This window comes from Burkholderia sp. AU27893 (genome assembly GCF_002223205.1).
Classification (GTDB): Bacteria; Pseudomonadota; Gammaproteobacteria; order Burkholderiales; family Burkholderiaceae; genus Burkholderia.
This window is the reverse complement of sequence record NZ_NKFD01000002.1, coordinates 391454-447766: the sequence shown is the minus strand read 5'-3', so window position 1 is coordinate 447766 and position 56313 is coordinate 391454. Positions and strand designations below refer to the sequence as shown.

The window sequence follows — 56313 nt, the reverse complement described above, 5'->3', positions numbered from 1 at the left end:
CGTTATTTTGACGCGATGAATCTGCTTGATCTGATATTGTGCAATCAGATGCGTCAGTTTTGCTGGCTTCTGACAAAGCTTCGTATTCTTTGGTACTGTAATGCATGCGTTCTGGGTTGTGTGATGTCGACGCTCCGCTATCAGTTTTCCGACTTGAAGGGAGATGCCCCTGCACTGACTCGGATGTTGCTCCAAATTTTGAGCTATCGGGCTTCGAAAAGCTTCGGTAATACCGGAATTTTTAATCTTGGAATCCCTTGCTGGTAAAGGGATTGCCATTTTTCTTAATGATTGTAATGGAGATGATGGGAAGTTGAATCTTGATCTTCGAGTTGTTAGTCCCTGTTGATGTAAAGAAATCGGGCGGCGTGACGATCCGAGCGCAGCGAGGATCGGCAAAGACCGTCGGACGCGCAGCGGGCGACGGATGTGTTCGTTAACGAGGACTCGTCGGGACTGGTTTTTTGCCGAATTTCCACGTGATCACTGAACAAGCAGCTTCGGCCTGTGGCCTTAGTAGTTGCTGGACTACGTGGACTTCATCCCTGACACCTGCTATGCGCAGGTGGTTCGCTCCCGGTGGTCGCTCACGGGATCATTTCTTTATATCGATGATGAATCGACCTGACGAATGAGGACTGATTGGTTTACCTGCTGCGTCCAATATTCATCGGTCAGCATTCGGCTTGTTTCCTGCATTTCATTGCCCCGATGTGCCCCGATGTGTTCCGATTTGCCTTATATTGCGCAATTGATCATCTCCGAACTTCGACCTGACATCAACTGCGGCTACTTCGTGCAATCGAAATCAGAGACGACGTAGAACTTGATTGATGAACAGAAACTGGCCGCTGCGCGGCCGAACGTTGCCGCCCCTCGCTACGCTCGGGCCGTCAAGTTCTACTGGTCGATGTGACGTGCAGATACCTAACTGCTTCCTACCTCAGCGAATTAATGAGGTCCGGCCGAATTCCTCGTTCATCGACCGATTCTGCTCGCACTCATCGCGACCTACGGCCTTGTACGTGTGCTGTTCGATGACACGGCAATCCATGACCTGCCGGTGATTGCGGATCAGTAGCCTGATCGGGGTAATCGCGAAGCCCAAGGCCAACAAGTGCGCCTGTGCTGGAACGATCAGACAACAAGAGGGGGGGCTTTACGAAAACTGCGGAGGAATCGCAGTCATAGAACAACAGGGGGAGTCAACTTGCTGCACTAGTCCAAGCCGGTGCGACAAATCGAAACCATATTATATCACGAATAGGCACCTTCCGTCCATTCAGGCAGTGCGGCCACTTGCATTCCTCGGTGCAGTCGCCGGGAGTGCCGCAAGGCGGGCGGCGCGACCGGTGGTCGCTGATTACCTCAATCGCTGGTGTTGGATGGGTGTACATCAGGCGAACCGGTCTAAAGGTGGTTCGATAAATGGCTGGACATAACCCATATCAGACTGTTAATATTCGAACCACTCAAAAAGAACTGATCGGGGTGTTTCATGTTCGTCCGTGCCTACCTTCGTGCTTCCACAAAAGAACAAGATGCCAGTCGGGCGAAAAATGACCTGATCGAGTTCGCCAAGGAACGTGGACTTCAAATCGCAGCTTTCTACGTCGAACATGAATCGGGGGCATCGCTTCATCGTCCCGAACTCTTCCGGTTGCTGTCGGACTGCCACGAAGGCGACATCCTGTTGATTGAACAGGTGGATCGCCTCTCACGCCTGAATGGCGATGATTGGGCGAAGCTGAAGGCAGAACTTCAGTCACGTCGGATTCGGGTTATCGCTCTGGACTTGCCGACATCATGGATGTTGACTGCCGCTGCGGACGACATCACAGGCCGGATGATGGATGCCCTGAATTCAATGATGCTGGACATGCTGGCAGCAATCGCTCGCAAGGATTACGAGGACCGGCGACGCCGACAGAAGCAAGGTATCGAGAAGTTGAAGGCTGAGGGCGGCTATCGCGGTCGTAAGCCCGACGATCAACGGAATGCGGGGATCATTTCGATGCTACGTCGTGGCGACAGTTGGAACACGATCATCGCGGCGACCAAGTGTTCCAGGTCCACCCTGTCGAGGCTATCGCGGCAGATCAAGGAAGAGGCAACGGCTGAGGCAATCTCATAGCTCCGCTTCGTTCATCAGTTCGGTCATCGTCATCCCGAGTGCATCGGCAATACGCTTTAGCCTGAGAACAGCGACATTGTTATCACCGCGTTCCACGCGTCCCAGATAACTCAAATCGACCTCGGCGGACAGCGCAAGCTGTTCCTGCGACATCTCGCGTTCTTTGCGAATGCGACGGATCGCTTGCCCAAGGGCGACAAGGGTCGGGTCTTGACGGTGACTGCTGAGGTTTGGCATCCCCCGAATCATTCGGATATGATGCGGCCACCACCACGGTACATGTACCTTATTCTATGAAGCCCTGCAATTGACCGTCATGGCCCAAGCGCCTACGCAGGGATTCACAACAATCCGGGGAATCCAATATGAAGAAATGCCCTTACTGCTACGAAGCTATACAAGACGAGGCTATTCGGTGTCGGCACTGCGGGGCGGACTTCGCCGCCGCCTTGGCAAGTGCGCGGGCAGCCGAAGCGGCACAGAAGGCTGAGGCGCGCGACAAAAGAGATGCAAAGGTAATTGGGTGGATCGTCGGACTTATCGGCGCGGCGATTTTCTGCGTCGTGGCCTTCTTTGCGGTCGGGTTACTGGGGCTGAAATACGGGGTTGTCGGCCTTGTATTTGCGCTCGCGTTTCCGTGGATCGGCATGCGTGCATTCGCGTTTGGGGCTGCCGTTCGACATGACATGAAGCCTGACATGATCATCGCGTCCAGCATGACCGATCTATACGCGCAAGAGATGAAGCTTGAAGTGGGGCCGCCGTTGTTCATGGCTGCCGTGGCGTTTGTCGGTACTGCGTGCCTCTTGGCGGCGATTCTTTACGGCATTCATCGAATCGACGGTGGTTCGGTGCATCATGCTGACGCAGAGTCGGCGGTGGCTACCATCACCGGGGCAGCAACTGGACATGGGGCATCGATTGCATCCCCGGTGGCAACTGCCTCCTCTACTGGCGAGGGTGCAGATGCGGCTAATGCGGCGACGCGAGTTCAATCGACCGTGGAGACGGCTGACAATCAACGGGCCGGTGCGTCAACTCCTGTGAGTGCTGACACAGGCGGAGCGAATGCAGCGTCTGGCGTTGAAACTGCCGGAAATTCCCTGTCTGCCACTGCGGTGATTCAGGCGAGCTTCGATTGCGGTAAAGCTGTATCAAAGATCGAGAAGCTGATCTGTTCGACGCCGGAAACTGCCGACGCGGATCGCCGGCTGAACGCTGCTTATTCCGCTGCACGCGCGAAAACGAACGATCCAGTTGGCCTGAAAGATGATCAGCGCCAGTGGTTGAAGAAGCGCAGCGCATGCGATGACGCGGCGTGCCTGCTGAATGTGACCCAAGTCCGAATCCAGAGGCTGTCCGCAATGTAGCGGTACTGAGATGCGATTAGCTGATGCTGAATCTCGGCATTAACGGAGAACCGCCCTATGGTGAAAGCCTGACGGCGGTTTTTCTCTTTCGTGGCCCGGTGTTGGACGCGGGTCCGGTACAGTGACATGTCCACGGTGGATCAGATGAACAATAGTGAAGGGTATCTCGGACTGCGCCCATTTGCGGACGCGCGGATCGGCGGGCTTATCGGCTTGTTGGTCGGGGACGCCTTGGGCGTGGCGTTTGAATTCAAGACGCCGAACCTGCTTCCGCCACGTGACATGATCGAAATGATCCCGCCCACCGGATACCGGCGTTCGCATGCCGGTGTACCTGTCGGCACATGGTCCGATGACGGGGCGCAGGCGCTTTGTCTGCTTGTTAGCCTTCTGGAACGCGGGCGATTCTCGCTGATCGACTTCTCAGACAGATTGGTGCGCTGGCTTGACGACGGGTACATGGCCGTCGATGGTGATGTGTTCGACTGCGGTGTCCAGACCGCGAATGCCTTGAATCGGCTGCGCGATGGTGTGTCACCTCGCGAAGCAGGGGGCGCATCCGAACGAGATAACGGGAACGGTTCACTGATGCGAGTTCTGCCGCTGGCCCTGTGGCACACCGGTCCCGACGACGCACTGGTCCATGACGCGCATCTCCAATCGTTGCCGACTCATGCACATCCCCGGTCGCTTGTCGCGTGTGCGTTCTACTGCTTGGTAGCACGTGGATATTTGTCGGCGACTGCTGATCCTTGGACATGGGCCGATCAGCGTCTCGAAGAGGTGTACAACGTCTGGTCCGATGAGCGCGAACGTGGCGGGTTGCTGATTGAACTCGATGTGCTGAGACGATTTCCGAAAACCGATCAGCCGAGCGGAACCGGCTATGTGCTGGATACCATCTGGTCGGCCCGAAAGGCGCTGGAAGAGGATACATTCGAAGACGTTGCCCGAACCGCGATCCTGTTCGGCCACGATACGGACACGACGGCAGCCGTCGCGTGCGGGTTGGCGGGAATCAAGTTCGGTGTCGAAGGAATACCGGCCAGATGGTTGGCGCAGTTGCGAGGATTCGAGATCATGGACCCGATGCTTGGTCGGCTGACAGAGAGCCGAAGGGAGGATGCTGGTGCGCATTGAATGGGTAGGCAGATACAAGCTGTCGTTCGACTGCAATCAGTTTGCAGTCGAATGTCCCTTGGGAACCGATAAATTTTCCGGCCTCGCGACATCTCGCTTGCCGAAGCTATACATCGTCAGCGTCGATGATCGGCCGATATACGTTGGAATCACCAAGCAATCGGTACGGAACCGGCTGCGTCTGGGGTGGAGCGCGTCAGGAGAGAATGGGTACCACGGCTACGCGTGGCGGCATGAGTTGTCGGCGGCCTGCTTGGATATATGGTGTCACCGTGATCCGCCGGAGAGCGATCCGTGCTTGGACATCGAAACCATTGAGGCCGAAGTAGTCTACTTGGTTCGACAGGCCGGTCAGTGGCCGAAATTCCAGACTGAGATTCACTTCCATCCGTCGAGTGCTGACCATCGACGATGGGCTTCGACTATCGCGGAGCGGTACGTTCTGAAGTCGACGGCGCCACTCTCCCCGATGGTGGACTGATGAAACGCCTCTTCGAGATTGGTTTCGCTCCTGTTGGCTGTTGGCGACTGCGAGACGGAATTCTTTTCCTTGAGCTTACGGACAAGGTAGATCATGCGAACGTCCTGTATGCCTTTATCAGTGGCGACGACGTGCTGTATGTCGGGAAGACGACCAAGACATTGCGTGGCCGTCTTGCCTCATACCTGAAACCTAGCGAGTCGCAGCGTACCAACACGCGGAACAACGGAGCAATTCGAGACTTGCTGTCTGCCGGTCAGGATGTCGATATTCTCGCGCTCCCGGACCTTGGCTTGCATCGCTACGGAGAGTTCAAGATCAACTTCGCTGCGGCGCTCGAAGACAGCATCATTAAGACGCTGTCGCCGCCGTGGAACGCGATGCGTAGCAAGGGCACGAAAGACGATGGAGGTGACGAGGGCCAGCCCGAGTTTGATGCCGATGATGCCGCGTCGGAAATTGATGCCGAAATGTCCGCGACTGCTCCGACGTTCCAGTTCATTCTACAGCCGACGTACTACAAGAACGGGTTCTTCAACGTTGCCGTTGAGAACCAGTATCTATTCGGACCACAAGGGTCTGGGATCGACATCTACTGTGGCCCTGAGAAGATACTCGTTCAGGGGAGATTCGACAGGACGACAAACACCAACAGCACGCCGCGTGTTTATGGATACGCGCCGTTGAGGGACTGGTTTCAGGCGAATTTCGAACAGATGCAACCGGTAACAGTGAGAGTTGTCGGTCCGGCATCAATCGAACTGGCATCATTGTGACTACTGGCGCGAGCAAATGATATTGCCGTCGATCCGCTCCTTTCAATAACGCTCTCCAGCCATGTTTAATGTGCTCATCGACACCAGCGTTTGGTTGGATCTTGCGGCAGACGCGAAGCAGACCCCTTTGCTAGACCTGCTAGAGGGTCTTCTCTCGGATGGACGGGTGACGCTGCTAGTACCACGCATTATTGTCGATGAATTCCATAAGAACCGTGGCCGGGTCGCCAAATCAAGCGCGAGGAGCCTTTCGGCGCACTTCGATCAAGTGAAGAGCGCCATCCGTAAGGCTGACGGTGATAAGCGGCAAAAGGGCCGAGTGCTGGACTACCTGTCCGACTTGGATCACCGCATACCCATCTTGGGTGGTGCCGCAGAAAGCGTACTGACGCGGATCGCTGCGGTCCTGTCAGCATCAGCCATCATCGAAGAAAGCGATGCGGCGAAGCTTCGGGCGGCAGACCGGGCGCTGCAACGAAAGGCACCGTGCCATCATGAGAACAAGAACTCGATGGCCGACGCCGTGCTGATCGAAACGTACTTCGAGTGTGTACGGACGATGGGTGGCGCGGGACAGAGGTTCGCCTTTGTCACACATAACAAGCACGACTTCAGCATCACCAACGGCAATCAGAAACTGCCACACCCTGACTTGGCCGGTTCGTTTTCGAAGATCAAGTCAATGTACTTCATCAACTTGGCCGAATGCTTGCGGCGCATCGACCCTATGCGCGTTACCTATGCGGTGTGGGAGCAGGAGTGGGACCAAGAGCCGAGAAGTCTTACGGAGATGTTAGACGCTATAGACCGGCTGACAACGCAAGTTTGGTACAACCGACACAAGTACCTTGCTTGGCAGGTTGAAAAGGGCAAACATAAGATCGTCAGTCGCGAGGAATGGACCGAAAAGAGGCTGAACGGCCAGACTCATACCGTCGAGGAAATTTGGAAGGGTGCACTGAAGGCGGCGAAGAAGGCGGAGCGAAAGCTAGGTGCAGGTAACTATGGGCCTTGGACCGACTTCGAGTGGGGCATGATTAATGGGAAGCTGTCCGCGCTTCGATGGGTGCTCGGGGACGAGTGGGACTTCTTGGATACCTGACATCATCCCTTGTCAATATGGATTGACCAATGAATGAACCTGCAAATCAGCAAAAGCGGCTTAGGCATGAAGTGTGGGCGCAGCTTTTTCTGTGTGACGCAGATTCGGAGCGCCTTCGAAAATTCATGATGGATAGGTTTGGCATGCGATCAAGGTGCATCGTGGGAAAGATGCATATAACCGTCTATCATGCAAGACGTCTCATGAACGATCTGGAACCTACGGTCGAGTCCGTGCGTATAGTGCTTCCTGCCAGCGAGACTCGCTTCATGGTTATGGCTCCTGGTGGAGAGAATCCGCGCCCCAACCTGATTCCTGGTCAGAGAAAGGTAGGCATTAGAGTGCAACGCAGGAGCGTCGCTATGCCGCTCATACTTGGCCTGCGTGAGCGTTTGCTGAAATATGAGACCCCGGACGTGCTGGGCTCTCGTCGACCAAGCACGCACCGAACGAATGCCTTTGGGGCTCGCAGCTTTCAACCGCACATGACAGTGCTACGCGCTGGCAGTGGTGTGGACCACGATCTGACTACGTTGGGTAACCCCTTCCGCGAACACGTCGGCGACCTGACCTTCGACCGATTTGAGATCGATGTTGTACGAAGAGAGTAGGCGGAATCAGGTTGTGCCTGACCGGTCTCGGCTCGGTAGATCGAGCCGCATTTGCTCTGTGGCCCACCGCTTGTCCAGCAAGATCGCGATTCCATCGGGCAAAACACCGGCCCCCTCAGCAAATCGGCGTTCCGACAAATATCTCGCGATAGAGTTGAACTGACGATTTTCCAGCATCGTCAATACCTTAGTTGGCAGGCCGACCGATATCCCGAGTTCGTCAATCACGCCAAACCGGAACTCATCGCCAGCGATTGAAATCTGCTTTGGGTTGGAGTGGATCGCTCGTACTGTGTACGCGTAGTACCGCTCGAAGGCGAGGTCAATATTGCCCTGAAAATCGGGCGCGTCGTCGTCGTAGTCGTCGGGATCATCTACCGAAAATTCAAGGTCAGGTGAGAAGAACGCTTGGACTGCAACGCGAACAAACGGGAAACGACCGTTGATCGTCCGAAGCTGTCGGGTTTGTAATTTTGCGGCAGCCGCTGCATCCGGGCTATGGCGATTTGTCCGGCCTTTTGCTTCTACGACGGCCCACTCCATTCTTCGATTGAGACCGATCAAGTCCGGTGCTGACCTGCCAATGAGCGTTGCCGAGCCGCCTAAAGACTGCAACATCGACAAGTGAAAGAGCCACGGTACATCCAGCACATCAGCGGCGACAATTTTTGCCGCCATCATCCCGAGAAAGTAAGAGACAAACCCCTTCTCGGTAGGGTCTAACGATTCGTAATAGCTGGATTTGTAGTAGCGGCCAGTGCCTTCACGAAGGTTCGCGTACACCATGTGGCTCCGCACGATAATGTCACTGACGGAGTGCCAACCGTGATTGGTGAGGAACGAAAAGCCCGGTTTCCCCACTGTTATCGCAGCCCAAACCAAGGTGGGCCATGGTGCCGTAAGGGGGTGCCTACCGTTGAAATTTGCACCCCAAGATGGGCCGAATGCAGACCGCTTGCAGAAGATGGTTGTCATTGATGTATCTGGTTCGATGTTTGTTTTGCGAGCAAATATTGAGAAGTTGCAACGCCGGGTGCATCGGAACACTCGATGCCGGTGACCATCGCCCCGCTTACCGGGCGTCTTCGCATGTTGTCATCATGCGAACGATCTTACCGTTCAAGCACCGATCCAGTGCGGCCAAGCCATCGCTGGCAGGAGTAGCATCAACACTCATCGCATCTCTGGGCACGTCTTTCAGGACATTTCCGATGGGTAGTCGCCAATCTTTCGGAAGATGATATTTCTTCGCAATGACTGCCCCGGCCTTTTGATCGGCGGCGTTGTCGTCCATGCCCTTGTCGATCAGCTTTTCATTCAGGTCCGAGAAATCGTCGTAGATGTTTACATCCTGCTGCGAGGAAAGGTGCGAAGCGTCTGCTTGCAACAGCTTCCACTTTTCCTTGTCGTCCCAGACGGAATGGCTGGGGTCTGGGCTGTAGTATGCATGTGCGACTTCCCGGAATCTGTCGCCGCGAGATTGCCTAACTTCATTGCGACGCACTGAAACTTCAACTGAATCCGCGCCGAACGTCGCCACCTTCTCCGCAATCGCAGTCGCGGTTGCAGCCCACTGTGACGCTGATCCGCCATTCACGCCGACTTCTACCTTGGCGACCTTAAGATTGTTCTGAAACATATCGCTCAACGATGCGCCTTCGATGGTGAACGGGAGAGCGGCGACTGTTGGCTGATTCGTATTGGATACAGGTGTCCCCATAGTTGGCTGGTCGGACTTCCCACACGCACTCAAAATTCCAATAGCTGCGCACATCAACGTCAATGTCCTCATGGTTCCCCGAGATGTGGTTATGTGTCGATATGCAATTGTAAGGTGTGTTGCAAGAACCTATGTTCGGCGACAACACCTATAGATCGAGGTTACTGCTGCCGCTAACCTATTCGAGCTATCTCCTTTAGCGAGATGGCTTACAAAATGAATGAGCTACGGGGAATGCTATGCGATGGATCAAATCGATAACCGCTCTTGCGGTGGTTAGTTTGTTTTCGGGTTGCGCCTATAACGTGCAAGTGTCGTCCCAATCAGGGGCGGCTGAAGTAATGAGTACCAAGGTCAAGCAGGACAAGGCGTATGTGGTGTTCAGCGACAACCTTGCGACTGCCGGGAAGGAGGTGAAGCCGGGGTTCCAGTGCGGCGCTCATCGATACCCCATGTATATCGGGGAGACCCTCGAAAATTCCTTGTCGAAGACGGTTGAGGCGGCCTTTCCTCACGCAGTCAGGAATGGCGGTGCAATTCCCACATTGGGTGACGGACTGGTTTTCAAGTTCGATCTCGCTGAGTTCGATCCGCGCGTCCGTTTTACCCCCGGCTTCTTCGTTCCAACAGCGGATGCGAACGTAGACATTGCAATCCGCGCCCGTGTGTCTGACAAGGCTGGCAAGGAACTGATTGCGACTACGTTCCGGGGGCAAGGGCATTCAAGTCAAGACGGGTCTTGTGGCGTCGGTGCCGACGCGCTGGCGGACGCTGGACAGAAAGCCATCGCTAATGCGATGGAGAATTTCGTAGACAAGGTCATCAATACTGGCATTCTTGACGCGTCAACGACGACCACAGCAGCCAGCAAATAGCTATTCGACAGGCTGTCTCCCTTGTTCGGGAGACAGCCGTTGCACCAAATGAGGCGTGGCGCATGAGACTCATGGGTACGCCGCATGTCACTGCCGTCATCCGAGCTTATGTGCTAAATCAGTTGCGGACGGATGGTAGTACCGCTTCAACATCGCCAAACTGCGATGGCCCGAGACAGCGGCGAGTTCAATGACATTCGGCAGCTTCTGCGCCATCCGTGTGATGGCTGTATGCCGTAGGTCGTGCCAGTGGAAGTCCACGATTCCTGCCCGCGCACATGCTTTCCGTAACGCTGCATGCAACGTGAGTCCCTTAACTGGAATGACCCGGCCATCGATGGATCGCGGCAACGCTGCCAACGTAGCGACAGCTTTCTTGGATAGCGGAACCGTCCGTGCTGTGCCGTTCTTGGTCATCGGTAAATGTGCCGTCTGTGCTTCGAGATTGACGTTCGACCACCGAAGTTCGACCAGTTCGCCGCGTCGCATCCCGGTTTCTAAGCTCAGGATCGTTGCTGGAAGCAGCCAAACATTGATGCGGCCAACCGGGACCAGTTCAGCAAGAAGCCGTGTCTCTTCTTCTGCGGACAGTACCCGGTCCCTGCCTTGCGGGGCGGTTGGTTTGCGGATCAATGCGATGGGATTGGGGATGTTGATGTCCCACTCGCGACGAGCGTGGTTGATGATGGCCGACAGGAACGCCAGTTCCCGAATCACGGTCGCTGGTTTCACTTGCTTCAGCCGTTCGTCCCGGTAGGCCGCGACTGCCTTGGGCGTCAGTGCCGCCATGCTGAGTTTTGCCAGCGTGTTGCGGCAGGTGGCACGAAGCCGAATGATTGCGTCAGGGCCGCTACGTTGCGTCGGGCATACGTCGGCGATGTAGAGGTTGATGATGTCTTCGAGCGTGTTTGCTTCGGCCTCACTGCGACTGACGAAGCTTCCGCGATCCATCTCCGTTTCGACGGATCGCGCCCATCGCTCTGCATCGGCGCGAGTGTTGAAAGTTTTTGCTTCGTCGGCGAATCCTCTACGTCGAACTCGGACTTGCCATTTCCCGTCTCGTTGGCGAATTGAAGCCATTCCAGTCTCCTGTGGGACAGGAGTGGGACAAGATCGATTTTTCGTATGCCAGCAGTCAGATTCGAGGCGATTGCGTCAGACGAAGGTGATGCCGGGGTGGTCGATTTGGCATCGAGGAAAGGGCTTATAAAACAACCTCTTAGTCTTCCGCCTTCCAGTCCCCCGACTTCCCGCCGCGCTTCTCGCGCACGCTCACGTCGGTGATCACCATCCCGCGATCGACGGCCTTGCACATGTCGTAGACGGTCAGCAGCCCGACCTGCACGGCGGTCAGCGCTTCCATCTCGACGCCGGTGCGCCCGAACGTCTCGACCTGCACAACGCAGTGGACGCCCGGCAACGCGTCGTCGAGTTCGAACTCGACGGCCACGCGCGTCAGCGCGAGCGGATGGCACAGCGGGATCAGGTCGGCCGTGCGCTTGGCGCCCTGGATGGCCGCGATGCGCGCGACGCCGAGCACGTCGCCTTTCTTGGCCTTGCCGTCGCGGATCAGCGCGAACGTGGCCGGCAGCATCCGGATCGTGCCGCGCGCGATCGCGATGCGTTGGGTTTCCTGCTTGCCGCCGACGTCGACCATGTGCGCATGGCCGGCGGCGTCGAAATGGGTGAGTCCTGACATGTCTTCCTCTAGTGGAACGGCGGGCGCGAGCACGTCCCGCGATCGCGCATCGCGATTGGCCTGATCATTGCACCCCGTCTCTGCGCCCCGATCCGATCCAACGGTTCAACGGGCGCCTATCATAGCAGTGGCATTCTCGGCGCCGGGTGTGCAGATGGCGCCGATGCCGCACGGGACAGTCACGCTGCCGCCGGTACAATGACCCGAATATTCAGACCAAACGCCGCGATGCGCGCCGGGCGCGCGGGACGGCGTCGCTTTCATCCTGCCATGCGTGTCAAACAGTTGCTTGCCGTGTCGCTGTCGGTGGCGCTCGCATGGCCGCCGAGCGGCCATGCGCAGAGCGCGTCCGCGCCGCCGCTCGAATCGGCGGCCGGCGGCGCGCGGTCGATTTCCACCGTGCCGTCCGGCATCGCGGCCGGCGTGTTCGGCACGTACGGCGGTGCGGAGAGCCGGTTTTCGGACGCGGGCGGCGCGTCGGCGCCGGCCGCGAGCCTGCGCGCGCCGCTTCGCGCGCTGGAGCTGCCCGACCTGGGCGACGGCTCCGGCGGTTCGCTGACGCCGCAGGCCGAGCGCCGGCTCGGCGAGCGCGTGATGCGCGAAGTGCGGCGCGATCCCGACTATCTCGACGACTGGCTCGTGCGCGACTACCTGAACGCGATGGCGGCGCGGCTCGCGGCCGCGGCGGCCGCGCGCTTCATCGGCGGCTACACGCCGGACTTCGACCTGTTCCCGGTGCGCGATCCGCAGATCAACGCGTTCTCGATGCCGGGCGGCTTCATCGGGATCAACAGCGGCCTCGTCGTCACGACACAGACGGAGTCGGAACTCGCGTCGGTGGTCGGCCACGAGATGGGGCACGTGCTGCAGCGGCACATCGCGCGGATGATCGGTGCGAACGAGAAGACCGGCTATACGGCGCTCGCGACGATGCTGCTCGGCGTGTTGGCCGGCGTGCTCGCGAGAAGCGGCGACCTCGGCAGTGCGATCGCGGTGGGCGGGCAGGCATATGCGGTGGACAACCAGCTGCGCTTCTCGCGTTCGGCCGAGCGCGAGGCCGATCGCGTCGGCTTCCAGCTGCTCGCGGGCGCGGGCTATGACCCGTACGGGATGCCGGGCTTCTTCGAGCGGCTCGACCGCGCGTCGATGGGCGATGCGGGCGTGCCGGCGTACGCGCGCACGCACCCGCTGACCGGCGAGCGGATCGCCGACATGGAGGATCGCGCGCGCCGCGCGCCGTACCGGCAGCCGCGCCAGTCGCCCGAATACGGGTTCGTGCGCGCGCGGCTGCGCGTCCTGCAGAACCGCGCGCCGACCGACATCGCGGCCGAGGCGCGGCGGATGCAGTTCGAGATCGACGATCGCACCGCGCCGAACGTCGCGGCGAACTGGTACGGCATCGCACTCGCGGATGCGCTGCTCGGCGAGTACGACGCAGCCGGCAAGGCGCTCGCGTCGGCACGCAGTGCGTTCGACGCGCGCGAGCGGCGCGAGGACGATCCGGCGACGAGCTCGCCGAGTCTCGATGTGCTGGCCGCCGACATCGCGCGCCGCGCGGGGCGGGCCGACGACGCGGTGCGGCTCGCGGCGCTCGCGCAGCGGCGCTGGCCGGCGTCGCACGCGGCGATCGTCGCGCATCTTCAGGCACTGATCGCGGCGCGCCGCTTCGCGGAAGCGCAGGCGCAGGCCCGCGCGCAGGCGAAGGCCGACCCCGAGCAGCCGGACTGGTGGGACTATCTCGCGAAGGCGAGCGACGGCAAGGGTGACCTGCTGGCGCGGCGCCGCGCACTTGCGGAGAAGCTCGCGCTCGACGGCGCGTGGCCGTCGGCGATTCGCCAGCTGAAGGAGGCGCGCGACGCGAAGGACGTGTCGTTCTACGAGCAGTCGATGATCGGTGCGCGGCTGCTGGAATTCGAGGCGCGCTACAAGGAAGAGCGCGAGGACGAGAAGAACGGCCGCGGGTAGCGGCCGATACGCGGGAAGCGCGGCCGCTGCCGCTGCGGGTCAGTTGCCGCCGTCAGCCGTATTGCGGGCCTGTTGCGCCGGGCTGGCGACGTAGCCGAACCGCGCGGGCACGTCCGCACCGACGATGCTGCCGAGCGGCAGTGCGCGGCCGTCGCGCCAGTGCAGCACGGGCGGCGCGGCATCGAAATCCGCATGATCGGCGAACAGCCCGAGATCGTGATCGTGCAGCGCCGCGATGCGCGGCGGCGTGCCGGCCGCGCGAAACAGCACGCCGCCTGCGTCGTCGAGCCAGGCTTCGTCCGGTTCGAACGGCATGCCGGTCTGGTCGGTGAGCGTGAGCTGCCCGTCGCGCTCGGCGAGCCGGACGACCCACGGCGTATAGGCGAGCTCGACGTACACGCGCTGCGGCCCGTTCTGGAAGAAGCACTGGCCCTGCGCATCGCATTCGTAGTTGCGGCCGATGAACGCGTTCAGCGCCGCATGCCGGATCGGCGAGCCGAGTTCGCCGGCCGCCTGCGCCGCGTCGTCGCGCAGCCGCCATTCGCCGCGCCGGTCGAGCAGCAGCCAGCCGGTGCAGTGCGGCACGTTCGGCCATTTGGCGAGGGCCTGCCTGACGATGTCATCCATGGTCGACGAATTTGGAGCAATAGCCGAACACCCGCGCCGACAGCCAGTCGAGACGGCCGGGAAACGGCCCGGTCATGAATCCCGCGTGCCCGCCCGCCGCAGGCTGGTCGAGCTCGACGGCCGGCGAGACGTCGGCCGGGCCCGGTAGCGCCGATTCAGGCAGGAACGGGTCGTTGCGGGCGTTGAGGATCAGCGTCGGCACGTCGATCGCCGGCAGCAGCGGCCGTGTCGTCGCTTTGGTCCAGTAGTCGTCCGCGTTCGCGAAACCGTGCAGCGGCGCGGTCACGATCTCATCGAAGTCACGCATCGTCACGGCCTGCAGCATCGCTTCGCGGTCGAACAGCCCCGGGTATTGGTCGAGCTTCGCGAGTGCCTTGCGCTTGAGCGTCTTCAGGAAGCTGCGCGTGTAGACCATCGCAAAGCCTTGCGACAGCGCTCGCCCGCCGGCGTGCACGTCGATCGGCGTCGAGATCGCAGCGGCCGCCCGCAGGATCGACGTGTCGCTGCGATGCTCGCCGAGCCAGCGCAGCAGCACATTGCCGCCGAGCGACACACCGGCCGCGACGAGCGGCCCGCGATGCTGCGCGGCAAGCCGGCGCAGGATCCAGTCGACCTCGGCGCTGTCGGCGAGATGGTAGAAGCGCGGCTGGCGGTTGATCTCGCCGCTGCAACTGCGGAAATGCGGCACGACGGCGTGCCAGCCCTTCGCGCGCGCGGCGGCCATCATCGCGAGCGCGTAGTGCGAGCCGGAGCTGCCCTCGAGGCCATGGAACAGCACGAACAGCGGCGCATCGGGCCGCGGCGCCGCGCTATCGAGATGCGCGACCCAGTCGAGATCGATGAAGTCGTGATCGGGGGTTTCCCATCGCTCTCGTCGGTAAGCGACGACGGGACGCCGCGCGAACAGCGCGGGCACGATGGTTTGCGCATGGCTGTTGGGCAGCCAGCGTGGTGCGCGATAGCGCAGTAGGTCGTCGTCGGGGGCCGGGGCCCCGGTCAGCGGCGAGGTGGGCGGAGAAGCCGTACTCATGATCGCCCCGCGTATGCGTTGCTTCGTCTTTTCGTCAGTGCAGCGGACCCTGCCCATGACGGATCTTCGCGGCGAATTGTCCGGCCGCCTGTTCGGGAATCGGGCTCGCGTGAATATGCGCGATACGCCACTCGCCACGCTCGTGAATCATCACGTACGTCGCGAACACCATGTCGGGTTCGGCCGTCAGGTCGGCCTGCTGATGCGCTTCGGCGATCGTATAGACGACCGTGCCGAGGCTGTCGTACACGCGGATGTCGAGCGGCTCGATCGTCACGGGGCGGGTGGCGAGCCGGTTGGCGAGCCCGCTGCGGATCTGGTCGAGGCCGTGCAGATGCTCGCCGTCCGCCCATACGCAGCTGGCGAAATCCTCGTCGATCCACAGTCCCAGCAGCGCGTCGAGATTGGCATCGGCGACGGCCTGGTAGTAGGCGTTCAGCGTATCGGCGGCGGCTTCGAAGAGGCGGGCAAAACGTGGCATCGGGGTTATCTCTCGCGCGCGTCGCGCGCCGTATTCAGCACGGCGGCCCGGATGGAGCCGCCGTACACCGGTGAATCGGATTGCCCGGCGCGCCGTGCGACGCTGCCGGCCAGGGTCAGCGCTGCCCGACGAGCATGCCGCGCAAATCGCCGAATACCTGCTCGGGACCGAGTTCGCGCAGGCACTTCAGGTGGCCGAGCGGGCACTCGCGTTCGAAGCAGGGACTGCATTCGAGATGAAGCCATTGTACCTTCGCCAGGTCCGACAGCGGAGGGGTGTGGCGCGGATCGGTCGATCCGTACAGCGCGACGAGCGGCCGGCGTAGCGCGGCGGCAACGTGCATCAGCCCCGAATCGTTGGTGACCACCGCGTTCGCGCGCGCGATCAGCGCGCACGCCTCCGACAGCGACGTCTGTCCGCACAGGTTGCGCACGTTCGGCGCGTGGTCGGCGATTGCCTGCGCGGCCGCGGCGTCCTTCTGCGAGCCGAGCGCGACGATCTGCGTGTACGGGAACGACTGGTGGACGATGGTGGCGAGCGACGCGAAATGCTCGGGCGGCCAGCGCTTGGCCGGGCCGTATTCCGCGCCCGGGCAGAACACGACGAGCGGCTTGCGCGTATCGAGATTGAAACGGGCGGACACGCGTGCCGTCTCGTTGAGATCGGCGTCGAGGCGCGGCGCGGGCAGCGTCTTCATCGACTCGGGCAGCTTCGCGCCCGGTGCGTACGCGAGCGCCGCGTAGTGGGCCGTCATCGGCGGCCGCTCGCCCGATTTGTCCGGGTTCGCGTGCCGCACGTTCAGCAGCCCGTAGCGGTGCTCGCCCGTGTAGCCGACCCGCAGCGGGATGTTCGCGAGCCACGGGATCACCGCGGATTTCAGCGAGTTCGGCAGCACGTACGCCGCGTCGTAGCCGACGTCGCGCAGGTCGCTCGCGAGCTGCCAGCGGCGCAGCAGTTGCAGCTTGCCGTGCGCGAGATCGGTCGCGTAGACATCGTGGATCTCGGGCATCCGCTCGAGCACGGGCGCGACCCACGAGGGCGCGACGGCATCGATCGCGATGCGGGGATGGTTTTTCTTCAGCAGCGCAAAAAGCGGCTGCGCCATCAATGCGTCACCGATCCAGTTCGGTGCGATAACCAGCGCTCGACGCATCAGGTCGACTTCCGATGTCGTAATGAAGCACGGCGCCCAGGCGCCGCGTTCGGGTTGCCAGAATGGAGAACGGCGGCGCGCCGGCAATCCGGCTGCGCCGCCTGGGCGATCGGCGGGCCTGCATCAGCCTGCAGGCCCGGCCGGCGGGGCTCAGTGGCCCTTGACGACCTCGCCGTCACGCAGCTTGTAGCGCGTGCCGCAGTACGGGCAGCGTGCCTCGCCGTGCGAGACGTCGATGAAGACGCGCGGGTGGGCGCTCCAGCGCGCCATGGCCGGGTTCGGGCAGTACGCGGGAAGATCCTTGGCCGTCAGCTCGACCAGCGGCATTTCCTTGATTTCACTCATGAGACTTTCTCTTATCACTCTTTTGTGGGGCGGTCGGTGGCGCAGCGCGCTCAGACCTTCGTCAGCCAGTTCGCGTACTTCGCGTTCTTGCCCGACACGATATCGAAAAACGCCGACTGGAGCTTTTCCGTGACGGGGCCGCGCGCGCCGCTGCCGATCGTGCGGTTGTCGAGCTCGCGGATCGGCGTGACTTCAGCGGCCGTGCCGGTGAAGAACGCCTCGTCGGCCGTGTAGACCTCGTCGCGCGTGATGCGCTTCTCGATCACTTCGATGCCGGCGTCCTTCGCGAGCGTGATGACGGTATCGCGCGTGATGCCGTCGAGGCACGACGACAGGTCGGGCGTGTACAGCTTGCCGTTGTTCACCAGGAAGAAGTTCTCGCCGGAGCCTTCCGACACGTAGCCGTCGACGTCGAGCAGCAGCGCTTCGTCGTAGCCGTCGGCGGTGGCTTCCTGGTTCGCGAGGATCGAGTTCACGTACCAGCCCGACGCCTTCGCGCGCACCATCGACACGTTCACGTGGTGGCGCGTGAACGACGACGTCTTCACGCGGATGCCCTTCGCGAGGCCTTCCTCGCCGAGGTAGGCGCCCCACGGCCATGCCGCGATCGCGACGTGGATCGTGTTGCCCTTCGCGGCCACGCCGAGCTTTTCCGAGCCGACCCAGATGATCGGGCGCAGGTAGCACGACTCGAGCTTGTTCTCGCGCACGACTTCGAGCTGCGCGGCTTCGAGCGTTTCCCGGTCGAACGGCACGTCCATCTGGAAGATCTTCGCCGAATTCAGCAGACGTTTCGTGTGCTCGTACAGGCGGAAGATCGCGGTGCTGCCGTCGGCCGACTTGTACGCGCGCACGCCCTCGAAGACGCCCATGCCGTAGTGCAGCGTGTGGGTCAGGACGTGGATCTTGGCGTCGCGCCAGTCGATCAGCTTGCCGTCCATCCAGATCTTGCCGTCGCGGTCGGCCATTGACATAGATTTCTCCTGGGATGCGGTTGTATGCAGCGTTGAGCCGGAAAGACGCTTATTTTAGCGTCATTTGAAGGCGATCCGGTCGGTCGGCGCGGGGCCGGCGCTATAATCGCCCGGTACCGATTCCAATAACGACGGGTCGACCCGGCAGGAGGCGCCGGCGCCCCGACGAACCGCCCGCTGCGGCCCGCTTCCCATGCTCGCTCGATTGTCCGCCACCGACCGCTTCGCGCTGATCCAGGGCGCGCGCGACTATTCCCCGACGCTGATGGCGATTTTCTCGTGGGGGCTCGTCACCGGCATCGCGATGAGCAAGTCGGTCATGACGCTCTGGCAGGCGAGCGCGATGTCGCTGCTGGTCTACGCGGGCTCGTCGCAGCTCGCGGTACTGCCGCTCCTCGCGGCGAAGCTGCCGATCTGGACCATCCTGCTCACGGCCGCGATGGTCAATACGCGCTTCGTGATCTTCAGCGCCGGGCTTGCGCCCCATTTTTCCTACCTGCCGCTGTGGCGGCGCCTCGCGATCGGCTATTTCAACGGTGACGTGATCTACCTGCTGTTCCAGAAACAGGGCTTCGCGTACGGCCACGTGCCCGGCAAGGAAGCGTATTTCTGGGGGATGGCGCTCGCGAGCTGGCTGTCGTGGCAGGTGTCGTCGCTCGCCGGCATCCTGCTCGCGAGCTTCTTTCCCGCGAGCTGGGGGCTGGAACTGGCCGGCACGCTCGCGCTGATCCCCATCATGGTGTCGGCGGTCGCGAACCGCTCGACGCTCGCGGCCGTCGCGGTCGCCGGCATCGTGTCGCTCATCGCGTTCGACCTGCCATACCGGCTCGCGCTGCCGCTCGCGGTGCTCGCCGCGCTCGCGGCCGGCTGCACGGCCGATTTCTTCGTCGAGCGGGCCGACTGGCGGCGCATCCGCACCGAAACCGTGCACGAAAAGGAAATCGATTGACGTCCTCCGCCGCCTAAAGGGGGCGGATTCCCACAGCTGGCGATGCACGTCCGCATCGGAGAATGTTCAAAGCAGCGTTGGTATCTCGATCATGCACGACACCACAGCCATCGCAGGCCCACTCTCTTACTCGCAGTCCCGCGATACCTTTCGGCCGCGTCGTGCTGTCTTTCGACCCGCACGCCGAACAGGACTGGGTGGAACCGCTTTCGTCGACTTCCTCGAACGTGGCCCCGTGCGCGATCGCCTTGTAACGGAGCTTGTTTCGGAAGGACGACCAGGATGCGTCGTAGACGCTCTTCGCCATCCTGGTTCTGGGGAGCTTCGCGGCCGACACGTCGCCGACCGCGATGTAATCGAAGCGCCGCACCAAATCGAGCGCCAGCTTGTGCTGGAAATCAGCACGCGCATTCGCCACCTTGGCGTGCAATTTCGCGATATGTCGCTTGTGCTTTCGCGCTCGCTGGGCCTTTGCCAGCTTATCGGCCGCTCGCTGGCCGAACCGGTCGTTCGGCAGCTTCTCGCCCGTCGAAAGTGTGGCGAAGTCTTTCAGGCCGAGATCGATGCCGACGCCGGAACGGATCGGGCGGGCCTGAACATCTGGCATCTCGATCACGATGTTCAAGAACCAATTGCCGCGCGCATCCTGCGCAAAGTTGGTTCCGTCCTTGATCTTGCCTTCGGGAAGCGGTCGGCTGTTGAACACGCGAAAGGTGCTGCCGGCAAAGCGAAATGCGTCGCCTTCGCGCTTCAGGTCACGCCCCTTCAACGGCACCCAGCCAAGAGATTTCTTGCCGCGATAGCGCAAGTAAGGCCGACGGCGCTGATTGCGCGACTTCGCGTATTGCTCGCACGTTGCGTTGACCGTGCCGGAGTGGATGCCGAGTATCTTGCTGCAGCCCGTCGTCAGTACGTTCAGATCGAAACCCGTCGGCCACCTCTTGTTCCACTTGAGGGCGTGTTTCTGCGTGTCGTTGCAGAAGTTCCAGACATAGTTCACCGCACGGCTCTGCTGGTTCAGGAGGCCGTTGAGCGACTTCACCCGGTAGCGATAGACAAGAATCATGCCGGTGATCCTAGTCGATGGAAGAAGCTGCCTGTCAAGGGTATGTCTTTCTTGCCCGCCATCGATGGCAACATTTCAAGGAGTAGTTGATGAGCGCGACGGAAATCTGGATCGTCATCATCGGGATGACGATCGTCACGGCCGTCACGCGCGCGCTGTTCCTGATCGGCGGCGAACGCACCGTGCTGCCCGAGCGTGCGCAGCGCGCGATGCGCTACGCGCCGGCGGCCGCCCTGGTCGCCGTCGTGCTGCCCGACGTGCTCGAAACGCCGGCCGGGCTGTCGTTCGCGCTGTCCAACCATCCGTTCTACGCGGCGCTCGCCGGCCTCGGCTGGTTTTTGTGGCGGCGCAGCATGCTCGGCACGATCGTCGTCGGGATGCTCGTCTTCACCGCGCTGCGCCTGGTCTTCTGATGGGCCGTCGTTCAGGCCCGCCGGGTACCGGCCGCCTGCGCGCGTGCATTGCTGCGTTGCGGCAATGGGTCCGTTCCCGCGCGCGATCCCAAATAGGCGGAATTCGCCGCCCGCGGGTCAGTCTGCCGGGTGGATCGGCTAGAATGCCCGTTCGAGATTTTTTACCCGTGCGCGTCATGCGAACCGCCAGCCACGGCCGCATCCGGCGCCCTTTCGCGGCAGCCCGCGCACGTCCAGCGTGAACCCCCTTTCCCCATCCACTACTTCAATTTGTTCAACATGAGCCAAGTCAAGCGTCTTACCGACCTGATCGCCGCCGGCCAGCTCGCCGGCAAGCGGGTATTCATCCGTGCCGACCTGAACGTCCCGCAGGACGACCAGGGCAACATCACCGAAGACACGCGCGTGCGCGCGTCCGTGCCGGCCATCCAGGCCGCGCTCGACGCCGGCGCGGCCGTGATGGTCACGTCGCACCTCGGCCGTCCGACCGAAGGCGAGTTCAAGCCGGAAGATTCGCTCGCGCCGGTCGCGAAGCGCCTCGCCGAGCTGCTCGGCCGTGACGTGCCGCTCGTATCGAACTGGGTCGAGAACGGCGTGAACGTCGCGCCGGGCCAGGTCGTGCTGCTCGAGAACTGCCGCGTGAACAAGGGCGAGAAGAAGAATTCGGACGAGCTCGCGCAGAAGATGGCGAAGCTCTGCGACGTGTACGTAAACGACGCGTTCGGCACCGCGCACCGCGCGGAAGCGACCACCCACGGGATCGCGAAGTACGCGCCGGTCGCGTGCGCGGGCCCGCTGCTGGCCGCGGAACTCGACGCGCTCGGCAAGGCGCTCGGCAACCCGGCCCGCCCGCTGGTGGCGATCGTCGCCGGCTCGAAGGTGTCGACCAAGCTCACGATCCTGAAGTCGCTGGCCGGCAAGGTCGACCAGCTGATCGTCGGCGGCGGCATCGCGAACACGTTCATGCTCGCGGCCGGCCTGTCGATCGGCAAGTCGCTCGCGGAAGCCGACCTCGTCAACGAGGCGAAGGCGATCATCGACGAAGCGCGCGAGCGCGGCGCGTCGGTGCCGATCCCGACCGACGTCGTGACGGCCAAGGAATTCTCGCCGACGGCCGCGGCCACGGTGAAGCAGGTCGCCGACATCGAAGCGGACGACATGATCCTCGACATCGGTCCGGACACCGCCAAGGCGCTCGCGAGCCAGCTCGAGAAGGCCGGCACGATCGTGTGGAACGGCCCGGTCGGCGTGTTCGAGTTCGACCAGTTCGGCAACGGCACCAAGACGCTCGCGGAAGCGATCGCCAAATCGTCCGCGTTCTCGATCGCGGGCGGCGGCGACACGCTCGCGGCCATCGCGAAGTACGGCATCCATGACCAGGTCAGCTACATCTCGACGGGCGGCGGCGCCTTCCTCGAGTTCCTCGAGGGGAAGAAGCTGCCGGCGGTGGAAGTGCTGGAAACGCGGGCGGCCTGAGCGTGGCGGCGCGCGCAGGGGTGACGAAGGCCGCGCGCTCCGCGAAAGCGGAGCCGACGGCCGGCGCGGGCAAGCGCAAACGCGCGCCCGCGCGGGCGAACACCGCCCCGCGCGCACCGGCGGCCGCCGGCGACGCGGCCGAGCAGCACCACGAGATTCAGAACAAAGCGATGCCGGGCGCAAGCACCGGCACGCCCCCCGGAGCGGCGGCCGCTGGGCCTGCCGCTTCCGGCTCTCGCAGCGTTTCACCCAGCGCATCCACCTTGATCCAGATGAGGAGTTTCATGCAGCGCGCCACCAAGATAGTCGCCACGATCGGCCCGGCTTCCAGTTCGCCGGAGATTCTGCTGCAGATGATGCAGGCGGGCCTCGACGTCGTGCGGCTCAATTTTTCGCACGGCACGGCCGACGATCACCGCCAGCGCGCCGAGATGGTGCGCGAGGCCGCCCGCAAGGTCGGCCGCGAGATCGCGATCATGGCCGACCTCCAGGGCCCGAAGATTCGCGTCGGCAAGTTCGAGAACGGCAAGACGACGCTCGAGCCGGGCCAGGCCTTCATCCTCGACGCGGGCTGCGAGCTGGGCAACGACGAGCGCGTCGGGCTCGACTACAAGGAGCTGCCGCGTGACCTGCGCACGGGCGACCTGCTGCTGCTGAACGACGGCCTGATCGTGCTGACCGTCGAGCGCGTGCTCGGCGACGAGATCCACACGATCGTCAAGGTGGGCGGCGAGCTGTCGAACAACAAGGGCATCAACCGCCAGGGCGGCGGCCTGTCGGCGCCCGCGCTGACCGCGAAGGACATGGAAGACATCCGTACCGCGATGTCGCTCGGCGCGGACCTGGTGGCGGTGTCGTTCCCGAAGAACGCGACCGACATGGAAATGGCGCGCCAGCTCGCGAACATCGCGGGCGCGCCGTACGGCATCAAGCCGAAGATGATTGCGAAGATCGAGCGCGCGGAAGCGATTCCGGCGCTGCAAAGCATTCTCGACGCGTCCGACGGCATCATGGTCGCGCGCGGCGACCTCGCGGTGGAAGTGGGCAACGCGGCCGTGCCGGCGCTGCAGAAGCGGATGATCCGGATGGCGCGCGAGTCGAACAAGCTCGTGATCACCGCGACGCAGATGATGGAATCGATGATCCACGCGCCGGTGCCGACCCGCGCGGAAGTGTCGGACGTCGCGAACGCGGTGCTCGACGGCACCGACGCGGTGATGCTGTCGGCCGAGACGGCTGCCGGCAAGTACCCGGTCGTCACGATCGAGACGATGGCGGCCGTATGCGTCGAGGCGGAAAAGTCGGAAGAAGTCGAGCTGGACAAGGATTTCCTCGACCGCACGTTCACGCGGATCGACCAGTCGATCGCGATGGGCGCGCTGTTCACCGCGTACCACCTGGGGGCGAAGGCGATCATCGCGCTGACCGAATCGGGCGCGACCGCGCTGTGGATGTCGCGTCACTACACGCACGTGCCGATCTTCGCGCTGACGCCGCGCGTCGGCAGCGAGCGCACGATGGCGCTGTACCGCAACGTGACGCCGCTGCACGTCGACTTCAACAGCGACCGCGACTCGGCGCTGCAGGCGGCGCTCGAGATCGTCGTCAAGCAGGGCTACGTGCAGCACGGCGACATGGTCGTGCTGACCGTCGGCGAGCCGATGGGGCAGGCGGGCGGCACCAACACGCTGAAGATCGTGCGGGTCGGCGAGCACTATTGAGCGCCCGCTGAATCTCGGGCCGGCCGCCCGGATCGGCTCAAGAATCGATCCGGCACCGTTTTTCGCGCAAAAGCCGCGTGGGGTCGAAGCCCCGCGCGGCTTTTTTTCTCATTTTTGCCCGCATTGTGCCGTGCGAACGTAACAAATTGCGAGTCGGCGCCACCGGGCGGTCGGAATCGGAGGCGCTTCGCGATAAAATGCGGCTATTCGACGCTCAGCCGCGCCGCGCTACCCCGGGTTCGACCGGGAGCGAGCGCCGCGCCGGCGTCAGGGCGCACCGGTTTTCATTCCATGGAGTTCCACAATGCCTCTCGTATCAATGCGTCAATTGCTGGACCACGCGGCAGAGCACGGTTACGGCCTGCCGGCCTTCAACGTGAACAACCTGGAACAGGTCCAGGCGATCATGGCGGCGGCGGACCAGGTCGGCGCGCCCGTGATCATGCAGGCATCGGCCGGCGCGCGTAAGTACGCGGGCGAGCCGTTCCTGCGCCACCTGATCGAAGCAGCAGTCGAGTCGTACCCGCACATCCCGGTCGTGATGCACCAGGATCACGGCCAGTCGCCGGCAGTCTGCATGGCCGCGATCCGCAGCGGCTTCACCAGCGTGATGATGGACGGTTCGCTGGAAGCCGACGGCAAGACGGTCGCATCGTACGAGTACAACGTCGACGTGTCGCGCAAGGTCGTCGAGATGGCGCACTCGATCGGCGTGACGGTCGAAGCCGAACTCGGCGTGCTCGGCTCGCTCGAGACGATGAAGGGCGACAAGGAAGATGGCCACGGCGCGGAAGGCACGATGACCCGCGAGCAGCTGCTGACCGATCCGGAGCAGGCTGCCGACTTCGTGAAGCTCACGCAGTGCGATGCGCTCGCGATCGCGATCGGCACGTCCCACGGCGCGTACAAGTTCTCGAAGAAGCCGACGGGCGACATCCTGTCGATCCAGCGCATCAAGGAAATCCACGCGCGCATCCCGAACACCCACCTGGTGATGCACGGTTCGTCGTCGGTGCCGCAGGAACTGCTGGCCGAGATCCGCGAATTCGGCGGCGACATGAAGGAAACCTACGGCGTGCCGGTCGAGGAAATCCAGGAAGGCATCAAGCACGGCGTGCGCAAGATCAACATCGACACCGACCTGCGTCTGGCGATCACCGGTGCGATCCGCCGCTACCTGTTCGAGAACCCGGGCAAGTTCGATCCGCGCGACTACCTGAAGCCCGCGCGCGAAGCGGCGAAGCAGGTCTGTGTCGACCGTTACCTCGCGTTCGGTTGCGAAGGGCAGGCCGGCAAGATCAAGCCGGTGGCGCTCGACAAGATCGCCGAGCAGTACAAGTCCGGCGCGCTCGCACAGGTCGTGCGCTGAGACTGTAGTACGATTGCCGCGCCCGATGTGGGCAACGGCAAGGCTGTCCGGCCGGATCTGATCCGGCCCCGCAGCCGCTCCGTCCGGCCGAACGAGGGCCGGCCGGCAACCGCCCGGGCGCCGTCGTCCGGCCGGTTCGCCGACGTATTGCAAGACCGCCGTTCCCGCCTGCCGCGGGGAACGGCGTTTCCCTTTTTGTTTGGCTCCTTATCTGCGAAAAGACGATGTCTACCCTCTACGAATCCACGCTCCGCTCGCTGCCGCTCCTCGGTCGCGGCAAGGTCCGCGATAACTACGCGGTCGGCAACGACAAGCTCCTGATCGTCACGACCGATCGTCTGTCGGCATTCGACGTGGTGATGGGCGAGCCGATTCCGAACAAGGGTCGCGTGCTGAACCAGATGGCGAACTTCTGGTTCGACAAGCTCGCGCACATCGTGCCGAACCACCTGACGGGCGACGCGCCGGAAGCGGTTGTCGCGGCCGACGAGGTCGAGCAGGTGAAGGGCCGCGGCGTGGTCGTCAAGCGCCTCGAGCCGATCATGATCGAAGCAGTCGTGCGCGGCTACCTGGCCGGCAGCGGCTGGAAGGAATACCAGGCGTCGGGCGCCGTGTGCGGCGTGCAGTTGCCGGAAGGCCTGCAGAACGCGCAGAAGCTGCCCGAGCCGATCTTCACGCCGGCCGCGAAGGCCGAGATGGGCGAGCACGACGAGAACATCACGTTCGAGGAAACCGAGCGCCGCATCGGCACCGAGCTGGCCGCGACGATCCGCGACATCTCGATCAAGCTGTACAAGGAAGCGGCCGACTACGCGGCCACGCGCGGCATCATCATCGCCGACACGAAGTTCGAATTCGGCCTCGACAACCACGGCAAGCTGTACCTGATGGACGAAGTGCTGACCGCCGATTCGTCGCGCTTCTGGCCGGCCGACCAGTACGAAGTCGGCACGAACCCGCCGTCGTTCGACAAGCAGTTCGTGCGCGACTGGCTCGAGGCGCAGCCGTGGGGCAAGACGGCGCCGGCGCCGGCACTGCCGGCCGACGTCGTCGAGAAGACGGCCGCGAAGTACCAGGAAGCGCTCGAGCGCATCACGGGCCAGTCGCTCGCCTGACCAGAGGGAACGCACGAAATGAGTGAAGTCCAGACCGCCCACACGCACAGCGCACCGCTCGTCGGCGTGCTGATGGGTTCGAGTTCCGACTGGGACGTGATGAAGCACGCGGTCGCCATCCTGCAGGAATTCGGCGTGCCGTACGAAGCGAAGGTCGTATCCGCGCACCGGATGCCCGACGAGATGTTCGACTATGCGGAGAAGGCGCGCGAGCGCGGGCTGCGCGCGATCATCGCGGGCGCCGGCGGCGCCGCGCACCTGCCCGGCATGCTGGCCGCGAAAACCACGGTGCCGGTGCTCGGCGTGCCGGTCGCGAGCAAGTACCTGAAGGGTGTCGATTCGCTGCACTCGATCGTGCAGATGCCGAAGGGCGTGCCCGTCGCGACGTTCGCGATCGGCGAGGCCGGCGCCGCGAACGCCGCGCTGTTCGCGGTGTCGATCCTGTCCGGCAACTCGGTCGACTATGCGAACCGCCTCGCCGCGTTCCGCGTGCGCCAGAACGAAGCCGCGCACGCAATGGTGCTGCCGCCGCTGGAATGACGGCGCACCGGCGGCCGCCCTGCGATTCGAGCGGCTGCCTGACCTCCCCACTTGCGGCGGGCAGCGCCCGCCGCGACCGACCACTGACATGACCGCAACTCCTGATTCCGTTTCCCCGATCCTGCCCGGCGCGTGGCTTGGCATGGTTGGCGGTGGCCAGCTCGGCCGCATGTTCTGCTTTGCCGCCCAGTCGATGGGCTATCGCGTCGCCGTGCTCGATCCCGATCCGACGAGCCCCGCCGGCGCGGTCGCCGACCGCCACCTGCGCGCGGCCTATGACGACGAAGCCGCGCTCGCCGAACTGGCCGACCTGTGCGACGCGGTATCGACGGAATTCGAGAACGTGCCGGCCGCGAGCCTCGATTTCCTCGCGCGCACGACGTTCGTCGCACCGGCCGGCCGCTGCGTCGCGGTCGCGCAGGACCGGATCGCGGAGAAGCGTTTCATCGAAGCGTCGGGCGTGCCCGTCGCGCCGCACGTCGTGATCGAATCGTCGGCGGCGCTCGCCGCGCTCGACGATGCCGCGCTCGACGCGGTGCTGCCGGGCATCCTGAAGACGGCGCGCCTCGGCTACGACGGCAAGGGCCAGGTGCGGGTGAGCACCGCGCAGGAAGTGCGCGACGCGCATGCGGCGCTGAACGGCGTGCCGTGCGTGCTCGAAAAGCGCCTGCCGCTGAAATACGAAGTGTCGGCGCTGATCGCGCGCGGCGCGGACGGCCGCTCGGCCGCGTTCCCGCTCGCGCAGAACGTGCACCACAACGGCATCCTCGCGCTGACCGTCGTGCCCGCGCCGGCCGCCGATGCCGCGCGTGTCGAAGAGGCGCAGCAGGCGGCCGTGCGGATCGCCGATACGCTCGGCTACGTCGGCGTGCTGTGCGTCGAATTCTTCGTGCTGGAAGACGGTTCGTTCGTTGCGAACGAGATGGCGCCGCGCCCGCACAATTCCGGCCATTACACGGTCGATGCGTGCGCCACGAGCCAGTTCGAGCAGCAGGTGCGTGCGATGACGCGGATGCCGCTCGGCAACCCGCGCCAGCATTCGCCGGCCGCGATGCTGAACATCCTCGGCGACGTGTGGTTCCCGAACGGTGCGGCCGGCGTAGGTGCGGCGGCCGATGCCGTCACGCCGCCGTGGGACACGGTCGCGGCGATGCCGACCGCGCACCTGCACCTGTACGGCAAGGAAGAGGCGCGTATCGGCCGCAAGATGGGCCACGTGAACTTCACGGCCGAAACGCGCGACGAAGCCGTCGCCGCGGCCACCGCGTGCGCGCAGCTGCTGCGCGTGCCGCTCGACTGAGACGCCAGCCGATGTCCATCGATCTCCCGAACGCCGTGACGGCTGCTCAGATCGACGCGGCCGCCGCGTTGCTCGACGCGGGCCAGCTCGTCGCCTTTCCGACCGAAACCGTCTACGGGCTCGGCGGCGATGCGGCGAATCCCGAGGCCGTCGCGCGCATCTACGCGGCGAAGGGGCGGCCCGCGAATCATCCGGTGATCGTGCACCTGCCGCCAGGTGGCGATCCCGGCTACTGGGCCGCCGATCTGCCGGCCGACGCGCAGGCGTTGATCGATGCGTTCTGGCCGGGCCCGCTGACGCTGATCCTGAAGCGCCACGCGCGCATCCCGGACGCCGTGAGCGGCGGCCAGGATTCGGTCGGGCTGCGCTGCCCGTCGCATCCGGTCGCACAGGCGCTGCTGGCCGCGTTCAGCGCGCGGCGCGGCGGGCATGGCGGCGTGGCTGCGCCGTCCGCGAACCGGTTCGGCCATGTAAGCCCGACCACCGCGCAGCATGTGCGCGACGAATTCGGCGACACCGTGCACGTGCTCGACGGCGGCGCATCGGAAGTCGGTATCGAATCGACGATTCTCGACCTGTCGCGCGGCTTCCCGGCGCTGCTGCGCCCGGGGCACGTGACGCCGCAGCAGATCGCCGCCGTGCTCGGCCGTGCGCCGCAACTGCCTGACGGCAGCGACGCGACCGCGCCGCGCGCGTCGGGCACGCTGAAGGCGCATTACGCGCCGCGCACGCCGCTCGCGCTGCTGCCGTTCGACGCGCTCGAGCCGTTGCTCGCGGCCGCGCAAACCGATGGCGAACGCGTCGCGCTGGTCGCCCGCGCGTCGCGCGCGGGGCAGTGGGCACAGGCCGACGGCGTGCATTTCGTCGCGGCGCCGGAAGATCCGTCCGCGTATGCGCGCGAGCTGTACGGAATGCTGCGTGCGCTCGACCGCGCGCAGGTCGCGCGCATCCTCGTCGAAAAGTTGCCGGAGACGGTCGAATGGATCGCGGTCAACGATCGGCTCGGCCGCGCCGCCGCAGCGTTCGAAGCGGCCGAATGACGAAGGCGCGCGGTTGACGCGACCGTCGCCGCGCCGGTTTCCCGCACATGAAAAAACGCCCGACCGGCAAACCGGTCGGGCGTTTTCGTTTGGGCGCGTGGCCGGCGGCTTACTTGCCGACGCCGGACTTCGCGATCTGCTGTTCGACGAACTGCGCGAACAGCGCATGCAGGCGCGTCGTCGGGTGGACCGTGTCGGCGAACATGTAGGTTTGATCCGCGTTCGCGACCGTGTAGGTCTGCGGCGAGCAGAACAGCGACGAGCCGAATGCGGTTGCGTTCGCGACGCCGTACTGCGTGGCGGCCTGGACCATCGCCTTCAGATTGCAGGCGGTGTCGGTGTTCGACACGGCGAAGCCGTTCGCCTTGTAGTTCGCGAGGATGCCGTCCTGCCACGTGAACGTGTCGAGCAGCACGTACTTGGTCGTGTCGACCTTGAGTGCCTGCAGCGTCGCGGCGAGCGTGCCGTTGAACAGCATCGACAGTTGCGTGAGGGTCGTCTGCGCGCCGCCCTGGAGCGCGAGCGGCGTGCCGCCGATGTCCGGCACGTTCGACACGAACACGTGCGTCGCGCCGGCGGCGACGATCTGCTGCACGATGCCCGCGAGCTGTTGCGCGGCGGCGCCGATGTTCTGCTGCAGCTGCGTCGGCGTGATCGCGCCGGCCTGCAGTGCCGCGACCTGATAGAAGATGTCGTTTGCGCCGCCGTTCAGCAGCACGATCTGGCCGGCGTTGAAGCTGCCGTGCTGCGACACGTACTGCTTGACCTGGTCGGCGATCGGCGTCGTGGTCGCTTGTGCGTAATCGGGGTTCGGCACGCTGGCGTCCGCGTGGCCGATGCCCGGCTGCTGCGTCACGCGCGAGCCGCCCTGAGCGTAGCCGAGGCCGCCGGTGGCCTGCAGCGGAATGCCGAAGCCGCCCTGGTTCGCGGGCTGCAGCGTGTCGCCGTAGTACTGCGCGACGTTCTGCGTCCACACCTGGCCCGGGTTGGTCGTGAAGCGGCCGCCGCCGAAACCGAGCTTGATCTGCGAGTAGGTGCCCGCGTCGGACAGGCTGTCGCCGAACGACACGACCTGCATTTTCACGCCCGACGGCGGCGTGTTCGATGCGCTGTTGTTGTTGTCGTCACCGCCGCCGCCGCACGCGGCGAGCAGCGCGAGCGCGGCGCCGGCGATCGCGAGCTGCGCGGTGCGCAGCATGCGCTGACGGGTGCGGGCGGGTGCGTGTTGTTGTGTCTGCATCGTTCGATCTCCTCGTAGATATGGCCTGATGTGTTTCTCATCTGCCGCGTGCCTGCTCGGTTCCGGGCTGCGCGGCGGCCGTTGGCTGAAACGGTTTATTGGTCTCGCGCGGCCGCGAGCGGCACGGTGCGCGGATCGGGGTTCGCGGCCTCGGCAATCTGCGCATGATAAGCGCTCGCCCATTCGGGCGGGCCGAAAATCGCGCGCAGCTTGTTGCGCCAGCCGTCGACGCGCAACGCGTCGCCGGCCATCGACACCCACTCGTGGAACGTCGCGACGAGCGGGTTGTTCGAGCCGAGCCGCTCGACGATTCCGTACTGCGGCGGATCGTCGGGCGTTTCCTCGACATAGCTGCCGAACAGGCGATCCCAGATCACCAGGACGCCTGCGTAATTACGGTCGATGTAGCGTGGGTTGCGCGCATGGTGCGTGCGGTGGATCGACGGCGTGTTCAGCACGTATTCGAGCCAGCCGAGCTTGCCGATCGCCTGCGTGTGCACGAAGAACTGGAACGCGAGGTTGATCAGCACGATGCCGACGACCTGTTGCGGCGGAAAACCGGCGAACGCGAGCGGCAGCCAGAACACCCACATCCCCGCGACCGGGTACATCAGGCTCTGGCGGAACGCGGTCGAGAAATTCATCCGCTCGGACGAGTGGTGCACGACGTGCGCGGCCCACAGCCAGCGCACGCGATGGCTCGCGCGATGAAACACGTAGTAGAGGAAATCCTGCGCGACGAACAGCACCGCGAACGACAGCCAGCCGTCCTGCCACGTGAACAGGCGATAGTGCTGGTAGCAATACGCATAGACGGGGATCACGAACAGCCACGCGAGCTTGTCGGCGCCCTGGTGCATCAGCGCGAGCGCCGCGTTGCACAGTGTGTCGCGCCACGCATAGACAGCGTCCTGCGCACGGGTGCGGGCGAGGTGCCAGGCCTCCCACGCGATGCAGAGCAGGAAGACGGGCGCCAGCGCGAGCAGAAGCAATTCGACGTCGAATCGCATGGGCGTGTCTCCTTCTTTCCCCTGCAAGCCTTGAGGCCGGGCGTATGGCCCGTTGTAGATATCGGTCAGGCCAACAGCCTACGCAATCGCCAAGCGCTAGGCGAGGGGGCAGCGTAGAGGGTTCCCTCTGAGGACAGGGTTTTTACGGAAGCCGCGCGGCACGGGGGCGGGCGGTGTGGCCCTGTTTTGCGGGCGTGGGTGGCGCGCGGTGTGTCGCGCGCCGGTGGCGGCCGGCGTTTCAAACCAGGGAGGGCGGGATTCGGTGTGCGCAGGGGCCGGCAGGCGGCCCCTGCGGTGCGTCAGGGCGACACGTTACGCGGCGGCGCCCGATGCCGCGGCGGGCCGACGCGCGCCGGCAGCAGGCCGCCGGCGTGCCTTATGTCGTGGTGCGCGGCGACGTCAGTGCGCGCCGGCGTAGATCCACTCGAGCAGCGAGTCGTGCGCGGCGCGCGCGGCTTCCGCGTGATCGTTGTTGATGAAGCTCACGACGATGTAGCTCTGGCCGTCCGCACCGGCGACGTAGCCGGCGATCGCGCGCACGTCGCGCAGCGTGCCGGTCTTGATGTGCGCGTTGCCGAGCACGCCGGCGTTGGTGAGGCGGTTCTTCATCGTGCCGTCGATGCCGGCGATCGGCAGCGAATCGACGAACGCCTGCGCGACCGGGCTCGCGTTCGCGGCCTGCAGCAGCGCGGCGAGCGACAGCGCGCTCACATGTTCTTCGCGCGACAGGCCCGAGCCGTTCTCGAGCACGAGGTCGGGCATCGCGATGCCGTTCTTCTGCAGGAACGCCTGGATCACGCGGCTCGACTGCTCGGGCGTCGCGGGCGGCTTGCCGCTGACCGCGCCGATCGTCAGGAACAGGTTGCGCGCCATCACGTTGTTGCTGAACTTGTTGATGTCGTAGACGATGCTGCCGAGCACCGGGCTGTGATGCACGGCGAGGGGCCGCGCGGCGGTCGGCACCTTGCCCTCGCTCACCGGCCCGGCGATCGTGCCGCCGTCCTGCTGCCACAGCGCGAGGAAGCCGCGCGCGAAGAACGTCGTGTGATCGAGGATCGCGAGGTTGGTCGTGTGCGCGCCGCAGCGCAGCGGGTAGTCGCCGGCGAACGAGGCGGTCATGATCCCGCCGCCGGCCGTCAGCGTCGGGCGCGCGGCCGCGGCGGCCGCGCTGCACGAGCCCGAGCCTTCGACCAGTTGGTTGTCGATCGACAGGTCCGCGAGCGGCGGCAGCACGTCGACGGCCACCTTGCCGTCGTCGCCCGGCGTGACGGTGAACGACACGGCCTTGAATGCGTACAGCAGCGGATCGGGGCCGACGTTGTACGGCGCGCTCGCGTCGTCGTCGAACGAAGGGAGATCGCGCGTCGACGTCGCGAAGTAGCTCTTGTCGAGCACGAGGCCGCCGGCCACGCGCTTGACGCCGGCCTTGCGGAGCTTGTCGACGAGATCGATCAGCTCTTCCGGCACGAGCTTCGGATCGCCGGTGCCCTTGATGTACAGGTTGCCCTGCAGCGTGCCGTCCGGGTCGACGGTGCCGTCCGTGTAGGCGGTCGTGCGCCAGCGGTAGTCGGGGCCGAGGATCGACAGGCCCGAGAAGGTCGTCACGAGCTTCATCGTCGAGGCCGGCATCATCGGCCGGCTCGCATTCCACGCGATCAGCGGTTCGGGATCGCCGACGCGCTCGACGACGACGCTCATCGCCGACGCCGGCACCTTCGCGCGCTGCAGCGCGACGAGCACCGACGCCGGCAGGCCGGCCGCGCGTGCGGCAGGCGACACGACGGCCGTCTTGCGTGCTTCCTTGTGGGATTTCTTGCGGGCCTGCGCGGGCGGCGCGAAGGCGAGGGCCGTGCAGGTGGCGACGATGGCGGCTGCCTTCAGGCAGACGCGGGCACGGGGGGCGAACCGGGTGGAAAGATCGGAAATCGGCATGAGCGAATACGGGGGGAAGCACGACGTTCGGGCAGGGCGCGCGCGGCGCCAAAGCGCACATTGTAGAGACAAGTCCGGACAGCCCCCTTGCAATCCGCCTTTCTGTTGCATTGCACGGTGCCGCGCGCCCGGTTCGCGGCGCTACAATGGTCGGCGTGTTTGACTCGCCCCATGGATGCCTGTCCCGATGCGGATTCTGCTTGTCGAAGATGATCGAATGATTGCCGAAGGCGTGCGCAAGGCGCTGCGCTCGGACGGCTTCGCAGTCGACTGGGTGCAGGACGGCGACGCCGCGCTGACGGCGCTCGGCGGCGAGACGTACGACCTGCTGCTGCTTGATCTCGGCCTGCCGAAGCGCGACGGCATCGACGTGCTGCGCACGCTGCGCGCACGCGGGCTGGCGCTGCCGGTGCTGATCGTCACCGCGCGCGACGCGGTGGCCGACCGCGTGAAGGGGCTCGACGCGGGCGCCGACGACTACCTCGTCAAGCCGTTCGACCTCGACGAACTGGGCGCGCGGATGCGCGCGCTGATCCGCCGCCAGGCCGGGCGCAGCGAATCGCTGATCCGCCACGGCGCGCTGACGCTCGATCCCGCTTCGCACCAGGTGACGCTCGACGGCGCGCCCGTCGCGCTGTCCGCGCGCGAATTCGCGCTGCTCGAGGCGCTGCTCGCGCGGCCCGGCGCGGTGCTGTCGAAGAGCCAGCTCGAGGAGAAGATGTACGGCTGGGGCGAGGAAATCGGCAGCAACACGGTCGAGGTCTACATCCACGCGCTGCGCAAGAAGCTCGGCTCGGACCTGATCCGCAACGTGCGCGGGCTCGGCTACATGGTCGTCAAGGAAAGCTGACGCGTGAGGTCGATTCGTCATCAATTGCTGATCTGGCTGCTCGCGATCGTCGTCGCGGGCGTGGGCCTCGCGGGCTGGCTCATCTACCGGCAGGCGCTCGCCGAAGCGAACGAACTGTTCGACTACCAGTTGCAGGAAATCGCCGCGGCGTTGCCGTCCGAGCCGTTCTCGCAGGTGTTCGGCTCGCGCACCAACGGCGACGAAGGCATCGTGATCCAGATCTGGAACCGCAACGGCGTGCTGATGTACTTCTCGCATCCGCGTGCGCCGATCGCGCCGCGCGCGGAGCTCGGGTTCTCGACCGAACGCACCGATCGCGGCGAATGGCGCGTGTACGGCGCGATCGTCGGCGACAACGTCGTGCAGCTCGCGCAGCCGCTGTCGGTGCGCAACCGGCTCGCGGCGAACGTCGCGCTGCGCACGCTGTGGCCGCTGATCGTGCTGTTGCCGTTCCTCGGCGCGGCCGTGTGGGTGATCGTCGGTCGCGGGCTCGCGCCGCTCGGCCGCGTGACGCGCGCGGTCGAGGCGCGCCGGCCGGAAGCGCTCGATGCGCTGCCCGATGGGCGCCTGCCGCTCGAGGTGCAGCCGCTCGTGCGCGCGCTGAACGGGCTGCTCGCGCGGCTGGCGGCCGCCCTCGACACGCAGAAGGCCTTCGTGGCCGATGCCGCGCACGAACTGCGTACACCGCTCGCGGCCGTGCAGATCCAGGCGCAGCTCGTTGCCCGTGCGAAGGACGACGCGTCGCGCCGTGAGGCGATCGCCGATCTCCAGGATGGCGTGTCGCGTGCGACGCGCCTCACCGAGCAACTGCTCGCGCTCGCCCGCGCCGAACCGGATGGCGCGACGATGCGCGAGCCGGTCGACCTGCAGGCGCTGCTCGCCGAATGCGTGGCCGCGCTTGCGCCGCTCGCGCAACGGCGCGACATCGATCTCGGCTTCGAGGAGACGCGCGCGGCGAGCGTCGTCGCGGACGTCGGCGCGCTGCGCGTGATGTTCGGCAACCTGCTCGACAACGCGGTGAAGTACACGCCGGACGGCGGCCGCATCGACGTATCGCTGACCCGCGACGCGGCCGGCCGCGCGTGCGTGCAGATCGGCGACAGCGGGCCCGGCATTCCGGCCGACGAGCGCGAACGCGTGTTCGACCGCTTCTACCGCGACAGCTCCGCGCGGGCGCGCACCGACGTGTCGGGCAGCGGGCTCGGGCTCGCGATCGTCAAGCGCGTGGCCGCGCAGCAGGGCGCGACGGTGTCGCTCGGCGACGCGGCCGCGGGTGGCCTGCTCGTCAGCGTCGTGTTTCGCGATGCCGAGATGCCGGCCGAGGCGCCGCAGCCGTCCGAATCCGTGTGAAGCACGACCCTGCGCGGGCGCCGGTAGCCGCTTAAGCCCCGCTTAAGGCTGATTAAGCCTCCTTTAAGTCAGGGTCGTTACGCTGCGTCCTAACAAAGAGGAGGTCCTACGATGAACACCCGATTCCTTGCGCGCGGCGCCGTCGCGGTCGCCGTGGCGGCCGCCCTGTCCGCCGGTTATGTCGCCGGCACCCACCGCGCCGATCCGCAGATCATCACGCCCGCGCAGGCCGCCGCATTGATGCCGGCCGAAGCGGCCGCGAAGACCGGCATCCCCGATTTCTCCGGGCTCGTCGAGACCTACGGCCCGGCGGTCGTGAACATCAGCGCGAAGCACGTCGTGAAGCAGGTGTCGCGGCGCGTGCCGCAGCCGCAGCTGCCGATCGATCCGAGCGACCCGTTCTACCAGTTCTTCAAGCACTTCTACGGCCAGGTGCCGGGCATGGGCGGCGACGCGCAGCCGGACGACCAGCCGAGCGCGAGCCTCGGTTCCGGGTTCGTCATCAGCTCCGACGGGTACATCCTCACCAATGCGCACGTGATCGACGGCGCAAACGTCGTCACGGTCAAGCTGACCGACAAGCGCGAATACAAGGCGAAGGTCGTCGGCTCCGACAAGCAGTCCGATGTCGCGGTGCTGAAGATCGACGCGAGCGGCCTGCCGACCGTGAAGATCGGCGATCCGGCGCAGAGCAAGGTCGGCCAGTGGGTCGTCGCGATCGGTTCGCCGTACGGCTTCGACAACACGGTCACGTCGGGCATCATCAGCGCGAAGTCGCGCGCGCTGCCGGACGAGAACTACACGCCGTTCATCCAGACCGACGTGCCGGTGAACCCCGGCAACTCGGGCGGCCCGCTGTTCAACCTGCAGGGCGAGGTGATCGGCATCAACTCGATGATCTACTCGCAGACGGGCGGCTTCCAGGGCCTGTCGTTCGCGATCCCGATCAACGAAGCGATCAAGGTGAAGAACGAACTCGTGAAGACGGGCCACGTGAGCCGCGGCCGCCTCGGCGTCGCCGTGCAGGGGCTGAACCAGACGCTCGCGAGCTCGTTCGGGCTGCAGAAGCCGGACGGCGCGCTCGTCAGCTCGGTCGACGCCAACGGCCCGGCCGCGAAGGCCGGCCTGCAGCCGGGTGACGTGATCCTGTCGGTCAACGGCTCGCCGGTTGCCGATTCGACGTCGCTGCCCGCGCAGATCGCGAATCTGAAGCCGGGTTCGAAGGCCGACCTGCAGATCTGGCGCGACAAGTCGAAGAAGTCGATCAGCGTGACGCTCGGCGCGATGGCCGACGCGAAGCTCGCGTCGAACGACGGCGGGCCGGTCGAGCAGGGGCGCCTGGGCGTCGCGGTGCGTCCGCTGTCGCCGCAGGAGCGCAGTGCCGCCAACCTGTCGCATGGCCTGATCGTGCAGCAGGCCGGCGGGCCGGCCGCCAACGCGGGCATCCAGCCCGGCGACGTGATCCTCGCGGTCAACGGCCGTCCGGTCACGAGCCCCGAGCAGTTGCGCGACGCGGTCAAGGGGGCGGGCAACAGTCTTGCTCTGCTGATCCAGCGCGATAATGCACAGATCTTCGTGCCGGTCGACCTGAGCTGACCGGCGACGGCCGATGGCCGGCCAGGCCGGCCGCGGCGGGCGCCGCCGCCGTACTGAAGGTGTGGCGCGGCGCCCTGTATGTGTTCCGACCCCAAGGAGAGAGCCATGCAATATCTACGCAACGTGTCCCGATTTGCCGTCGCCGCGGCGCTGGCCGCCGGCCTCGCAGCCGGAGCGACCGGCGCGTACGCGCAGTCGGACGGCTTGCCCGCCGCGCGCCAGCAGGGCGACGTCACCTTCGTGTCCGGCGGCGTCGGGCTGGACGAATCGACGGCGTTCCAGCGCAACGAGCCGAATTGGCCGCTGGCGCTGCGGTTCACCGGCAAGGGCGGTGAGTTCCTGGCCGACGTCCACGTGCGGATCGTCGACGGCAAGGGTACCGAAGTGCTGAAAACTGACGCGCGCGGGCCGTACATGCTCGTGAAGGTGCCGCCGGGCCGCTATACGGTGCAGGCGTCGTACCAGGGCAACGAGGAATCCCACGCCGTCACGGTCGGCGCGAAGGGCGGCGCGAAAACCGCCTTCCAGTGGAGCGCGCAGTAGCTCGCCGCGCGCGGCCCCGGCCGGGGTTGCGCATTCGGCTGCGGTTTCGCCCATAATGAAAGCCACGGCATCCGTGCCGTGGCTTTTTCGTTTCCTGAGCCCGGCTTGGCCTGGCCGCCCCAAGGAGAAACGATGTCCGACGCAGCCGACCCTCGCCTCGAAATCGTGCCGAACCGCCATCGCGTGCGTGTGATCCATCGCGGCATCACGTATGCCGATTCGCACGGCGCGCTGACCGTGCGCGAAACGGGTCTGCCGGACACCCACTACCTGCCGCGCCGCGACGTCAACATGCGCCGGCTCGTGAAATCAGGCGTCACGTCGACCTCCCCGTTCAGGGGCGAGGCCGTGCACTTCGACTTGCAGACCGAGGACGGCGTGATCGAGAACGCCGCATGGAGTTACGAGGAACCGAAGGAGGCCGCGTCGGCGCTCGCGCAATACGTTGCCTTCGACGCTGCAAGGATCGACAGTCTCGTCGAGACGTCCTGATGCGGCGCGTGTTCATCGGGGAGGCGTCATGGAACTGAACGACACATTGCGCATACCGCTCGCCCCGCCCGTCGTGCGGGAGGCATTCGAGGATCTCGCGTTGCTGCGCGCGAGCTTCGAGCATTGCGAATCCTTCGAGAAGCTTGCGCCTGGCGCGTTTGCGCTGACGATCACGGTGCCGCTCGGCCCGCTGCGTGCCCGCTACGACGTGCGTGCGCATGCGGCCGCCGAGCAGGGCGACGCGGAAGGGCAGCCGCGCCGCGTGCTCAACTTCAAGGCGCGGGCCGACGGGCTCGGCGCGCTGCGCGGCCAGGTCGAACTCGTGCTGATGCCGGATGACGACGCGAACGCCACGCGCATCGAGTACGTGGTCTGGGCGACGGCGAGTGGCCCGCTCACCGAGCTGCCGGGGCGGCAGATCGAAAACACGCTGCGCGAATGGACCGACGATTTCTTCCGCGAATTCTGCGCGGTCGTGCAGGCGAAGCACGGGCTTGCACCGAATCGCGCGCGCTCGGCCGCGCCACGGCGCCAGCACGTGTTCCTGCGGCCGGCGTCGCTGGTGGCCGCGACGAAGCGTGCGTTGCCGCCGCACTTTGGCAGTGCGCTGACCGGGCGTGCCGCTGGCGCGCTCCCGCATCGCAGCGCAGGCACGGTGCCCGTGTGGGCGTGGGTCGCGATGATCGTCTTCGTCGCGCTGCTGCTTTACGCGGCGCGCTGGTTCAACGGCGGCTGAGCGGCCGGCCGGTTCCGCCGCGAGGCCTGCTCGCCGCGCGCGTTACCGCGCGACATCGGCGCCGGCACCGGCTCCGGCGCCGCGAAATTCCCTTCGATATGCCGACGGCGACGTGCCGAGCGCGCCCGCGAAATGCTGGCGCAGCGACACGCTCGACCCGTAGCCGGCCGCCTGCGCGATCGCATCGATCGATTGCCCGGTGGTTTCCAGCAGATGCTGCGCGCGCGCGAGCCGCTCGGCCTGCAGCCATGCGGTGACGGTCGTGCCGGTCGCCTGGCGGAAGTGGCGCGTGAACGTGCGCCGGCTCATCAGCACGCGTTCGGCGAGAGAATCGACGCTGTGTGCGGCGTCGAGGTGGGCGCGCACCCAGTCGAGCAGGCCCGCGAGCCGCGCATCGCGCGGGTGCGCGGCGACCGGCTGCGGCACGTACTGCGCCTGCCCGCCTTGCCGGTGCGGCGGGATCACGAGGCGGCGCGCGATCTGGTTCGCGGCGTCCGAGCCGAAGCGCAGCCGGACGACGTGCAGGCAGCAGTCGAGCCCGGCGGCCGTGCCGGCCGACGTCATCAGGTTGCCGTCGTCCACGTACAGCACGTCCGGATCGAGCTTCACGCGCGGAAAGCGTTGTGCGAAGTCGTCGGCCCACGCCCAGTGCGTGGTGGCCGGGCGGCCGTCGAGCAGGCCGGCCGCGGCGAGCACGTAGGCGCCGAGGCACAGCCCGACGAGCTGCGCGCCACGCGCGGCGGCCGCGCGGACGGCGTCGAGCAGCACGTCGGGCGGCGCTTCGTCCGGGTCGCGCCATGCCGGCACGATGACGATGTCCGCGTCGTCGAGCCCATCGAGCCCGTACGGCGCGGTGATCGTGAAGCCGCCCGTCGTCGACAGCGGGCCACGTTCGGCCGAGCAGACGCGGAACTCGAACGCGGGCGAGGCGGCCGCGTCGCGTTCCTTGCCGAATACGACCGACGGCACCGAGAGATGGAACGGGCTGATGCCGTCATATGCGATCACGGCAACGACGGTCGGAGCAGGCTGGGCGGTCCGGGTGGGCGAGGCGGCGGCAGTCATGGCAGGCTTCGGAGTGGCGATGGCCCGATTCTATCGAAGAATGGCTATCGGGCCACTGTCCCCGTGAGCGATGCGCGCCGACAATGCATCGCATCGCGCCGCTGGCCGTCCCGTTCCGGGGCGGGGCCGCGCCACCGCACCAGGAGCCCGTCATGTCGAACGTCGTCCCGCCTTCCGCTTCCCAAACCGTTCCCCGTCGCGCACTGATCGTGATCGACGTCCAGAACGAATACGTGACGGGCAACCTGCCGATCGACTATCCGCCGCTCGACGTGTCGCTCGCGAACATCGGCCGCGCGATCGATGCCGCGCATGCGGCCGGCGTGCCGGTGATCGTGGTCCAGCACGTCGCACCGGCCGGCGCGCCTATCTTCGCGCCCGGCTCCGACGGCGTCGCGCTGCACGCGGTCGTTGCCGGCCGGCCGTATGCGCACCTGATCGAGAAGAGGCTGGCAAGCTCGTTTGCCGGTACCGACCTCGCCGCGTGGCTCGACGCGCACGGGATCGACACGCTCGCGGTGGCCGGCTACATGACGCACAACTGCAATGCGTCGACGGTCTATCACGCGGCGCACGCGGGGCTGAATGTCGAGTACCTGAACGACGCGACGGGTGCGCTGCCGTACGAGAACGAAGCAGGCGCGGTAAGCGCCGAGGAGATTCACCGCACGTACGCGGTCGTGTTCCAGTCGAATTTCGCGGCCGTGATGTCGACCGACGCGTGGATCGCGGGACTGGCCGGTGCGCCGATGCCGACGCGCGATTCGGTCGTCGCGTCGAACCGGCGGGCACGCGCGCAGCGCGCGACGGCGGCCTGAAACGCAAGGGAGAGGGGGAGGGCGCGGGCAGCGCGTTGGCGCGGCCCCGCGCGCCGCCCGATGAAACAAACCACCCCGCAAGCGAGCGCTCGTCGCGCGGTCAGTCGCCGTCCTTCAGCATCGCCGGGCTGAAGCGCAGCATGTCGAAACAGCCGTCGACGAGCTTTTCCGCATGCTGCTCGGCGTCGATTTCGTCGGGCAGCATCAGCATGTCGCGCACGAAACCGCTGACGAGCGTGTGCAGCATCAGCGTCGCGCGCCACGTATCGAGCCGCTCGGGCAGCAGCTTGAGCCGCACGGCCCCCGCGAGATCGGCATCGATCGCGTGCAGTGCCTCGCTCATGCCCGCACGGTTGCGCTGGAGCAGCGGCTCCAGATCCGCGACGTACTCGCACTTCATGAACAGGATGCTGAACACGCGGCGCAACTGCGCGTCGCGCTGCACGCCGAGCAGGCACCAGATCAGGATCTGCCGGATCTTCTCGAGCGGATTGCCGCCCGGCGCGTCGAGCGGCATCCGCTTCAGCTCGTCGATCGGCAGAAACACGCGGTCGAACATCGCGTCGAACAGTTCGCTCTTGTTCGCGAAATGCCAGTAGATCGCACCGCGCGTCACGCCGGCGTGCTGGGCGATGTCCGCGAGCGACGTGTGCGACACACCCTTCTCGAAGAACACGTGTTCGGCGGCGTCGAGAATGCGGTTACGCGTCTCGAGCGCCTCCTCCTTGGTACGTCTGACCATGTGCAGGCCTGATTGGAATGATCGTAGGTGAATATAGGGTCTGCAACCCTCTGCGCAGTCATATAGACTGGCTATGCTTGCGGCTGGTAACAATCTGTAAGACTGGACAGCGGGTGGGGCACAAACGGGCTTTTTACATACATTCATGAATGTATATACAATACCACCCTACGATCGAATGACCCAAGTGGCAATCAGTTAATATCCCACTCTGCTGATTCCCGCCCAAGTTCCAGTCCGCAGTGCGGGGCAACCTGTCGGCACGGAGGTTTCGTGCCGCTTGCTGTATCTGGCAGTCCAGTATTTCAGGTGTTCGATCTGCGCCGTGAGGCGCATCCGTGTCGCGCTCCCTCCGGTGGGGTGCGGCACTTATTCCATTGGTTATACACAGAGGTCGCTCCATGCGCGTCGAACGGGTTCCATACCGCTTAATCACTGTCGCGACGGCCGCCGTTTTCCTGGCCGCGTGCGGGAAAAAAGAATCGGCACCGCCGCCGCAAACGCCGGAAGTCGGCGTCGTCACCGTCCAACCGCAAGCCGTACCGGTCTTCAGCGAACTGCCGGGCCGCACCAGCGCATTCCTCGTCGCGCAGGTGCGCGCACGAGTCGACGGCATCGTGCTGCGTCGTGAATTCACCGAAGGCACCGACGTCAAGGCCGGCCAGCGCCTGTACAAGATCGATCCGGCGCCGTACATCGCCGCACTGAACAGCGCGAAGGCAACGCTCGCGAAGGCGCAGGCGAACCTCGTCACGCAGAACGCACTGGTCGCGCGCTACAAGGTGCTGGTGGCCGCGAACGCGGTCAGCAAGCAGGACTACGACAACGCAGTGGCCACGCAGGGCCAGGCCGCGGCGGACGTCGCGGCCGGCAAGGCGGCGGTCGATACCGCGCAGATCAACCTGGGCTATACCGACGTCGTGTCGCCGATCACCGGCCGTGTCGGCATTTCGCAAGTGACGCCGGGCGCCTACGTGCAGGCGAGCCAGGCGACGCTGATGTCGACGGTGCAGCAGCTCGATCCGGTGTACGTCGACCTCACGCAGTCGAGCCTCGAAGGCCTGAAGCTGCGCCAGGACGTGCAGAGCGGCCGCCTGAAGACGAGCGGCCCGGGCGCCGCGAAGGTGTCGCTGATCCTGGAAGACGGCAAGACCTACTCGGAAGCCGGCAAGCTGCAGTTCTCGGACGTGACGGTCGACCAGGCCACCGGCTCGGTGACGATCCGCGCGGTGTTCCCGAACCCGGGCCGCGTGCTGCTGCCGGGCATGTTCGTGCGCGCACGGATCGAGGAAGGCGTGAACGAGAACGCGTTCCTGGTGCCGCAGATCGGCGTCACGCATGACCAGAAGGGCCAGGCGATCGCGATGGTGGTGAACGCCAGCAACAAGGTCGAGCCGCGTCCGCTGAAGACCACCGGCATGCAGGGTCCGAACTGGATCGTCGAAGGCGGTCTGCAAGCGGGCGACCACGTGATCGTGCAGGGCGGCGAGAAGGTGCGCCCGGGTGCGACCGTGAAGTCGGTACCGGCACAGCTCGCACCGGCGGCCGCAGCCGCATCGGGCGCCGCCGCCACCGCCGCGCCGGCTGCCGCCGGTTCCGGCGCCGCTGCCGCTTCCGGTGCTGCCGCATCGGGCGCCGCGCCGGCGAGTGCTGCCGCTGCTTCGAGCGCGCAATAACAGGGAGCCTGTTTCATGGCAAAGTTTTTTATCGATCGCCCGATCTTCGCGTGGGTGATCGCCATCATCCTGATGCTGGCCGGGGTTGCGGCGATCTTCACGCTGCCGATCTCGCAGTATCCGACGATCGCGCCGCCCTCGATCCAGATCACCGCGAACTACCCGGGCGCTTCCGCGAAGACGGTGGAAGACACGGTGACGCAGGTGATCGAGCAGCAGATGAGCGGTCTCGACAACTTCCTGTACATGTCGTCGACCAGTGACGACTCGGGCAACGCGACGATCACGCTGACCTTCGCGCCGGGTACCAACGCCGACATCGCACAGGTCCAGGTGCAGAACAAGCTGTCGCTCGCGACGCCGATTCTGCCGCAGGTCGTGCAGCAGCTCGGCCTCTCGGTGACGAAGTCGAGCAGCAGCTTCCTGCTGGTGCTCGCCTTCAACTCCGAAGACGGCAGCATGAACAAGTACGACCTCGCGAACTTCGTGGCGTCGCACGTGAAGGACCCGATCAGCCGGTTGAACGGCGTCGGTACCGTCACGCTGTTCGGCTCGCAGTACGCGATGCGGGTCTGGCTCGATGCGACGCGCCTGACGAACTACGGCCTCACGCCGGTCGACGTGTCGACCGCGATCTCCGCACAGAACGTGCAGATCGCAGGCGGCCAGATCGGCGGCACGCCGTCCACGCCGGGCACGATGCTGCAGGCGACGATCACCGAATCGACGCTGCTGCAGACGCCCGAGCAGTTCGGCAACATCCTGCTGAAGGTCAACCAGGACGGCTCGCAGGTTCGCCTGAAGGATGTCGCGAAGCTCGAGCTTGGCGGTGAAAACTACAACTTCGACACCAAGTACAACGGTCAGCCGACCGCGGCACTCGGTATCCAGCTCGCGACCAACGCGAACGCGCTGGCGACCGCGAAGGCCGTGCGCGCGAAGATCGACGAACTGGCGCCGTTCTTCCCGCACGGCCTCGTCGTGAAGTACCCGTACGACACGACGCCGTTCGTGAAGCTGTCGATCGAGGAAGTGGTCAAGACGCTGCTCGAAGGTATCGTGCTGGTGTTCCTCGTGATGTATCTGTTCCTGCAGAACCTGCGGGCGACGATCATCCCGACGATCGCGGTGCCGGTCGTGTTGCTCGGCACGTTCGCGATCATGTCGATGGTGGGCTTCTCGATCAACACGCTGTCGATGTTCGGCCTCGTGCTCGCGATCGGCCTGCTGGTGGACGATGCGATCGTGGTGGTCGAGAACGTCGAGCGGGTGATGGCGGAAGAGGGCCTGTCACCGAAGGAGGCGACCCGCAAGGCGATGGGCCAGATCACCGGCGCACTCGTCGGCGTGGCGCTAGTGCTGTCGGCGGTGTTCGTGCCGGTGGCGTTCTCGGGTGGCTCGGTCGGCGCGATCTATCGTCAGTTCTCGCTGACGATCGTGTCGGCGATGGTGCTGTCGGTGCTCGTCGCGTTGATTCTGACGCCGGCCCTGTGCGCGACGATCCTCAAGCCGATCCCGCAAGGGCATCACGAAGAGAAGAAGGGCTTCTTCGGCTGGTTCAACCGCACGTTCAACAACAGCCGCGACAAGTACCACGTCGGCGTGCACCACGTGATCAAGCGCTCGGGCCGCTGGCTCATCATCTACCTCGTCGTGATCGTCGCGGTCGGCCTGCTGTTCGTGCGCCTGCCGAAGTCGTTCCTGCCGGATGAAGACCAGGGCCTGATGTTCGTGATCGTGCAGACGCCGTCGGGCTCGACGCAGGAAACGACCGCGAAGACGCTCGCGAACATTTCCGACTACCTGCTGAAGGACGAGAAGGAAATCGTCGAATCGGCGTTCACGGTCAACGGCTTCAGCTTCGCCGGCCGCGGCCAGAACTCCGGTCTCGTGTTCGTTCGCCTGAAGGACTACTCGCAGCGTCAGCATGCGAACCAGAAGGTGCAGGCGCTGATCGGCCGGATGTTCGGGCGCTACGCGGGCTACAAGGACGCGATCGTGATCCCGTTCAACCCGCCGTCGATTCCTGAACTCGGCACCGCTGCCGGCTTCGACTTCGAGCTGACGGACAACGCGGGTCTCGGCCACGATGCGCTGATGGCCGCGCGTAACCAGTTGCTCGGGATGGCCTCGAAGGATCCGACGCTGCAGGGTGTGCGTCCGAACGGCCTGAACGATACGCCGCAGTACAAGGTCGACATCGATCGCGAGAAGGCGAACGCGCTCGGCGTGACGGCGGATGCGATCGACCAGACGTTCTCGATCGCCTGGGCGTCGAAGTACGTGAACAACTTCCTGGATACCGACGGCCGGATCAAGAAGGTCTACGTGCAGGCGGACGCACCGTTCCGGATGACGCCGGAAGACCTGAACATCTGGTACGTGCGCAACGGGTCGGGCGGGATGGTGCCGTTCAGTTCGTTCGCGACCGGTCACTGGACGTACGGTTCGCCGAAGCTCGAGCGCTACAACGGTGTGTCGGCGATGGAAATCCAGGGTCAGGCCGCACCGGGCAAGTCGACCGGTCAGGCGATGGCTGCGATGGAACAGATCGCGAAGAAGCTGCCGGTCGGTATCGGCTACTCGTGGACGGGCCTGTCGTTCCAGGAAATCCAGTCCGGTTCGCAGGCGCCGATCCTGTACGCGATCTCGATCCTCGTCGTGTTCCTGTGTCTCGCGGCGCTGTATGAAAGCTGGTCGATCCCGTTCTCGGTGATCATGGTGGTGCCGCTCGGCGTGATCGGTGCACTGCTTGCGGCAACGATGCGCGGCCTCGAGAACGACGTGTTCTTCCAGGTCGGCCTGCTGACGACCGTGGGCTTGTCCGCGAAGAACGCGATTCTGATCGTGGAGTTCGCGCGCGAACTGCAGATGACGGAGAAGATGGGGCCGATCGAGGCCGCGCTGGAAGCGGCGCGCCTGCGGCTGCGTCCGATCCTGATGACGTCGCTCGCGTTCATTCTCGGCGTGATGCCGCTCGCGATCAGCAACGGCGCGGGTTCGGCCAGCCAGCACGCAATCGGCACGGGCGTGATCGGCGGGATGATCACGGCGACGTTCCTCGCGATCTTCATGATCCCGATGTTCTTCGTGAAGATCCGCGCGATCTTCAGCGGCGAGAAGGAAGACGTCGACGAGGCGCTGCGCCTGGCTCAGGAGCACTCGCACCACGAAGAGAAGCCGGGCAACGGCGACGAAGGCAACAAGGGACAGTGATGATGCAAAAACACGCTTTGACTGCAATCGCGGTCGCGCTCTTTGCCACGGGCTGCACGATGGCGCCGCATTACAAGCGGCCCGACGCGCCCGTCGCGCAGGCGTACCCGGCCGGCGGCGTCTACGCGACGCAGCCGGGTGCGGCCGGCGCGCGCAGCGCGAACGGGCAAGCCGCAACCGCCATTGGCTGGCGCGAGTTCTTCGTCGATCCGCGCCTGCAGCGGCTGATCGAGATCGCGCTGAAAAACAACCGCGACCTGCGCGTGTCGGTGCTGAACATCGAGGCGGCGCGTGCGCAGTACCAGATCACGCGCGCCGGGTTGTTCCCGACGCTCGACGGTACGGGCACGGGCAATATCCAGCGCGTGCCGCAGGGTCTTTCGCAGACCGGCGCGCCGTACATCTCGCGCGCCTACAACGTCGGGCTGTCGGCGTCGTGGGAGCTCGACCTGTTCGGCCGCGTGCAGAGCCTGAAGGATCAGGCGCTCGCGCAGTACCTGTCGACGTCGTACGCGCGGCAGGCGTCGGAGATCTCGCTGGTGTCGCAGGTGGCGGATCAATACCTGACGCTGCTGTCGACCGACGATCTGTTGAAGGTCACGGAGAACACGCTGAAGACGGCGCAGGACTCGTACAACCTGACGAAGCTGCAGTTCGACAACGGCACGGGCTCCGAGCTCGAGCTGCGTCAGGCGCAGACGGTGGTCGAGCAGGCGCTGTCGAACCAGCAGGCGCAAGCACGGGCACGCGCGCAAGCGCTGAACGCGCTGGTGCTGCTGATCGGCGAGCCGCTGCCGGACGATCTGCCGGCGGGCATGCCGCTCGACGCGCAGAACCTGCTGACGGACGTGCCGGCCGGGTTGCCGTCGGATCTGCTCACGCGTCGTCCTGACGTGATGCAGGCCGAGCAGACGCTGCTGGCCGCGAACGCGAACATCGGCGCGGCGCGCGCGGCGTTCTTCCCGAAGATCTCGCTGACGGGCGCGTTCGGCACCGGCAGCCCGACGCTCGGCGGCCTGTTCAAGGCCGGCACGGCGGCATGGTCGTTCGCGCCGCAGATCGCGTTGCCGATCTTCGAAGGCGGCTCGAACATCGCGAACCTCGATCTTGCGCACGTGCAGAAGCGCATCGAGATCGCGAACTACGAGAAGGCGATCCAGACGGCGTTCCGCGAAGTGTCGGATGGCCTCGCCGCACGCGGCACGTACGACCAGCAGATCGCGGCGCTCGAGCGCAACGAGCACGCGCAGCAGCGACGTTTCGACCTGTCGGACCTGCGTTACAAGAACGGTGTCGACAGCTACCTGTCGGTGCTGACCGCGCAGACGGATCTGTATTCGGCGCAGCAGACGCTGATCAGCGCACGTCTGGCACGCTGGACGAACCTGGTGACCCTCTATCGAGCACTGGGCGGCGGCTGGATTCAGCGCGCCGGCGAAACGCCGCGCGCGCCGGATGCACCGGTCGACTACGACAAGGCGGCCGCTCCGGCGCCTGCGTCGGCAACGGCGACGAACGGGTAAGCGCAAGGAGGGGCCGGCGTGGTTTCGATCGCGCTTGTCCTTCGAACCGGCTGGTTGCGGAATCGAAAACGCCGCGGACGAAAGTCCGTGGCGTTTTCTTTTGCGTAGTCGATTCGTGCGGCGCGAAGACGGTTGGGGTGACGATGCGCGTATCGGATTCCGGTGCCGCTTATTGCGCCGGACCAGCCATCCTGCTTGGCCAACCGGCATCATCGCGCCGCGCCCGCGGGCGACCCGCTTTCACGCGCCATGACCGGCTGTTCCGCCGTTCGACCGTCCAGTTGTCCGCCTGTCCGAACGCCCGACTGTCCGACCGATCATCGCGCAGCTTCCCGCTCCCGCAAAACAAAACGCCACGGCATGCCGTGGCGTTTTTCGTTACCGCTTACCGCTTCTCCGCGCCGTCGTCCGGCGCGTGGCGATCAGTGATGCACGTCGGCGGGGCGGCCGTCGAAGTCGTGTCCGGCGCGACGGATGTCGCAGCGTGCGTCCTTCTCGCCTTTCACGCCGTTGAACACGATGTTCAGGATCACGGCCGTCGCCGATGCCAGCAGGATGCCGCTGTGCAGGATCGGCGCGAGCGCGGGCGGCAGCTTCGAGAAGAAGTGCGGCGACACGACCGGCACGAGCCCCATGCCGACGCTCACGGCGACGATGAACAGGTTGTGCGTGTTGTTCACGAAGTCGACCTTCGACAGCACCTTGATGCCGTTCGCCGCCACCATCCCGAACATCACGATGCCCGCACCGCCGAGCACGAACGGCGGCACCGAGGCGACGACCTGCGCCATCTTCGGGAACAGGCCGAGCAGCACGAGGATCACGCCGCCGGTGGCGCACACGAAACGGCTCTTCACGCCCGTCACGCCGATCAGGCCGACGTTCTGCGAGAACGACGTATGCGGGAACGAGTTGAAGATGCCGCCGATCAGCGTGCCGAGGCCGTCGACGCGCAGGCCGCGCACGAGGCGCTCCTGGTTGACCGGACGATCGACCATGTCGCCGACCGCGAGGAACATGCCGGTCGATTCGATGAACGTGACGAACATCACCGTGACCATCGTCACGATCGACAGCGGGTCGAAGTGCGGCAGGCCGAAGTGGAACGGCATCACGAAGCCGACCCACGGTGCGTGCGCGACGCCGTCGGTATTCACGCGGCCGATCGCGAAGGCGATCGCGAAGCCGGCGACGATGCCGAGCAGCACCGAGATGTTCGCGACGAAGCCGCGGCCGTACTTGTTGATCAGCAGGATCAGCGTGAGCACGAGCAGCGACAGGCCGAGATAGACGGGGCTGCCGTATTCGGGGTTGCCGACGCCGCCGGCCGCCCAGTTGATGCCCACTTCCATCAGCGACAGCCCGATCACCGCGATCACGGTGCCGACGACGACGGGCGGGAAGAACCGCAACAGCTTGCCGATCATCGGCGCGAGCACGATGCCGATGATGCCGGCCGCGATGGTCGAGCCGAAGATGTCGAGGATGCCGAGGCCGGGGTTGGTGCCGATCGCGATCATCGGGCCGACTGCCGCGAACGTGCAGCCCATGATGACGGGCAGGCGGATCCCGAAGATCCACAGGCCGAGCGTCTGGATCAGCGTGGCGATGCCGCACGAAAACAGATCGGCGCTGATCAGGAACGCGATCTGGTCTTTCGGCAGCTTGAGCGCGGCGCCGACGATAAGCGGCACGGCGACAGCGCCGGCGTACATGACGAGGACGTGCTGCAGGCCAAGCGTTACCAGCTTGCCGGTCGGCAGCACCTCATCGCACGGATGGACCGTGTTCGATTGCATCTGTCTCACTCCATGATCTTGTTTTCGGGGTGATACGAAATTATTCGGAATGAATCCATGCAACAAGAGTGCTGGGTTCTATTCCGTTCTTTGCTGGTTCGATATGCCATTTCGGCATGGAACAGGGTGTCGATCATCGGGAAACAGCCGCAGGAGTGAGGTTCCCCGGTTTTATAGCCCTTCAAAATAGCGCTGGCCCCCGTGTCAAATATAGGCCGCTTTATGGTGTGTATCGGGCGGCCGGCATAGTGGCAAAAAGTGCCTGGGAAAAATCGTGCCGGGTTAACCCGCGAACGGCTGCTTTTGCCCGCAAGGTGCAGCCGGGTGGAACCCGGCCGGCGGCCGCGTTTTCGGCCTGCCGCGGTAGCGGCAAAAAACGGGGCGCGCATCACGATCCCGTTATCATCGACATCCGTTCATTCGAATTCGCCCTCACGTCATGCGCCTGCTCGGAATCGACCTCGGCACCGGCTCCGTCAAACTCGTCACGCTCGATGCCGACGGCGTCGAGCGGTCGGTCGCGAGCGAACCTTATGCGCTGTCGTCGCCGCAGCCCGGCTGGGCGGAGATCGCGCCCGATACGTGGTGGCAGGCGCTTGTGCGCGCGGCCGCGCGGCTGCCGGCCGACGAGCGCGCGCAGGTGGCGGCGATCGGATTCTCGGGGCAGATGCACGGTGTCGTGCTGATCGACGCGGCCGGGCAGCCGGTGCTGCCCGCGCTGCTGTGGCCCGACACACGCGCGGTGCGCGAAGCGGAGGCGGGCGATTGGCACACGGACGGCTTGGCCGTCGCACCCAACCCCGTTGCACCGGGCATGGCCGGCCCGCTGTTGCGCTGGCTGGCCACGCATGAGCCCGAAGCGCTCCGCACCGCGCGCTGGGCCGTGCAGCCGAAGGACTGGTTGCGCATCGCGCTGGGCGGCGACGTCGCCGCCGATCCGAGCGACGCGTGCGCGACCGCGCTCGCGACGCCCGACGGTGAGTGGGATCTCGCGATGATCGACGCGCTCGGCTTGCCGGCCGACCGGTTCGCACCGGTGCTTCCATCGACGGCGCGCTGCGGCGCGCTCGGCGCGCAGGCGGCCGCAGCGCTTGGCCTGCCGGCCGGCGTGCCGCTGGCGACGGGCGCGGCCGACACCGCATGCGCGGTGCTCGGCAGCGGGCTCGCCGCCGCGGGCGACGCGCTGCTGACGACCGGCAGCGGCGGCCAGATCGTCGTGCTCGCGGATGCGCTGCCGCCCGCGCGACGCGGGCTGCATCGCTATCGCGCGGCGGCCGGCGGCGGCTATTACACGATGGCGGCGATGCAGAACGTCGGGCTCGCGCTCGAAGCCGTGCGCGGCTGGCTCGGCTACGCGCAGTGGGCCGATGCGTATGACGACGCGTTCGCCCATGCGGCGTCGGAACGCCTGTGCTTCCTGCCGTACCTGACGGGCGAGCGTTCGCCGTGGATGAACCCCGACGCGCGCGGCGGCTGGCTCGGCCTCGGGCTCGGCGACACGCGCGGCGCGATGATGCGCGCCGCGTTCGAAGGTGTCGCGTTCGCGTTGCGCGCCGGGCTCGATGCGATTCGCGATGCCGAGCGCGGCGATCCGGTCGCGACGCTGCGTCTCGCGGGCGGCGGCTCGGTCGATCCGCGCTGGCGCCAGCTGCTGGCCGATGCGCTCGGCGCGTCGCTCCACGCGATCGACTGCCCGAACGCCGCGACGCGCGGCGCCGCGCTGCTCGCGGGCGTCGCGATCGGGCACTGGCGGGAGGATGCGCTGCACGCGCTGGCGCCGGCCGCGTCGCCGGTTGCCGCGCCGCGCGACGATCGCGCGCTGGCCGCGCGCCACGCACGCTTCGTCGATCTGTATGCGCGAACGGATGCATGGTTCACGACGGGCGTTTAAACTCGAACACTTGTTCTTTTGCGCCAGCGATGACGCATCGTGGCAAGCCGGCGACCGTTTCCCGCACGCGATGCGCGGCGGGACCGGCCATCATGGCGAGCACGAGATTCTTTCGCCGTGCCGTGCGCGATGCCGCGCGGCACGGCTTCGACCGCTTTGCCTGGAACCCGGTGAAGCATGGAACCGGCGTCGGTGCTCGTGCACCCGCGCCGGCCGACATGAGCGCTGACGCGCCGACCCGGGCCGACCTCACACACAGACAGGAGTCACACGATGAAGACGAAAGCAGCGATTGCATGGAAGGCGGGCGCGCCGCTGACGATCGAGGAAGTCGATCTGGAAGGGCCGCGCGCCGGCGAAGTGCTGATCGAGGTGAAGGCGACGGGCATCTGTCACACCGACTACTACACGCTGTCGGGCGCCGATCCGGAAGGGATCTTCCCGGCGATCCTCGGCCATGAAGGTGCGGGCGTCGTGGTCGACGTCGGCCCCGGCGTCGGCACCCTGCGCAAGGGCGACCACGTGATTCCGCTCTACACGCCGGAATGCCGCGAGTGCAAGTTCTGCCTGTCGCGCAAGACCAACCTGTGCCAGAAGATCCGCGCGACGCAGGGCAAGGGGCTGATGCCCGACGCGACGTCGCGCTTCTCGCTCGACGGCAAGCCGCTGTTCCACTACATGGGCACGTCCACGTTCTCGAACTACATCGTCGTGCCGGAAATCGCGGTGGCGAAGGTGCGCGAGGACGCGCCGTTCGACAAGATCTGCTACATCGGCTGCGGCGTGACGACGGGCGTCGGCGCGGTCGTGTACTCGGCGAAGGTCGAGGCGGGCGCGAACGTCGTCGTGTTCGGCCTCGGCGGCATCGGCCTGAACGTGATCCAGGGCGCGAAGATGGTCGGCGCGGACAAGATCATCGGCGTCGACATCAACCCGAAGCGCGTCGAACTCGCGAAGAAGTTCGGGATGACGCACTTCATCAACCCGAACGAAGTCGAGAACGTGGTCGACCACATCGTGCAGCTGACCGATGGCGGCGCCGACTACTCGTTCGAGTGCGTGGGCAACGTGAAGCTGATGCGCCAGGCGCTGGAGTGCACGCACAAGGGCTGGGGCCAGTCGTTCATCATCGGCGTGGCGGCAGCGGGCGAGGAAATCAGCACGCGTCCGTTCCAGCTCGTGACGGGCCGCGAGTGGAAGGGTTCGGCGTTCGGCGGCGCGCGCGGCCGCACCGACGTGCCGAAGATCGTCGACTGGTACATGGAAGGCAAGATCAACATCGACGACCTCATCACGCACACGCTGCCGCTCGAGCGGATCAACGAGGGCTTCGACCTGATGAAGGCCGGCGAGTCGATCCGCTCGGTCGTGCTGTACTGACCGGGAGCGCACCGCGATGCTCGAACTCGTTTCCTCGCATGCGTGCCACGGCGGCGAGCAGCGTTTCTACCGTCACGATTCGGCGGCCATCGGCCTGCCGATGAAGTTCTCGGTGTACCTGCCGCCGCAGGCCGCGCACGGCCGCGTGCCGGCGCTGTTCTATCTCGCGGGGCTCACGTGCACCGACGAGACGTTCGCGATCAAGGCCGGCGCGCAGCAATACGCGGCGCAGCACGGCCTCGCGCTCGTGATGCCCGATACGAGCCCGCGCGGCGCGGGCGTGCCGGGCGAGACCGATGCGTGGGACTTCGGCGTCGGCGCGGGCTTCTACGTCGATGCGACCGAGGCGCCGTGGTCCGCGCATTACCGGATGGAGTCGTACGTGACGGGCGAGCTGCGCGAGCTCGTCGCGGCCGAGCTGCCGATCGACGGCGCGCGGTTGGGGATCTTCGGCCACTCGATGGGCGGGCACGGTGCGCTGACGCTCGCGTTGCGCCATCCGGGCCTGTTCCGGTCGGTGTCGGCATTCGCGCCGATCGCAGCGCCGACGCGCTGCCCGTGGGGCGAGAAGGCGTTCTCGGGTTATCTGGGCGCCGATCGTGACGCATGGAAGGCGCACGACGCGAGCGAACTCGTCGCGCGCGCCGATGCGCCGAAGTTCGCGGACGGCATCCTCGTCGATCAGGGCCTCGCCGATCAGTTCCTCGCGAACCAGCTGAACCCCGACGTGTTCGAAGCCGCGTGCGCGAAGGCCGGCCAGCCGCTGACGCTGCGCCGCCATCCGGGCTACGACCACGGGTACTACTTCATCTCGACGTTCATCGCCGATCACATCGCGCATCACGCGCGCGTGCTCGCGCGTGCTCGCGCGATGAGCGGGAACGGAAGCCGCTAGCGCACACGGCGGCACACGCCGCACCGCGTGATCGCGGGCGCATAAAAAAACGCCGGCGCTACCCTCGGGCACGCCGGCGTTTTTTATTACCTACCTCGAGATGGTGATCTGCCGCGGGACGCTCAGTGGCGCCGCAACAGGCTCGCGCCGTACACGAGCGCCGACAGCGCGGTGATCCAGAAGCTCGTCGGCCAGTCGGTGTGATACGCGAGCACGATGCCGAGCCACGCTTCGAACAACGCGAACAGCGCGGCGAGCAGCACGCCGGTCGACAGCCGCGTCGTCACGTTCTGCGCGGCGGCGGCCGGCCCGACCAGCAGCGTGAACACCAGCAGCACGCCGACGATCTGCGTCGCCGCGGCCACCGCGAGCGCGCACACCGCGAGGAACAGCATCGACACCGTGCGCAGCGACACGCCCTTGGCTTCGGCCAGTTCAGGCTGCAGCGACGCGAACAGCAGCGGCCGTGCGATCAGCGCGAGCGCGAGCAGGCTCACCGCGCCGATGCCGGCGAGCACCGCGAGCGTGTCGTGGCTCACCGCGAGTACGTTGCCGAACAGCAGCGCGGTGACCTGCGTCGCGAACGACGTATAGAAATGCAGGAACAGCAGGCCGAAGCCGAGCGCGCCGGACAGGATCACGCCGATCGCGACGTCGCGGCCCGCGAGCTTCTCGCCGAGCGCGCCCATCCCGATGCCGGCCGCGAGCGTGAAGCCGACCATCCCCCAGATCGGCGAGATGCCGAGCAGCACCGCGCCCGTCGCGCCGGTGAAGCCGACGTGCGACAGCGCATGGCCGGCGAAGGTCTGCCCGCGCAGCACCAGGAAGTAGCCGACGATGCCCGCGAGCACCGCGACGATCCCCGACGCCGCGAAGGCGTTGATCATGAAGTCGTATTCAAACATCGTGCGAATGCCCGGGATGAGCGTGTCCGTGGTGGTGATGGCCGTGGCCGCCGCCACCGCCGTGCGAGTGACCGTCGTCGTCCTCGTGTTCGTGATCGTGCTTCTCGATCTCGACGTCGCCCGACATCACGAAGATCTTGCCGTTCACGCGCATCACGTCGATCGGCGAACCGTAGAGCCGCGACAGCACCGGCTTCGTGATCACCTCGTCGACGGTGCCGAGCGCGGCAACGCCGTTGCCGAGATACAGCACGCGGTCGAGCGCGTTCAGCAGCGGATTCAGTTCGTGCGCGGAGAACAGCACGGTGATGCCGAGCTCGCGCTGCACGTTGCGCACGAGTTCGACGACGCCGCGCTGGTGGTTCGGGTCGAGGCTGATCAGCGGCTCGTCGAGCAGCAGCAGCTTTGGGTTGCCGAGCAGGCACTGCGCGAGCAGCAGGCGCTGCCGCTCGCCGCCGGACAGTTCCGACAGCGGCCGGCGCGCGAGCGTCGGGCCGCCGACGAGGTCGAGCACGCGGTCGACGTCGCGGCGCGTCGCCGCGTTCGTGTGCGGCAGCCCCCAGCGGTGGCCGTCGGCGGCCATCGCGACGAAGTCGTAGCCGCGCATCCGGCGGTTCGCGAGGCCGCTCCTGATCTGCGGCATGTAGCCGATCGACGCGTTGCCGCGCACGACCGGCACACCGCCGACGGACAGCGTGCCGGCCGACACGGGCACGAGGCCGAGCACCGCGCGCATCAGCGTCGTCTTGCCCGCGCCGTTCGGCCCGAGTACGCCGACGAATTCGCCGGGTTCGATCGAGAAGCTGACGTCGCGCAGGATCGTGCGTCCGCCCAGTTCGAGCGTGACGCGATCGACGGCGAGTGCGTGAGGAGTGACGGTCATTTCGTTACGGAGTGTTTATTTCTTGCCGGCGGCCAGCGCGGTCGAGAGCGCATCGAGCTGGCCGGCCATCCATTGCTGGAAGGTCTTGCCGGCCGGCTGCGTCTCGGTGACGCTGACGGTCGGCACGCCGCCGTCGCGCGCGATCTTCAGCATGCGCTTGGTCATCGGTTCTTCGGCCTGGCTGTTGTAGATCAGCACGCGCACCTGCTTCTTGCGCAGGTCGTTCTCGAATGCGGCGACGTCCTGTGCGCTCGCCTCGGTGTCGTTCATCGTCGCGAGCTGGAAGCGCTGGTTGCGCA

Annotated in this window: 52 protein-coding genes (2 of these 52 only partly in view); 29 read left to right on the top strand and 23 right to left on the bottom strand. The window is 65.5% G+C overall.

The features are described 5' to 3' along the window. Positions 1-106 carry the beginning of a hypothetical protein gene (locus CFB47_RS40425; RefSeq protein WP_143330833.1) on the bottom strand. 638 nt of this gene lie to the left of the window's left edge, so only the first 106 of its 744 coding nucleotides appear in the window; it begins with the start codon at positions 104-106; its stop codon lies off the left edge, out of view. 1392 nt (positions 107-1498) lie between these two features. Here CFB47_RS40425 and CFB47_RS15195 point away from each other — a divergent pair. After that, entirely contained in the window at positions 1499-2134 is a 636-nt protein-coding gene (locus CFB47_RS15195; protein ID WP_089461587.1) for a recombinase family protein, read from the top strand. On the opposite strand, the gene CFB47_RS15190 is transcribed toward CFB47_RS15195, so the two are convergent. Then, positions 2129-2371: a helix-turn-helix domain-containing protein gene (locus CFB47_RS15190; protein ID WP_089461823.1), complete on the bottom strand. Its 243-nt coding sequence runs from the start codon at positions 2369-2371 to the stop codon at positions 2129-2131. The two genes, CFB47_RS15195 and CFB47_RS15190, sit on opposite strands and share 6 nt — an antisense overlap. Before the next feature lie 128 nt (positions 2372-2499). Here CFB47_RS15190 and CFB47_RS15185 point away from each other — a divergent pair, with 128 nt between their 5' ends. From CFB47_RS15185 to CFB47_RS15165, 4 genes are all read left to right on the top strand, one after another. Next, a complete protein-coding gene (locus CFB47_RS15185) occupies positions 2500-3504 on the top strand; it encodes a lysozyme inhibitor LprI family protein (protein ID WP_089461586.1) in 1005 nt (334 codons plus the stop codon). Between the two features lie 126 nt (positions 3505-3630). Beyond that, a complete protein-coding gene (locus CFB47_RS15180; RefSeq protein ID WP_256946695.1) occupies positions 3631-4644 on the top strand; it encodes an ADP-ribosylglycohydrolase family protein in 1014 nt (337 codons plus the stop codon). A gap of 411 nt (positions 4645-5055) precedes the next feature. Further along, entirely contained in the window at positions 5056-5901 is an 846-nt protein-coding gene (locus tag CFB47_RS15170; protein ID WP_179258952.1) for a GIY-YIG nuclease family protein, read from the top strand. Between the two features lie 61 nt (positions 5902-5962). Then, a complete protein-coding gene (locus CFB47_RS15165) occupies positions 5963-7003 on the top strand; it encodes a PIN domain-containing protein (RefSeq protein WP_089461584.1) in 1041 nt (346 codons plus the stop codon). A gap of 617 nt (positions 7004-7620) precedes the next feature. On the opposite strand, the gene CFB47_RS15160 is transcribed toward CFB47_RS15165, so the two are convergent. Then, positions 7621-8400, bottom strand: coding sequence for a hypothetical protein (locus CFB47_RS15160; RefSeq protein ID WP_089461583.1), 780 nt, complete (start codon positions 8398-8400; stop codon positions 7621-7623). 286 nt (positions 8401-8686) lie between these two features. After that, complete coding sequence (locus CFB47_RS15155) at positions 8687-9334, bottom strand: hypothetical protein (protein ID WP_143330832.1); 648 nt, start codon at positions 9332-9334, stop codon at positions 8687-8689. 341 nt (positions 9335-9675) lie between these two features. On the opposite strand from CFB47_RS15155, the gene CFB47_RS15150 reads away from it, so the two are divergent. Beyond that, a complete protein-coding gene (locus tag CFB47_RS15150; RefSeq protein WP_232517862.1) occupies positions 9676-10209 on the top strand; it encodes a hypothetical protein in 534 nt (177 codons plus the stop codon). Positions 10210-10305: 96 nt separating this feature from the next. On the opposite strand, the gene CFB47_RS15145 is transcribed toward CFB47_RS15150, so the two are convergent. Next, a complete protein-coding gene (locus CFB47_RS15145) occupies positions 10306-11289 on the bottom strand; it encodes a site-specific integrase (RefSeq protein ID WP_089461580.1) in 984 nt (327 codons plus the stop codon). A 139-nt stretch (positions 11290-11428) separates the two neighbouring features. Beyond that, positions 11429-11908, bottom strand: coding sequence for a cyclic pyranopterin monophosphate synthase MoaC (gene moaC, locus CFB47_RS15140; protein WP_069248759.1), 480 nt, complete (start codon positions 11906-11908; stop codon positions 11429-11431). A 270-nt stretch (positions 11909-12178) separates the two neighbouring features. Here moaC and CFB47_RS15135 point away from each other — a divergent pair, with 270 nt between their 5' ends. Further along, positions 12179-13873 carry a M48 family metalloprotease gene (locus CFB47_RS15135; RefSeq protein WP_089456854.1) on the top strand — a complete coding sequence of 565 codons (1695 nt, stop codon included), beginning with the start codon at positions 12179-12181 and terminating at the stop codon, positions 13871-13873. Positions 13874-13912: 39 nt separating this feature from the next. Here the strand turns inward: CFB47_RS15135 and CFB47_RS15130 are convergent, their stop codons facing one another. The 6 genes from CFB47_RS15130 to CFB47_RS15105 all read right to left on the bottom strand — a co-directional run bounded on the left by CFB47_RS15130 (position 13913) and on the right by CFB47_RS15105 (position 18483). Then, complete coding sequence (locus CFB47_RS15130) at positions 13913-14500, bottom strand: DUF2946 family protein (RefSeq protein WP_089461579.1); 588 nt, start codon at positions 14498-14500, stop codon at positions 13913-13915. Beyond that, complete coding sequence (locus CFB47_RS15125) at positions 14493-15530, bottom strand: hydrolase (RefSeq protein WP_089461820.1); 1038 nt, start codon at positions 15528-15530, stop codon at positions 14493-14495. Before CFB47_RS15125 ends, CFB47_RS15130 begins: the two co-directional genes overlap by 8 nt. A gap of 34 nt (positions 15531-15564) precedes the next feature. Next, positions 15565-16011 (bottom strand): nuclear transport factor 2 family protein, encoded by a 447-nt coding sequence (locus tag CFB47_RS15120; RefSeq protein ID WP_006749968.1) that lies wholly within the window; start codon positions 16009-16011, stop codon positions 15565-15567. 115 nt (positions 16012-16126) lie between these two features. Further along, positions 16127-17164, bottom strand: coding sequence for a lipopolysaccharide heptosyltransferase II (waaF, locus tag CFB47_RS15115; protein WP_039360609.1), 1038 nt, complete (start codon positions 17162-17164; stop codon positions 16127-16129). A 150-nt stretch (positions 17165-17314) separates the two neighbouring features. After that, positions 17315-17509 carry a zinc-finger domain-containing protein gene (locus CFB47_RS15110; protein ID WP_006749970.1) on the bottom strand — a complete coding sequence of 65 codons (195 nt, stop codon included), beginning with the start codon at positions 17507-17509 and terminating at the stop codon, positions 17315-17317. A gap of 50 nt (positions 17510-17559) precedes the next feature. Then, positions 17560-18483 carry a branched-chain amino acid transaminase gene (locus CFB47_RS15105; protein ID WP_083265912.1) on the bottom strand — a complete coding sequence of 308 codons (924 nt, stop codon included), beginning with the start codon at positions 18481-18483 and terminating at the stop codon, positions 17560-17562. A 193-nt stretch (positions 18484-18676) separates the two neighbouring features. Here CFB47_RS15105 and CFB47_RS15100 point away from each other — a divergent pair, with 193 nt between their 5' ends. Further along, on the top strand, positions 18677-19432 hold the full coding sequence (locus tag CFB47_RS15100) for an AzlC family ABC transporter permease (RefSeq protein ID WP_089440927.1): 756 nt from the start codon (positions 18677-18679) through the stop codon (positions 19430-19432). Positions 19433-19445: 13 nt separating this feature from the next. Here CFB47_RS15100 and CFB47_RS15095 read toward each other — a convergent pair whose 3' ends face one another. Next, positions 19446-20498 carry an RNA-guided endonuclease TnpB family protein gene (locus CFB47_RS15095; RefSeq protein WP_089461578.1) on the bottom strand — a complete coding sequence of 351 codons (1053 nt, stop codon included), beginning with the start codon at positions 20496-20498 and terminating at the stop codon, positions 19446-19448. Positions 20499-20587: 89 nt separating this feature from the next. Between CFB47_RS15095 and CFB47_RS15090 the strand changes: the two genes are divergently transcribed. After that, positions 20588-20911 carry an AzlD domain-containing protein gene (locus CFB47_RS15090; RefSeq protein WP_069248754.1) on the top strand — a complete coding sequence of 108 codons (324 nt, stop codon included), beginning with the start codon at positions 20588-20590 and terminating at the stop codon, positions 20909-20911. A 279-nt stretch (positions 20912-21190) separates the two neighbouring features. Further along, positions 21191-22387 (top strand): phosphoglycerate kinase, encoded by a 1197-nt coding sequence (locus CFB47_RS15085; protein ID WP_069257480.1) that lies wholly within the window; start codon positions 21191-21193, stop codon positions 22385-22387. A 157-nt stretch (positions 22388-22544) separates the two neighbouring features. Here CFB47_RS15085 and CFB47_RS41750 read toward each other — a convergent pair whose 3' ends face one another. After that, positions 22545-22673 (bottom strand): hypothetical protein, encoded by a 129-nt coding sequence (locus CFB47_RS41750; RefSeq protein ID WP_256093618.1) that lies wholly within the window; start codon positions 22671-22673, stop codon positions 22545-22547. Between CFB47_RS41750 and pyk the strand changes: the two genes are divergently transcribed. From pyk to CFB47_RS15055, 6 genes are all read left to right on the top strand, one after another. Next, positions 22672-24108, top strand: coding sequence for a pyruvate kinase (gene pyk / locus CFB47_RS15080; RefSeq protein WP_039360687.1), 1437 nt, complete (start codon positions 22672-22674; stop codon positions 24106-24108). The genes CFB47_RS41750 and pyk overlap by 2 nt on opposite strands. A 304-nt stretch (positions 24109-24412) precedes the next feature. Continuing rightward, a complete protein-coding gene (gene fba, locus CFB47_RS15075) occupies positions 24413-25477 on the top strand; it encodes a class II fructose-bisphosphate aldolase (protein ID WP_034189083.1) in 1065 nt (354 codons plus the stop codon). A 224-nt stretch (positions 25478-25701) separates the two neighbouring features. Further along, a complete protein-coding gene (locus CFB47_RS15070; protein ID WP_039360621.1) occupies positions 25702-26592 on the top strand; it encodes a phosphoribosylaminoimidazolesuccinocarboxamide synthase in 891 nt (296 codons plus the stop codon). Between the two features lie 18 nt (positions 26593-26610). After that, entirely contained in the window at positions 26611-27132 is a 522-nt protein-coding gene (gene purE, locus CFB47_RS15065) for a 5-(carboxyamino)imidazole ribonucleotide mutase (protein WP_039360624.1), read from the top strand. Positions 27133-27220: 88 nt separating this feature from the next. Beyond that, entirely contained in the window at positions 27221-28432 is a 1212-nt protein-coding gene (locus CFB47_RS15060) for a 5-(carboxyamino)imidazole ribonucleotide synthase (RefSeq protein ID WP_089456851.1), read from the top strand. 11 nt (positions 28433-28443) lie between these two features. Further along, positions 28444-29472: an L-threonylcarbamoyladenylate synthase gene (locus CFB47_RS15055; RefSeq protein ID WP_089461577.1), complete on the top strand. Its 1029-nt coding sequence runs from the start codon at positions 28444-28446 to the stop codon at positions 29470-29472. 109 nt (positions 29473-29581) lie between these two features. Here the strand turns inward: CFB47_RS15055 and CFB47_RS15050 are convergent, their stop codons facing one another. The 3 genes from CFB47_RS15050 to dacB form a co-directional block, all read right to left on the bottom strand. Next, positions 29582-30712, bottom strand: coding sequence for an SGNH/GDSL hydrolase family protein (locus CFB47_RS15050; protein WP_089461576.1), 1131 nt, complete (start codon positions 30710-30712; stop codon positions 29582-29584). Between the two features lie 95 nt (positions 30713-30807). Continuing rightward, positions 30808-31722, bottom strand: a complete 915-nt coding sequence (locus tag CFB47_RS15045; protein ID WP_089461575.1) for a sterol desaturase family protein — start codon at positions 31720-31722, stop codon at positions 30808-30810. 399 nt (positions 31723-32121) lie between these two features. Next, positions 32122-33654 (bottom strand): D-alanyl-D-alanine carboxypeptidase/D-alanyl-D-alanine-endopeptidase, encoded by a 1533-nt coding sequence (dacB, locus tag CFB47_RS15040; RefSeq protein ID WP_089456847.1) that lies wholly within the window; start codon positions 33652-33654, stop codon positions 32122-32124. A 187-nt stretch (positions 33655-33841) separates the two neighbouring features. On the opposite strand from dacB, the gene CFB47_RS15035 reads away from it, so the two are divergent. The 6 genes from CFB47_RS15035 to CFB47_RS15010 all read left to right on the top strand — a co-directional run bounded on the left by CFB47_RS15035 (position 33842) and on the right by CFB47_RS15010 (position 39221). Then, the gene (locus CFB47_RS15035; RefSeq protein WP_021164091.1) at positions 33842-34504 is read left to right on the top strand and encodes a response regulator; all 663 of its coding nucleotides are present in this window, start codon (positions 33842-33844) and stop codon (positions 34502-34504) included. 3 nt (positions 34505-34507) lie between these two features. Then, positions 34508-35854, top strand: coding sequence for an ATP-binding protein (locus tag CFB47_RS15030; protein ID WP_089456846.1), 1347 nt, complete (start codon positions 34508-34510; stop codon positions 35852-35854). Between the two features lie 111 nt (positions 35855-35965). Next, on the top strand, positions 35966-37450 hold the full coding sequence (locus CFB47_RS15025) for a DegQ family serine endoprotease (RefSeq protein ID WP_089461574.1): 1485 nt from the start codon (positions 35966-35968) through the stop codon (positions 37448-37450). 105 nt (positions 37451-37555) lie between these two features. Then, positions 37556-37993, top strand: a complete 438-nt coding sequence (locus CFB47_RS15020; protein WP_089440918.1) for a carboxypeptidase-like regulatory domain-containing protein — start codon at positions 37556-37558, stop codon at positions 37991-37993. A gap of 132 nt (positions 37994-38125) precedes the next feature. Then, positions 38126-38485 carry a DUF427 domain-containing protein gene (locus CFB47_RS15015; RefSeq protein ID WP_089440917.1) on the top strand — a complete coding sequence of 120 codons (360 nt, stop codon included), beginning with the start codon at positions 38126-38128 and terminating at the stop codon, positions 38483-38485. Between the two features lie 28 nt (positions 38486-38513). After that, positions 38514-39221, top strand: coding sequence for a CoxG family protein (locus tag CFB47_RS15010; protein ID WP_089440916.1), 708 nt, complete (start codon positions 38514-38516; stop codon positions 39219-39221). Between the two features lie 42 nt (positions 39222-39263). On the opposite strand, the gene CFB47_RS15005 is transcribed toward CFB47_RS15010, so the two are convergent. Beyond that, on the bottom strand, positions 39264-40286 hold the full coding sequence (locus tag CFB47_RS15005; RefSeq protein ID WP_089461573.1) for a helix-turn-helix domain-containing protein: 1023 nt from the start codon (positions 40284-40286) through the stop codon (positions 39264-39266). 152 nt (positions 40287-40438) lie between these two features. Here CFB47_RS15005 and CFB47_RS15000 point away from each other — a divergent pair, with 152 nt between their 5' ends. Continuing rightward, on the top strand, positions 40439-41104 hold the full coding sequence (locus tag CFB47_RS15000; RefSeq protein ID WP_089440914.1) for a cysteine hydrolase family protein: 666 nt from the start codon (positions 40439-40441) through the stop codon (positions 41102-41104). A 100-nt stretch (positions 41105-41204) separates the two neighbouring features. Here the strand turns inward: CFB47_RS15000 and CFB47_RS14995 are convergent, their stop codons facing one another. Further along, positions 41205-41846: a TetR family transcriptional regulator gene (locus tag CFB47_RS14995; RefSeq protein ID WP_089426224.1), complete on the bottom strand. Its 642-nt coding sequence runs from the start codon at positions 41844-41846 to the stop codon at positions 41205-41207. Positions 41847-42247: 401 nt separating this feature from the next. On the opposite strand from CFB47_RS14995, the gene CFB47_RS14990 reads away from it, so the two are divergent. Genes CFB47_RS14990 through CFB47_RS14980 form a run of 3 tightly spaced genes read left to right on the top strand, consistent with a single transcriptional unit; the run spans position 42248 to position 48261 of the window. After that, positions 42248-43522: an efflux RND transporter periplasmic adaptor subunit gene (locus tag CFB47_RS14990; protein ID WP_089456841.1), complete on the top strand. Its 1275-nt coding sequence runs from the start codon at positions 42248-42250 to the stop codon at positions 43520-43522. 15 nt (positions 43523-43537) lie between these two features. Next, entirely contained in the window at positions 43538-46738 is a 3201-nt protein-coding gene (gene bpeB, locus CFB47_RS14985) for an efflux RND transporter permease BpeB (protein WP_039368427.1), read from the top strand. Then, complete coding sequence (locus CFB47_RS14980; protein WP_089456840.1) at positions 46738-48261, top strand: efflux transporter outer membrane subunit; 1524 nt, start codon at positions 46738-46740, stop codon at positions 48259-48261. The genes bpeB and CFB47_RS14980 overlap by 1 nt, the downstream gene beginning before the upstream one ends. A 422-nt stretch (positions 48262-48683) precedes the next feature. Here the strand turns inward: CFB47_RS14980 and CFB47_RS14975 are convergent, their stop codons facing one another. Next, positions 48684-50060 (bottom strand): nucleobase:cation symporter-2 family protein, encoded by a 1377-nt coding sequence (locus CFB47_RS14975; RefSeq protein ID WP_174972934.1) that lies wholly within the window; start codon positions 50058-50060, stop codon positions 48684-48686. Positions 50061-50499: 439 nt separating this feature from the next. Between CFB47_RS14975 and CFB47_RS14970 the strand changes: the two genes are divergently transcribed. The 3 genes from CFB47_RS14970 to fghA all read left to right on the top strand — a co-directional run bounded on the left by CFB47_RS14970 (position 50500) and on the right by fghA (position 54226). Next, on the top strand, positions 50500-51951 hold the full coding sequence (locus tag CFB47_RS14970) for a xylulokinase (RefSeq protein WP_089461571.1): 1452 nt from the start codon (positions 50500-50502) through the stop codon (positions 51949-51951). 273 nt (positions 51952-52224) lie between these two features. After that, complete coding sequence (locus CFB47_RS14965) at positions 52225-53331, top strand: S-(hydroxymethyl)glutathione dehydrogenase/class III alcohol dehydrogenase (RefSeq protein ID WP_011353045.1); 1107 nt, start codon at positions 52225-52227, stop codon at positions 53329-53331. Between the two features lie 16 nt (positions 53332-53347). Next, positions 53348-54226: an S-formylglutathione hydrolase gene (gene fghA, locus CFB47_RS14960; RefSeq protein WP_089461570.1), complete on the top strand. Its 879-nt coding sequence runs from the start codon at positions 53348-53350 to the stop codon at positions 54224-54226. A 122-nt stretch (positions 54227-54348) separates the two neighbouring features. On the opposite strand, the gene CFB47_RS14955 is transcribed toward fghA, so the two are convergent. The 3 genes in view from CFB47_RS14955 to CFB47_RS14945 are tightly spaced (at most 15 nt apart) and all read right to left on the bottom strand, a layout consistent with a single transcriptional unit that may run on beyond the window. Further along, positions 54349-55131 (bottom strand): metal ABC transporter permease, encoded by a 783-nt coding sequence (locus tag CFB47_RS14955; protein ID WP_027789245.1) that lies wholly within the window; start codon positions 55129-55131, stop codon positions 54349-54351. Further along, positions 55124-56014, bottom strand: a complete 891-nt coding sequence (locus tag CFB47_RS14950) for an ABC transporter ATP-binding protein (RefSeq protein ID WP_089426213.1) — start codon at positions 56012-56014, stop codon at positions 55124-55126. Before CFB47_RS14950 ends, CFB47_RS14955 begins: the two co-directional genes overlap by 8 nt. Positions 56015-56029: 15 nt before the next feature. Further along, positions 56030-56313: the 3' end of a metal ABC transporter solute-binding protein gene (locus tag CFB47_RS14945; protein WP_089461569.1), read on the bottom strand. It continues 631 nt past the right edge of the window; only the last 284 of its 915 coding nucleotides appear in the window; the start codon falls outside the window, past its right edge; it ends in the stop codon at positions 56030-56032.

What these genes read in the sequence shown, in the direction of transcription:
- CFB47_RS15195 (WP_089461587.1), top strand. Translation starts at nt 1,499, where the DNA reads ATGTTCGTCCGTGCCTACCTTCGTGCTTCCACAAAAGAACAAGATGCC.
- CFB47_RS15190 (WP_089461823.1), bottom strand. Translation starts at nt 2,371, where the DNA reads ATGCCAAACCTCAGCAGTCACCGTCAAGACCCGACCCTTGTCGCCCTT.
- CFB47_RS15185 (WP_089461586.1), top strand. Translation starts at nt 2,500, where the DNA reads ATGAAGAAATGCCCTTACTGCTACGAAGCTATACAAGACGAGGCTATT.
- CFB47_RS15180 (WP_256946695.1), top strand. Translation starts at nt 3,631, where the DNA reads ATGTCCACGGTGGATCAGATGAACAATAGTGAAGGGTATCTCGGACTG.
- CFB47_RS15170 (WP_179258952.1), top strand. Translation starts at nt 5,056, where the DNA reads ATGGGCTTCGACTATCGCGGAGCGGTACGTTCTGAAGTCGACGGCGCC.
- CFB47_RS15165 (WP_089461584.1), top strand. Translation starts at nt 5,963, where the DNA reads ATGTTTAATGTGCTCATCGACACCAGCGTTTGGTTGGATCTTGCGGCA.
- CFB47_RS15160 (WP_089461583.1), bottom strand. Translation starts at nt 8,400, where the DNA reads ATGGTGTACGCGAACCTTCGTGAAGGCACTGGCCGCTACTACAAATCC.
- CFB47_RS15155 (WP_143330832.1), bottom strand. Translation starts at nt 9,334, where the DNA reads ATGGGGACACCTGTATCCAATACGAATCAGCCAACAGTCGCCGCTCTC.
- CFB47_RS15150 (WP_232517862.1), top strand. Translation starts at nt 9,676, where the DNA reads ATGAGTACCAAGGTCAAGCAGGACAAGGCGTATGTGGTGTTCAGCGAC.
- CFB47_RS15145 (WP_089461580.1), bottom strand. Translation starts at nt 11,289, where the DNA reads ATGGCTTCAATTCGCCAACGAGACGGGAAATGGCAAGTCCGAGTTCGA.
- moaC (WP_069248759.1), bottom strand. Translation starts at nt 11,908, where the DNA reads ATGTCAGGACTCACCCATTTCGACGCCGCCGGCCATGCGCACATGGTC.
- CFB47_RS15135 (WP_089456854.1), top strand. Translation starts at nt 12,179, where the DNA reads ATGCGTGTCAAACAGTTGCTTGCCGTGTCGCTGTCGGTGGCGCTCGCA.
- CFB47_RS15130 (WP_089461579.1), bottom strand. Translation starts at nt 14,500, where the DNA reads ATGGATGACATCGTCAGGCAGGCCCTCGCCAAATGGCCGAACGTGCCG.
- CFB47_RS15125 (WP_089461820.1), bottom strand. Translation starts at nt 15,530, where the DNA reads ATGAGTACGGCTTCTCCGCCCACCTCGCCGCTGACCGGGGCCCCGGCC.
- CFB47_RS15120 (WP_006749968.1), bottom strand. Translation starts at nt 16,011, where the DNA reads ATGCCACGTTTTGCCCGCCTCTTCGAAGCCGCCGCCGATACGCTGAAC.
- waaF (WP_039360609.1), bottom strand. Translation starts at nt 17,164, where the DNA reads ATGCGTCGAGCGCTGGTTATCGCACCGAACTGGATCGGTGACGCATTG.
- CFB47_RS15110 (WP_006749970.1), bottom strand. Translation starts at nt 17,509, where the DNA reads ATGAGTGAAATCAAGGAAATGCCGCTGGTCGAGCTGACGGCCAAGGAT.
- CFB47_RS15105 (WP_083265912.1), bottom strand. Translation starts at nt 18,483, where the DNA reads ATGTCAATGGCCGACCGCGACGGCAAGATCTGGATGGACGGCAAGCTG.
- CFB47_RS15100 (WP_089440927.1), top strand. Translation starts at nt 18,677, where the DNA reads ATGCTCGCTCGATTGTCCGCCACCGACCGCTTCGCGCTGATCCAGGGC.
- CFB47_RS15095 (WP_089461578.1), bottom strand. Translation starts at nt 20,498, where the DNA reads ATGATTCTTGTCTATCGCTACCGGGTGAAGTCGCTCAACGGCCTCCTG.
- CFB47_RS15090 (WP_069248754.1), top strand. Translation starts at nt 20,588, where the DNA reads ATGAGCGCGACGGAAATCTGGATCGTCATCATCGGGATGACGATCGTC.
- CFB47_RS15085 (WP_069257480.1), top strand. Translation starts at nt 21,191, where the DNA reads ATGAGCCAAGTCAAGCGTCTTACCGACCTGATCGCCGCCGGCCAGCTC.
- pyk (WP_039360687.1), top strand. Translation starts at nt 22,672, where the DNA reads ATGCAGCGCGCCACCAAGATAGTCGCCACGATCGGCCCGGCTTCCAGT.
- CFB47_RS41750 (WP_256093618.1), bottom strand. Translation starts at nt 22,673, where the DNA reads ATGAAACTCCTCATCTGGATCAAGGTGGATGCGCTGGGTGAAACGCTG.
- fba (WP_034189083.1), top strand. Translation starts at nt 24,413, where the DNA reads ATGCCTCTCGTATCAATGCGTCAATTGCTGGACCACGCGGCAGAGCAC.
- CFB47_RS15070 (WP_039360621.1), top strand. Translation starts at nt 25,702, where the DNA reads ATGTCTACCCTCTACGAATCCACGCTCCGCTCGCTGCCGCTCCTCGGT.
- purE (WP_039360624.1), top strand. Translation starts at nt 26,611, where the DNA reads ATGAGTGAAGTCCAGACCGCCCACACGCACAGCGCACCGCTCGTCGGC.
- CFB47_RS15060 (WP_089456851.1), top strand. Translation starts at nt 27,221, where the DNA reads ATGACCGCAACTCCTGATTCCGTTTCCCCGATCCTGCCCGGCGCGTGG.
- CFB47_RS15055 (WP_089461577.1), top strand. Translation starts at nt 28,444, where the DNA reads ATGTCCATCGATCTCCCGAACGCCGTGACGGCTGCTCAGATCGACGCG.
- CFB47_RS15050 (WP_089461576.1), bottom strand. Translation starts at nt 30,712, where the DNA reads ATGCAGACACAACAACACGCACCCGCCCGCACCCGTCAGCGCATGCTG.
- CFB47_RS15045 (WP_089461575.1), bottom strand. Translation starts at nt 31,722, where the DNA reads ATGCGATTCGACGTCGAATTGCTTCTGCTCGCGCTGGCGCCCGTCTTC.
- dacB (WP_089456847.1), bottom strand. Translation starts at nt 33,654, where the DNA reads ATGCCGATTTCCGATCTTTCCACCCGGTTCGCCCCCCGTGCCCGCGTC.
- CFB47_RS15035 (WP_021164091.1), top strand. Translation starts at nt 33,842, where the DNA reads ATGCGGATTCTGCTTGTCGAAGATGATCGAATGATTGCCGAAGGCGTG.
- CFB47_RS15025 (WP_089461574.1), top strand. Translation starts at nt 35,966, where the DNA reads ATGAACACCCGATTCCTTGCGCGCGGCGCCGTCGCGGTCGCCGTGGCG.
- CFB47_RS15020 (WP_089440918.1), top strand. Translation starts at nt 37,556, where the DNA reads ATGCAATATCTACGCAACGTGTCCCGATTTGCCGTCGCCGCGGCGCTG.
- CFB47_RS15015 (WP_089440917.1), top strand. Translation starts at nt 38,126, where the DNA reads ATGTCCGACGCAGCCGACCCTCGCCTCGAAATCGTGCCGAACCGCCAT.
- CFB47_RS15010 (WP_089440916.1), top strand. Translation starts at nt 38,514, where the DNA reads ATGGAACTGAACGACACATTGCGCATACCGCTCGCCCCGCCCGTCGTG.
- CFB47_RS15005 (WP_089461573.1), bottom strand. Translation starts at nt 40,286, where the DNA reads ATGACTGCCGCCGCCTCGCCCACCCGGACCGCCCAGCCTGCTCCGACC.
- CFB47_RS15000 (WP_089440914.1), top strand. Translation starts at nt 40,439, where the DNA reads ATGTCGAACGTCGTCCCGCCTTCCGCTTCCCAAACCGTTCCCCGTCGC.
- CFB47_RS14995 (WP_089426224.1), bottom strand. Translation starts at nt 41,846, where the DNA reads ATGGTCAGACGTACCAAGGAGGAGGCGCTCGAGACGCGTAACCGCATT.
- CFB47_RS14990 (WP_089456841.1), top strand. Translation starts at nt 42,248, where the DNA reads ATGCGCGTCGAACGGGTTCCATACCGCTTAATCACTGTCGCGACGGCC.
- bpeB (WP_039368427.1), top strand. Translation starts at nt 43,538, where the DNA reads ATGGCAAAGTTTTTTATCGATCGCCCGATCTTCGCGTGGGTGATCGCC.
- CFB47_RS14980 (WP_089456840.1), top strand. Translation starts at nt 46,738, where the DNA reads ATGATGCAAAAACACGCTTTGACTGCAATCGCGGTCGCGCTCTTTGCC.
- CFB47_RS14975 (WP_174972934.1), bottom strand. Translation starts at nt 50,060, where the DNA reads ATGCAATCGAACACGGTCCATCCGTGCGATGAGGTGCTGCCGACCGGC.
- CFB47_RS14970 (WP_089461571.1), top strand. Translation starts at nt 50,500, where the DNA reads ATGCGCCTGCTCGGAATCGACCTCGGCACCGGCTCCGTCAAACTCGTC.
- CFB47_RS14965 (WP_011353045.1), top strand. Translation starts at nt 52,225, where the DNA reads ATGAAGACGAAAGCAGCGATTGCATGGAAGGCGGGCGCGCCGCTGACG.
- fghA (WP_089461570.1), top strand. Translation starts at nt 53,348, where the DNA reads ATGCTCGAACTCGTTTCCTCGCATGCGTGCCACGGCGGCGAGCAGCGT.
- CFB47_RS14955 (WP_027789245.1), bottom strand. Translation starts at nt 55,131, where the DNA reads ATGTTTGAATACGACTTCATGATCAACGCCTTCGCGGCGTCGGGGATC.
- CFB47_RS14950 (WP_089426213.1), bottom strand. Translation starts at nt 56,014, where the DNA reads ATGACCGTCACTCCTCACGCACTCGCCGTCGATCGCGTCACGCTCGAA.